General features: G+C 59.5%; 55 protein-coding genes and 1 pseudogene (1 of these 56 only partly in view). 17 read left to right on the top strand and 39 right to left on the bottom strand.

Annotated features, from left to right (window positions below):
- The 3 genes in view from C0U40_RS17985 to C0U40_RS17975 are tightly spaced (at most 8 nt apart) and all read left to right on the top strand, a layout consistent with a single transcriptional unit that may run on beyond the window.
- Window positions 1-154 carry the end of a helix-turn-helix domain-containing protein gene (locus tag C0U40_RS17985; protein WP_101657195.1) on the top strand. The gene continues 428 nt to the left of window position 1, outside the view, so 154 of the gene's 582 nt are visible here — the last part of the coding sequence; the start codon falls outside the window, past its left edge; the stop codon is at window positions 152-154.
- Window positions 141-2,474, top strand: a complete 2,334-nt coding sequence (locus tag C0U40_RS17980) for a relaxase/mobilization nuclease domain-containing protein (RefSeq protein ID WP_101657194.1) — start codon at window positions 141-143, stop codon at window positions 2,472-2,474. Before C0U40_RS17985 ends, C0U40_RS17980 begins: the two co-directional genes overlap by 14 nt.
- Before the next feature lie 8 nt (window positions 2,475-2,482).
- On the top strand, window positions 2,483-4,483 hold the full coding sequence (locus tag C0U40_RS17975; RefSeq protein ID WP_101657193.1) for a type IV secretory system conjugative DNA transfer family protein: 2,001 nt from the start codon (window positions 2,483-2,485) through the stop codon (window positions 4,481-4,483).
- A gap of 61 nt (window positions 4,484-4,544) precedes the next feature.
- Here C0U40_RS17975 and C0U40_RS17970 read toward each other — a convergent pair whose 3' ends face one another.
- The 19 genes from C0U40_RS17970 to C0U40_RS17885 all read right to left on the bottom strand — a co-directional run bounded on the left by C0U40_RS17970 (window position 4,545) and on the right by C0U40_RS17885 (window position 21,304).
- Window positions 4,545-5,261: a hypothetical protein gene (locus C0U40_RS17970; protein ID WP_145991957.1), complete on the bottom strand. Its 717-nt coding sequence runs from the start codon at window positions 5,259-5,261 to the stop codon at window positions 4,545-4,547.
- 23 nt (window positions 5,262-5,284) lie between these two features.
- Window positions 5,285-7,603 carry a ThiF family adenylyltransferase gene (locus tag C0U40_RS17965; protein WP_101657191.1) on the bottom strand — a complete coding sequence of 773 codons (2,319 nt, stop codon included), beginning with the start codon at window positions 7,601-7,603 and terminating at the stop codon, window positions 5,285-5,287.
- 9 nt (window positions 7,604-7,612) lie between these two features.
- Window positions 7,613-8,785 (bottom strand): metallohydrolase, encoded by a 1,173-nt coding sequence (locus tag C0U40_RS17960; protein WP_101657190.1) that lies wholly within the window; start codon window positions 8,783-8,785, stop codon window positions 7,613-7,615.
- Window positions 8,786-9,007: 222 nt separating this feature from the next.
- Window positions 9,008-10,087, bottom strand: a complete 1,080-nt coding sequence (locus C0U40_RS17955) for a type IV secretion system protein (protein WP_101657189.1) — start codon at window positions 10,085-10,087, stop codon at window positions 9,008-9,010.
- Window positions 10,088-10,093: 6 nt separating this feature from the next.
- Window positions 10,094-10,498, bottom strand: a complete 405-nt coding sequence (locus C0U40_RS17950) for a hypothetical protein (protein ID WP_101657188.1) — start codon at window positions 10,496-10,498, stop codon at window positions 10,094-10,096.
- Complete coding sequence (locus tag C0U40_RS17945) at window positions 10,495-10,683, bottom strand: hypothetical protein (RefSeq protein WP_101657187.1); 189 nt, start codon at window positions 10,681-10,683, stop codon at window positions 10,495-10,497. Before C0U40_RS17945 ends, C0U40_RS17950 begins: the two co-directional genes overlap by 4 nt.
- A complete protein-coding gene (locus C0U40_RS17940) occupies window positions 10,680-11,666 on the bottom strand; it encodes an ATPase, T2SS/T4P/T4SS family (protein ID WP_101657186.1) in 987 nt (328 codons plus the stop codon). The genes C0U40_RS17945 and C0U40_RS17940 overlap by 4 nt, the downstream gene beginning before the upstream one ends.
- 4 nt (window positions 11,667-11,670) lie before the next feature.
- On the bottom strand, window positions 11,671-13,050 hold the full coding sequence (locus C0U40_RS17935) for a TrbI/VirB10 family protein (RefSeq protein ID WP_101657185.1): 1,380 nt from the start codon (window positions 13,048-13,050) through the stop codon (window positions 11,671-11,673).
- Window positions 13,047-13,742, bottom strand: a complete 696-nt coding sequence (locus C0U40_RS17930) for a TrbG/VirB9 family P-type conjugative transfer protein (protein ID WP_101657184.1) — start codon at window positions 13,740-13,742, stop codon at window positions 13,047-13,049. The genes C0U40_RS17935 and C0U40_RS17930 overlap by 4 nt, the downstream gene beginning before the upstream one ends.
- A 2-nt stretch (window positions 13,743-13,744) precedes the next feature.
- The gene (locus C0U40_RS17925) at window positions 13,745-14,401 is read right to left on the bottom strand and encodes a virB8 family protein (RefSeq protein WP_101657183.1); all 657 of its coding nucleotides are present in this window, start codon (window positions 14,399-14,401) and stop codon (window positions 13,745-13,747) included.
- 111 nt (window positions 14,402-14,512) lie between these two features.
- Window positions 14,513-15,322: a type IV secretion system protein gene (locus C0U40_RS17920; protein WP_101657262.1), complete on the bottom strand. Its 810-nt coding sequence runs from the start codon at window positions 15,320-15,322 to the stop codon at window positions 14,513-14,515.
- Window positions 15,322-16,476 carry a lytic transglycosylase domain-containing protein gene (locus C0U40_RS17915; RefSeq protein WP_286135089.1) on the bottom strand — a complete coding sequence of 385 codons (1,155 nt, stop codon included), beginning with the start codon at window positions 16,474-16,476 and terminating at the stop codon, window positions 15,322-15,324. The genes C0U40_RS17920 and C0U40_RS17915 overlap by 1 nt, the downstream gene beginning before the upstream one ends.
- On the bottom strand, window positions 16,466-16,633 hold the full coding sequence (locus C0U40_RS20245) for a hypothetical protein (protein ID WP_180957743.1): 168 nt from the start codon (window positions 16,631-16,633) through the stop codon (window positions 16,466-16,468). Before C0U40_RS20245 ends, C0U40_RS17915 begins: the two co-directional genes overlap by 11 nt.
- Complete coding sequence (locus tag C0U40_RS17910; protein ID WP_101657182.1) at window positions 16,630-19,005, bottom strand: type IV secretion system DNA-binding domain-containing protein; 2,376 nt, start codon at window positions 19,003-19,005, stop codon at window positions 16,630-16,632. The genes C0U40_RS20245 and C0U40_RS17910 overlap by 4 nt, the downstream gene beginning before the upstream one ends.
- Complete coding sequence (locus C0U40_RS17905; RefSeq protein WP_101657181.1) at window positions 18,995-19,273, bottom strand: type IV secretion system protein VirB3; 279 nt, start codon at window positions 19,271-19,273, stop codon at window positions 18,995-18,997. The genes C0U40_RS17910 and C0U40_RS17905 overlap by 11 nt, the downstream gene beginning before the upstream one ends.
- A complete protein-coding gene (locus C0U40_RS17900) occupies window positions 19,266-19,559 on the bottom strand; it encodes a TrbC/VirB2 family protein (RefSeq protein WP_009503803.1) in 294 nt (97 codons plus the stop codon). Before C0U40_RS17900 ends, C0U40_RS17905 begins: the two co-directional genes overlap by 8 nt.
- Window positions 19,556-20,170, bottom strand: coding sequence for a lytic transglycosylase domain-containing protein (locus C0U40_RS17895; RefSeq protein WP_101657180.1), 615 nt, complete (start codon window positions 20,168-20,170; stop codon window positions 19,556-19,558). Before C0U40_RS17895 ends, C0U40_RS17900 begins: the two co-directional genes overlap by 4 nt.
- 43 nt (window positions 20,171-20,213) lie before the next feature.
- A complete protein-coding gene (locus C0U40_RS17890; protein ID WP_101657179.1) occupies window positions 20,214-20,582 on the bottom strand; it encodes a hypothetical protein in 369 nt (122 codons plus the stop codon).
- Between the two features lie 536 nt (window positions 20,583-21,118).
- Entirely contained in the window at window positions 21,119-21,304 is a 186-nt protein-coding gene (locus tag C0U40_RS17885; RefSeq protein ID WP_101657178.1) for a hypothetical protein, read from the bottom strand.
- Window positions 21,305-21,446: 142 nt separating this feature from the next.
- On the opposite strand from C0U40_RS17885, the gene C0U40_RS17880 reads away from it, so the two are divergent.
- Together C0U40_RS17880 and C0U40_RS17875 are read left to right on the top strand one after the other, a co-directional pair.
- A complete protein-coding gene (locus tag C0U40_RS17880) occupies window positions 21,447-23,069 on the top strand; it encodes an RcgA family putative transporter (protein ID WP_101657177.1) in 1,623 nt (540 codons plus the stop codon).
- 2 nt (window positions 23,070-23,071) lie between these two features.
- Complete coding sequence (locus C0U40_RS17875; protein WP_286135088.1) at window positions 23,072-24,025, top strand: alpha/beta hydrolase; 954 nt, start codon at window positions 23,072-23,074, stop codon at window positions 24,023-24,025.
- Window positions 24,026-24,036: 11 nt separating this feature from the next.
- Here the strand turns inward: C0U40_RS17875 and C0U40_RS17870 are convergent, their stop codons facing one another.
- From C0U40_RS17870 to C0U40_RS17815, 12 genes and pseudogenes are all read right to left on the bottom strand, one after another.
- Window positions 24,037-24,753, bottom strand: coding sequence for a hypothetical protein (locus C0U40_RS17870; RefSeq protein ID WP_286135111.1), 717 nt, complete (start codon window positions 24,751-24,753; stop codon window positions 24,037-24,039).
- Window positions 24,754-24,989: 236 nt separating this feature from the next.
- Window positions 24,990-25,262, bottom strand: a complete 273-nt coding sequence (locus tag C0U40_RS17865; protein ID WP_101657175.1) for a hypothetical protein — start codon at window positions 25,260-25,262, stop codon at window positions 24,990-24,992.
- Between the two features lie 16 nt (window positions 25,263-25,278).
- Window positions 25,279-26,625 (bottom strand): ISNCY family transposase, encoded by a 1,347-nt coding sequence (locus C0U40_RS17860; protein ID WP_101657174.1) that lies wholly within the window; start codon window positions 26,623-26,625, stop codon window positions 25,279-25,281.
- 108 nt (window positions 26,626-26,733) lie between these two features.
- Window positions 26,734-26,910: pseudogene (locus C0U40_RS20435) on the bottom strand (IS30 family transposase); the annotation flags it as partial.
- 346 nt (window positions 26,911-27,256) lie between these two features.
- The gene (locus C0U40_RS17850) at window positions 27,257-27,823 is read right to left on the bottom strand and encodes a biotin transporter BioY (protein WP_101657173.1); all 567 of its coding nucleotides are present in this window, start codon (window positions 27,821-27,823) and stop codon (window positions 27,257-27,259) included.
- 49 nt (window positions 27,824-27,872) lie between these two features.
- Window positions 27,873-29,039: an acyl-CoA dehydrogenase family protein gene (locus C0U40_RS17845; protein WP_101657172.1), complete on the bottom strand. Its 1,167-nt coding sequence runs from the start codon at window positions 29,037-29,039 to the stop codon at window positions 27,873-27,875.
- Window positions 29,036-31,039, bottom strand: coding sequence for an acetyl/propionyl/methylcrotonyl-CoA carboxylase subunit alpha (locus tag C0U40_RS17840; protein WP_286135086.1), 2,004 nt, complete (start codon window positions 31,037-31,039; stop codon window positions 29,036-29,038). Before C0U40_RS17840 ends, C0U40_RS17845 begins: the two co-directional genes overlap by 4 nt.
- On the bottom strand, window positions 31,036-31,830 hold the full coding sequence (locus C0U40_RS17835) for a crotonase/enoyl-CoA hydratase family protein (protein WP_101657170.1): 795 nt from the start codon (window positions 31,828-31,830) through the stop codon (window positions 31,036-31,038). The genes C0U40_RS17840 and C0U40_RS17835 overlap by 4 nt, the downstream gene beginning before the upstream one ends.
- A 9-nt stretch (window positions 31,831-31,839) precedes the next feature.
- Complete coding sequence (locus C0U40_RS17830; RefSeq protein WP_101657169.1) at window positions 31,840-33,438, bottom strand: acyl-CoA carboxylase subunit beta; 1,599 nt, start codon at window positions 33,436-33,438, stop codon at window positions 31,840-31,842.
- A 3-nt stretch (window positions 33,439-33,441) separates the two neighbouring features.
- A complete protein-coding gene (locus tag C0U40_RS17825; protein ID WP_101657168.1) occupies window positions 33,442-34,071 on the bottom strand; it encodes a TetR/AcrR family transcriptional regulator in 630 nt (209 codons plus the stop codon).
- 180 nt (window positions 34,072-34,251) lie between these two features.
- Window positions 34,252-35,082 (bottom strand): SDR family NAD(P)-dependent oxidoreductase, encoded by an 831-nt coding sequence (locus C0U40_RS17820; RefSeq protein WP_101657167.1) that lies wholly within the window; start codon window positions 35,080-35,082, stop codon window positions 34,252-34,254.
- Between the two features lie 24 nt (window positions 35,083-35,106).
- Entirely contained in the window at window positions 35,107-36,291 is a 1,185-nt protein-coding gene (locus tag C0U40_RS17815; RefSeq protein WP_101657166.1) for a lipid-transfer protein, read from the bottom strand.
- Between the two features lie 280 nt (window positions 36,292-36,571).
- Between C0U40_RS17815 and C0U40_RS17810 the strand changes: the two genes are divergently transcribed.
- Entirely contained in the window at window positions 36,572-37,183 is a 612-nt protein-coding gene (locus C0U40_RS17810; RefSeq protein ID WP_101657165.1) for a transferase hexapeptide repeat family protein, read from the top strand.
- 105 nt (window positions 37,184-37,288) lie between these two features.
- Here the strand turns inward: C0U40_RS17810 and C0U40_RS17805 are convergent, their stop codons facing one another.
- From C0U40_RS17805 to C0U40_RS17785, 5 genes are read right to left on the bottom strand one after another with little or no spacing between them, the layout of a single operon-like run.
- Window positions 37,289-38,896 (bottom strand): acyl-CoA carboxylase subunit beta, encoded by a 1,608-nt coding sequence (locus C0U40_RS17805; protein WP_101657164.1) that lies wholly within the window; start codon window positions 38,894-38,896, stop codon window positions 37,289-37,291.
- A gap of 2 nt (window positions 38,897-38,898) precedes the next feature.
- Window positions 38,899-39,402: an acetyl-CoA carboxylase biotin carboxyl carrier protein subunit gene (locus C0U40_RS17800; RefSeq protein ID WP_286135085.1), complete on the bottom strand. Its 504-nt coding sequence runs from the start codon at window positions 39,400-39,402 to the stop codon at window positions 38,899-38,901.
- A complete protein-coding gene (locus tag C0U40_RS17795; RefSeq protein WP_101657162.1) occupies window positions 39,402-40,871 on the bottom strand; it encodes an acetyl-CoA carboxylase biotin carboxylase subunit in 1,470 nt (489 codons plus the stop codon). The genes C0U40_RS17800 and C0U40_RS17795 overlap by 1 nt, the downstream gene beginning before the upstream one ends.
- A 12-nt stretch (window positions 40,872-40,883) precedes the next feature.
- Window positions 40,884-42,683 carry an acyclic terpene utilization AtuA family protein gene (locus C0U40_RS17790; RefSeq protein WP_101657161.1) on the bottom strand — a complete coding sequence of 600 codons (1,800 nt, stop codon included), beginning with the start codon at window positions 42,681-42,683 and terminating at the stop codon, window positions 40,884-40,886.
- Between the two features lie 21 nt (window positions 42,684-42,704).
- A complete protein-coding gene (locus tag C0U40_RS17785) occupies window positions 42,705-43,463 on the bottom strand; it encodes an enoyl-CoA hydratase-related protein (RefSeq protein ID WP_286135110.1) in 759 nt (252 codons plus the stop codon).
- A 161-nt stretch (window positions 43,464-43,624) separates the two neighbouring features.
- Here C0U40_RS17785 and C0U40_RS17780 point away from each other — a divergent pair, with 161 nt between their 5' ends.
- Genes C0U40_RS17780 through C0U40_RS17755 form a run of 6 tightly spaced genes read left to right on the top strand, consistent with a single transcriptional unit; the run spans window position 43,625 to window position 48,612 of the window.
- Entirely contained in the window at window positions 43,625-44,839 is a 1,215-nt protein-coding gene (locus tag C0U40_RS17780) for an acyl-CoA dehydrogenase family protein (RefSeq protein WP_101657258.1), read from the top strand.
- Window positions 44,840-44,854: 15 nt separating this feature from the next.
- Window positions 44,855-46,054 (top strand): acyl-CoA dehydrogenase family protein, encoded by a 1,200-nt coding sequence (locus C0U40_RS17775; protein ID WP_027238772.1) that lies wholly within the window; start codon window positions 44,855-44,857, stop codon window positions 46,052-46,054.
- An 11-nt stretch (window positions 46,055-46,065) separates the two neighbouring features.
- The gene (locus C0U40_RS17770) at window positions 46,066-46,920 is read left to right on the top strand and encodes an SDR family NAD(P)-dependent oxidoreductase (protein WP_027238771.1); all 855 of its coding nucleotides are present in this window, start codon (window positions 46,066-46,068) and stop codon (window positions 46,918-46,920) included.
- Entirely contained in the window at window positions 46,913-47,716 is an 804-nt protein-coding gene (locus C0U40_RS17765; RefSeq protein WP_101657159.1) for an enoyl-CoA hydratase-related protein, read from the top strand. The genes C0U40_RS17770 and C0U40_RS17765 overlap by 8 nt, the downstream gene beginning before the upstream one ends.
- Window positions 47,717-47,728: 12 nt before the next feature.
- Window positions 47,729-48,211, top strand: a complete 483-nt coding sequence (locus C0U40_RS17760; RefSeq protein WP_101657158.1) for a PaaI family thioesterase — start codon at window positions 47,729-47,731, stop codon at window positions 48,209-48,211.
- Window positions 48,211-48,612, top strand: coding sequence for a PaaI family thioesterase (locus tag C0U40_RS17755; protein ID WP_027238768.1), 402 nt, complete (start codon window positions 48,211-48,213; stop codon window positions 48,610-48,612). The genes C0U40_RS17760 and C0U40_RS17755 overlap by 1 nt, the downstream gene beginning before the upstream one ends.
- A 15-nt stretch (window positions 48,613-48,627) precedes the next feature.
- Here C0U40_RS17755 and C0U40_RS17750 read toward each other — a convergent pair whose 3' ends face one another.
- Window positions 48,628-49,950, bottom strand: coding sequence for a TetR/AcrR family transcriptional regulator (locus C0U40_RS17750; RefSeq protein ID WP_286135084.1), 1,323 nt, complete (start codon window positions 49,948-49,950; stop codon window positions 48,628-48,630).
- 72 nt (window positions 49,951-50,022) lie between these two features.
- Here C0U40_RS17750 and C0U40_RS17745 point away from each other — a divergent pair, with 72 nt between their 5' ends.
- The 5 genes from C0U40_RS17745 (at window position 50,023) to C0U40_RS17725 (ending at window position 54,934) form a co-directional block, all read left to right on the top strand.
- Complete coding sequence (locus C0U40_RS17745) at window positions 50,023-50,847, top strand: glucose 1-dehydrogenase (RefSeq protein WP_341235577.1); 825 nt, start codon at window positions 50,023-50,025, stop codon at window positions 50,845-50,847.
- A 112-nt stretch (window positions 50,848-50,959) separates the two neighbouring features.
- Entirely contained in the window at window positions 50,960-52,897 is a 1,938-nt protein-coding gene (locus tag C0U40_RS17740; RefSeq protein ID WP_101657155.1) for an AMP-binding protein, read from the top strand.
- Window positions 52,894-53,748 (top strand): SDR family oxidoreductase, encoded by an 855-nt coding sequence (locus C0U40_RS17735; RefSeq protein WP_101657154.1) that lies wholly within the window; start codon window positions 52,894-52,896, stop codon window positions 53,746-53,748. The genes C0U40_RS17740 and C0U40_RS17735 overlap by 4 nt, the downstream gene beginning before the upstream one ends.
- A complete protein-coding gene (locus tag C0U40_RS17730; RefSeq protein ID WP_101657153.1) occupies window positions 53,732-54,457 on the top strand; it encodes a helix-turn-helix domain-containing protein in 726 nt (241 codons plus the stop codon). The genes C0U40_RS17735 and C0U40_RS17730 overlap by 17 nt, the downstream gene beginning before the upstream one ends.
- A gap of 21 nt (window positions 54,458-54,478) precedes the next feature.
- Entirely contained in the window at window positions 54,479-54,934 is a 456-nt protein-coding gene (locus C0U40_RS17725; RefSeq protein WP_101657152.1) for a PaaI family thioesterase, read from the top strand.
- Window positions 54,935-54,954: 20 nt separating this feature from the next.
- Here C0U40_RS17725 and C0U40_RS17720 read toward each other — a convergent pair whose 3' ends face one another.
- Together C0U40_RS17720 and C0U40_RS17715 are read right to left on the bottom strand one after the other, a co-directional pair.
- Entirely contained in the window at window positions 54,955-56,475 is a 1,521-nt protein-coding gene (locus tag C0U40_RS17720; RefSeq protein WP_101657151.1) for a class I adenylate-forming enzyme family protein, read from the bottom strand.
- Between the two features lie 27 nt (window positions 56,476-56,502).
- Window positions 56,503-57,216: FAD-dependent oxidoreductase (locus tag C0U40_RS17715; RefSeq protein ID WP_180957742.1), on the bottom strand; the 714-nt coding region annotated here is incomplete at its 5' end.

Here is a 57,216-nt window from a genome sequence, read left to right as displayed (position 1 = left end):
GTTTACCGAATTGCGCCTTGCGCAGATGCGCGGGCTGGCGCGGTTCATCCTGGATTCTGCTGACGAGATCGATCTGCTCCTGCGCCGCCGTCGCGATGGGATGCAACTGCAGGCCACTGCCGCGCTGAGGGAGTTTGCCCATGCGGCTGAATGATGCCGTCCATTCCGTCACGGGCGAGGTCTTCCGGGATGGCTGGAGCCGCGTCCGGGGCTCGATGCACGGTCTGCACGTGGCCAAGCAGACCCAGCTTACCCGCGCGGCAGCAGGGCATCGGCCTGCGGTCTTCAAGGCGATCCGGGGCGGGGGTACACATACGAAATCGCAGCTCGCAAACCAGCTCGATTACCTCACCACCAAGTCCACCCATATCGTCGACAGTAGCGGGTTCCTGGATGGGAAGGCGAAGCTCGAGGCGGGCGACATCAAGGACCTCACCGAGCGCTTTGCCAAGCGGTGGGATGCGGGCTTCAAGCCCAAGCTCGGACAGACCACCCACATGCTCATGTCCTTCCCCATCGGCACGCGCGGCGAGGATGTGCGCGACATTGCGACGGATGTGGCCGAGCGGTTCTTCCAGACCGATGCGGGGCATTTCGACTACATCATCGCGGTGCATGAGGACCGCGATCACCCGCATGCGCATCTGGTGCTGAACCGTCGCTCGCAGGAAGGCGAGTTCTTCTTTCTGGGGCGCAACCATCGCTTCAACTATGACGACTTCCGCCTCGCCATGGTCGAGGAGGCCGAGAAGTACGGTGTGCGCCTGGAAGCCACACGGCGGGTGGATCGCGGCGTCGTGCATTACCCAGCCCGCACCAGCGAGGTTTACGCCGCGATAGACGAGGGCCGCGCGCCCCGCGAGCGGGAACGCGTTGGGACCGACCTAGCCCGGACGCTGGCGGAGATCGCCAACACCAGAACCGTCTACCATTCGCTTGCCGCGGAAGCCTCCCGGGAGGCCCGCGAGGATATCGCCGCAGCACTTTTTCGCGCGGGCGAGGTGCTGGCGCATGGCGGGCAGGTGGATCGAACAGGAGATGTGTATATGGCCGAGGATCAAAGCTTTGAGAATCTGAGAAGCCTCTATGCCGAGAAGCTCACGCGGGTGCAGGGTATGATCGCCGAGAAGTCTGACGCGGAACGTCCCGTGCTGGAAAAACGTCTCATCGAGATCCAGACGCAGGTCCAGCACATGCAGCCTCTCGGATTGCGATCATCCACGCTGTCAGAGACCCCCTCGGAGGGCGGGATCTATTCCGAGGCCAATATTGACGCCAGCCAGCGCGAGCGACTGGCCGAGTCCGACCTGAGATCGCGCATTGACGTCGCACTACGGGGCACCGGGATCAGCACATCGGAAGTGGTGGCCCGGATCGAGACGGGCGCCTCAAATGCAGCGCTCGAGCATCAATGGATCGCCAATGATCTCTCCAAAGTGGCCGAGGCGCGGGATCTGAACCTTGAACGCCGCGCCGATCTGGAACAGGCGCGCAACATTCTCAACGATGTGCATGTGGAACTTGGGACGCTGCTGGAACGGGAGAACGTGCTACGCCGGGATGGTGTCATGGAAGCGGAACCGGTCAGCGAGCAGTTCCATTATCATGAGGGCGCGGTGCGGGCGATGGAAGGGACAATCCGTCAGGAGATGCGCGCAGACGGCCTGACCGCGCAGCAGATCGAGGACCGGGATTGGGAGGTTGTCTCGCGGGCAGAGCGCCGGATCGAGACCGAGCAGCGCGCGTATCTCGAGGCACACCAGGAGCTGCTTGCACGCCCTGGCGATGTGATCGACCGGTCTGAGCCCTACAGGGAGACCATCGCCGATGCGGCCCGCGCCAGCGAGATCACCCGCGAGGTCGACCGCATCATGGAGGGACGCGACCTCCGCACGCCCGTTGCAGATGCTGTCACGGATGACTTGCGCGCGCGCTATCCGGACATGCCGTCCCACCTCGCCCGCGGGCTTGGCGCGACCTATGCGGCCGTCGTCCAGATCCGGGACACGGAGGTCATCAATCAGGTCCGCCGCGAAAACGAGATGCGCGAGGGGCTCGGGTCTGGCACGCGCGACGAAGTTCTCGCGACCCGCGATGAAACGGCGGCGCGGTCTGAGCGTGCCGACCGCCTCGCAGATGAGATTGCACTTGTTTTGGACCATGAGCGGGCGGGGGAGTTGTCCGCGCCCTTCGAGACCGAGGCGGAGCGGGACGCCTTCCGGGACGAGATCTCGCGGGTGCTGGATGACCGCCAATTGGGCCGGCTTACATCCGGCGATGCCGATGCGCTGGAAAAGGTTCTCGAGGACCGCCTCGACCGGCTCTATGTAGCCAAGGTCTACCTGCAATCCGATGCCGCGACGGCCAACACGGAGGCCTTGCGCCAGGTGGTCGATGATCTCTCCGACGCCGAATATGAAAAACACCGCGCGACAGACTTGGATGGCGAGACCGAGCGGGGTCAGGTCCATTGAGCGCCTCCATGGGAAAAGCGCGGATCGCGACAGGGGTCTTGCTGGTAACGCTGGTGACCGGGGCCATGGGCTATACGATCGCCTCGGCGGTGCTGACCTACCAGGATCTCGGCTTCGGGGCCGAGATCGACTTTGCCTATATCGCGCAGAACTATCCGGCGATCCTGGACCGCCGCCCGGAGGACGCGCAACTTATTCACCTGATCATCGGCAGTTTCGCCGCCGCCGGCCTGATGCTGAGCCTCGCCCTATCGGGATCGGCCCTCACACGCTTTGGCCAGACCCATTGGCAAAGTGCGCGCGAGATGAAGGCCAATGGGTTCTTCGGGGCGCCCGGGACCGGGTTCATCCTCGGCAAGCTGGGGACGCCGGGCTCCCGCGCCAACTACATCTGCTCTAAGGTCTTCCCCCATGCGCTGATCGTGGCGCCCACCGGCCGCGGCAAGACCACGGGCTTCGTCATTCCGAACCTGCTGACCTGGCAGGGCTCCGCCGTGACGCTCGATGTGAAGGGCGAGTGTTTCGAGGCCACGGCCCGGCATCGCGCAGCCCAAGGTGACAAGGTCTATCGCTTTGCCCCCACCGATTGGGAGGGCAAGCGCACGCATCGTTACAACCCGCTCCTGCGCATCTATCAACTGAAAGATCCCGCGCGCCAACAGATGGAACTGCAGCTCCTGGCGAGGCTGTTCCTGCAGAGCGACAACGACCGGGTGCAGGGCCTCCTCAAAGGCGGGATCGATCTCTTCGTGGCGGCAGGGCTGCTAGCCTTCCAGCGCAAGCGCCCGGCCTTGGGCGAGATCTACCGCATCGCGGCCTCGGGCGGGAACAAGCAGAAGGAGTATTTCGCGCGCGGCCATGAGGTCGACAACAGGGCCGCCAAGCTGATCTTCACCCGGCTGGCCTCGACCAACAACGATACGCTGACCTCTTACGTCTCGCTCCTGATGACCTCGGGGCTCGACCAATGGCAGAACCCAGCCATCGATGAGGCGACGGCGGTGTCGGACTTTGATTTCCGGACGATCCGCAAGAAGCCCTTTTCGGTCTATCTCGTGGTCCAGCCGCTGATGGTGAAGCCGCTCGCGCCGCTGATCCGGCTGTTTTTCTCCGACCTGCTCTCGGCCATGCAGGAAAAGGATCCCGGGCCAGACGAGCCGTGGCCAGTGATGATCATGCTCGACGAGTTCAACCGTCTCGGCAATATGCCCATCGTGGTCGAGAGCATCGAGACCCTGCGGACCTATCGCGGCCACCTGGCCGTCGTGACACAAACCATCCCCGCCCTCGATGAAATCTATGGCGAAAACACCCGCCGTGCGCTGCAGGGCAATGCCGGCGTGAAACTCTATCTCACGCCCTCGGACGAAAAAACCGTCGAAGAGCTGAGCAAAGCGGTTGGCAAGACCACGAAGACCGTCATCACGCGCTCCCAGTCCATCGGGAAGAACCCCTTTGAAGGACGCAGCCAATCCACGCGGACTGAAGAAAGCTCCTTGCTCCCTGAAGACGAGGCGCGCCGCCTACCGCTCGATGAAATCGTCATGGTTATCGATGCCCAGATGCCGGTCCGTGCAAAGCGGATCCAGTATTTTGACGACCGGCTCTTTAAGGCGATCCATGCGGCGCAGACGGGTGAATTGCCGTTTCCAGAGCCGGGGGGAGGGGGATCGCAAGGCACGCTGCCGCTGAATGTGCGCGCCATGCCGATGACGCCGCCGTCGGATGGGCCAGGGGGAACAGGAGCCGATGTGGAGAGGGCGAGCCAGGCTGGCGATGGTCAACCGTCAGGCCAAGCCGACGCCGCTCCAAAGAAGACCGCGCCTGTCGTTCAAGCCGTTATCGCCGAGGAGCAGCGACAGATGGAAATGGATTTTGCTGTCCGTGTCGCGGATGCTGAGGCAGCGGGCGAAGGCGATGAGGCGCAGTTGCGCTCAGCTGTCGATGGCTTGGACGACATGGAAGCGTTGCTGCGTCAGGACAGCAGGCAAAAGCTAGTTGCTCGATAGGATGGCGGGCGCGTTCAGGAAGTTTGCTGCCGCATATTTAGGTCTGACGTGTCGCATTCGCTCAGTGTTCTAAGCACAGCGACAGAATTTTTTCGGCATAGACCTGAGACGCGTGTTCTACCGAGCTCTTCGTCACCAAGAATACCCACATCATGAGTCCAATTATTGCGGCTCCGCAAAGCAGTGCCCCGAGAACGAACGCAGTCGACCCGATCTCGAGATCATACAAGAAATATGCACTTCCAAGAGTCACCGTGGTGGTGATTGCAATGCCCAATGGTTTCAACCCGAGCAAATTGCGCGCGAACCCATACGCAATGTTCTCATTCAACAAAAGGCTTGCTTCTGATTGCGGGCGGGTGTGCTCAAGCAACCAACGTACTGCTAGTAAGCGTTCATCCTGAGCGGTCTTTGGGTCCTGGGTCTCATCAACTAAACTCGGCAAGATAATCTTGCTATGTTTCTCAATGTATGAGCGACACCTCGTCTTCATGTTCTTGGGTAAACGATCATCGGAAAGGGAAAGCAAAGACGCAGTATGCAGACGTCCAACTCGGCTGCCCATTTTGCGCTCAACATTTTGACCAGACTTTCGCGCCAACCGGGTCAACGCGAACAGGACCCCGCAAGTGACGACAAATGCAGCTATGGCACCCAATTGGGTCCAAACAGCTGGAAACCAAACAAAGACAAAAAGGAGCGCGGGCAACAGCGTCAAAAGCGCCGGATTGAGACGGGCAGTCCTATCGTAGCGGTCCATACCGAACATCTTATCCATCTGCATGAACTCTTCGATGAAAATTAGGCATTTTCGTCTCCTCCGAGTTCGGAGGACAAGCCCACCGCCTCTGCGATAAGCTGACGGTACCCAGTTGGGGTTCGGATAATCATCAGAACGGGAAACAGCTGTCCAATTGCAAGCTTGGCCGCTGTACTGAAATCAGTTGCAGAGGGACCAGTGGACGCAAGGTGATTGTGCCACGTTCCTAGCGCGTAGAGAGTGTTTCCCGAAGACTTGGATAATTGTGCGAGCTGATCACTCAAACCTTCGGTACCCAGAACAAACTCCGTTTTAGAAAATCTGCTATCGGGCGGAGCTGGAATCGTATCTACGACTTGAAAGACGTTACCGATGGCCGAGAAGCGCCCGACCAAAACACCGCCGGTTTCAGATCCCGGCTTGCGCGCAATTTCAGCGTCAATTTCTATCGTAACCCGGCGGGCAAGCCGCGTTTCAAGCGCGCCCATCTTGGGTCCTTTTACGATGGTATAGGGTTCAACGTTATGGCTTTCCCAATTCTGGGAAAGACCATCGGCCTGCAGGTGCCCAATGTTGAATTGCCCACTTTCATCTATATACCTCCCGGAAAGCACGTCGCTTGTCAGCTTCGCGAGCGGAGCCGCCATCATAGAAAGCCGAGTGTCTGAGGCAATCATCGAGAAGCTCGAGCATCCTTGACCAATGATGATCTCGTCAGCGCTTTGGCCCATCACTTTAGATCGGAGTGCGTCGTCGCTCCGTAAGTGGTGATAAAACTCGGTCATCAGGTCGCTGCTACTGGGGTTGGCTCTCTGGCCTGACACCGAGAAGAAACCAATGTCACTATCACCCATTAGGCTTGCTTCCATCACCCGTGGTGTCTTGCCCTTCGCCCAATCTGTATAGCTCAGGGTTTCCCGCAAAACCGCAGAGGCGGTAGTGTTCAATATTGCTTTGGATTTTTCGAGCTTCAGTTTTCTGCGAAGCTCTTTGGTGCGCAGCACAGTGTTGGCATCAATCCGATACCCATCCGTCTCCTGCGCAAGTTTGCTGACGTCATGCGCAAATTCCCCAGCTTTGGAAGAGTAGAACATCGAATCCAAATCAGCAGAATACGGCAAGCAGGAATGTCGCGCGTAATTGTGCGGTTCCATGGTGTCGTTGTCTACGACCGATATCGGGGCACGGCCGGACCGCGCGAGATGCATCGCAATTTTCGAACCTAAGCTTCCACAACCTAGCATGGACCATGAAAGCCATTGCGAGCTGGGATCACCATGCGAGGTTCTTCTTAAGACATCGATCGAGATCGAATCTCTGTGGCCCGCCAAACGGACAATCGCACTTGATGTCGGCTTGAGATCATCCACAGATTGGAATTCGATCACATATGGGCAGATTTCAAGAGGTGAGGCTTGGCCAATGAGATTGAACGGTCGGCGGGCGATCAATATCACTGTGACTGGCAACGCCTTTTTGATGGTATAACCGTTGAGCTTCGAACGCAGCCACTTCATCCTCTCTGCCAGCATCTTGCCGCAGCCGTAGAGTTCAGCGCGTTCGTATAACTCTGCAACGTTGCCTACTGTCTCTGGAAGATAGCGGTCACAGATGATTGGCTTTCCGTTTGGATGCTTGCCGGGCCAGACAATCAGTCCGAGGCTAAACCCCGTCCATTCGTTGTCACCTTTCGGGACCTGTCCAAGGGATTTCAGTGTCTTTTCATCAATTTTGACCTGCTCATTGCCCTTTAGACAGATTCGATAGTAGGGGTCGGACTGACCCATCTGCGCAAGAACCCACGTACGGTGCCAAGTCCCGCCGGACCTACGTTTAACTACACTCCGGATCTGCGAGGCATCTCCAACAATAAGGTCGTTCAAGTGGTCACGCCGAACAAATTCCCAACCATGTTTTGGATCATTCAGTTTCAGCATCGCTGCTCGATCGAGCCAGTCCAGAAGTTGCTGGAGAAGCGCAAGAATACCGCCCCCGGACTGAATTAACTCACGTGGAGATCCGAAAACGAGGCACGGTTCGGGCGCTGAACCGGCTGCACTTGGCTGTAAGTGAGGATGGGACCGGTCAAAGTCGTCCCGTAAACTCGGGCGCGGTGCAAACAGAGGGAAGGAGACAGGAAACGATAGTTTGACGGGCTCGACACGTCGTACTCCCGACGGGCTTTCGCCTCGAAACCGAGATGGAAGTTCCGATTTGATTTGTAGAGTCACATCCACCGGACAATCGTCATCAGCCCGCGACGCAATGGCTATGCCGATTACTTGAGGGTGCTTGTCCAGTGTGCGAATTGCACGGGCAATGGCTACGGGAACGGCTAGAAGATCATCGACGGTTACCATGCAGCTGACTCATGCCAAGTCTGAGCCACAACCATGAGCATGAGCCTCGACTCCAAGAGCGGACGATGAAGAGATAGCGGCTGCCATTTTCAGGGACGCGACTTTTGGACCATGTTCGGTGATTTCCATCTTTAGCGGCTTGTCACCTTTTTCGTCCTCTAAACACAGGAACTCCCCATTGATTTCCGCTTCGCTCAGAATGGCTTCATATTCTTCCTTTGCGCGGATACAGGGCGGATCGTTGTCGTCGTCTACAACACTCTTACTGCTGGCCAGGATTATTGCACCGCCGTTTGCTTGCGAAAGAGCTGATCGGGCATCTTCAGAAACTACCGCATCTTTTCCCTTTTTGGACCAGCTGTCGTGCGACAGTGACCGCCAGGAACAATGATGGGGCGCGATCAAGACATCATATGCAAGAACCTCGGGAGCTTCAGAATACTCTGCCCAAATTTTCTCCCAAATCGCCACTTCGGCGTCACCACCAAACAGGTACTGGGCGGCGTTTTCGGTATCATCTTTCGCAAGCGTAAACTGAGTGATGACACTAGAGTTATTCTTGCTGAGCAACTCTTCTTCGTCTTCATCGTCCGTGACCGGCAGCGGAGCCAACAAGACCGCCTTGAAACTGTCATCTGCTACGCCGCAAATCTCGGAAAATGCCTCGCCCGTTTTGATCAGAATGTCGGCCAAATCATCCGTCTTGCCGTCCGCATCCTCGCTCAGGATCAAAATTCTGCTTCCGTCTTCGATATCTTTGTCCTGGCGGAACATTTCAACGCGCCGGCGCGCTTCTGTCGCCCAAGCCTTTGCGTCAGCGCAAAGCTTGTTGGTACTGCTGGCACGTCTAAAAACAATTGGGGAAGACCACATTTCGCGAATTATGATCTTGTCGTCTTCGGGCGACCAATCCTCAATTTTGCCGAGATGAAAATGGTTCTGCAGTCCAGAGCAGTGATCCATGTCCGGATGCGTCAGCAAGAATGCATCGATAAACAGACGTCCGTCGCTGTCACGGTCAAGCGCTTTGCGAAGCTGTGCTCCAACATCAGGCACATCCTCATCTTTGTAATCAGCAGAGGCACTAATATTTATGTCTACGAGAATATAACGGCCACTCTGTGTTTTGATTAGGCTCATGTCACCATTGGCGACTTTGAAATGCGAAGTTTCGACGCTCATCAGTACTGCTCCTTAGCTTGGAAAACCTGAGTGACGCGCCTCCCACCGAATCGAACAAGTTTACGCTTTGTTCTCAACATAGTTGATCGAGGATAACCTTTCAACAACATGTTGTGTCCCGCAATAGGCATCGCCAAAATTCTAGTACTGGCTAAGGTCTGCTTTAAAAACCTGCGCCGCTGCGTTGATGGGATGCGCAGATGTCCACTTCGTTTTGGGCCATCACCGCTTGCCAAGGCGTCCCAACCTTGAAAGCTGTGCCAGCATCCGGGCTCCTGTTCCAGTCGTATCACCGGATGGAGCTACGGTTGGCCCACCAGCAGTATTGGGTCGGCTTGGCAACGCTTGCACACCAAAAAATTGTCGCGCGCGTAGAGCTGCATATTCCGCTCCAGTCGCACCTCCGATGGCGTAGCGGTTGTAGACCTGTTGGCCGCCTGCAAGCCCTCGGGCAAAAGCATAGCTACCGCCGAATCCAGCTGAGAGCGCTGGCATCATGATGTTTCCAGAAATCGCCCGAACCAGGAATGGCGTTGCTATGATGAATCCCTTTGCCATCAGCACCATCATGAAGAACGGAATGAGCGCGCCGATGTTGGAGGCGCCTTCCGGGTCGCCCAACTCAGCAAGAAGCGCACGCGAGACACCAGTGATGGTCGCAAATACGCCGGCAACGACGATGGGGTACATCGCAAAGGAAATCAGCGCCGAAAGCCAGCGCGCGAAATAGTCCTTGGTCACCTCAAAAAGGGTCAGGAAGATCATGACCGGAGCAATCCCGATCAGCAGAGCGATCATGAGCCTGGACGCAACGACGATGAACGCCGCCAAGCCACCGAGGATTGAGAGCAGCAAAACCCCAAGGGTGTCCAACAGGGCACCGGCCATCCAGTTCAGTTCAGAGCCCGCGGCATTCAAATAGTCCCCGAGCGCCGCGATCAGGTCATCGAACTCCTCTGCGAAGGTGCCGGATGGGCCGGGTGAACCGCCGCCGACTGAGGCCACGAGCGACCCGGCAATGCTGTCGATCCCGTTCAGGATCGCCGCAGCAAGGATGTTGAACTGCACCCAGTTGGTTGCAAATGCGCCTATCAGCCCGACTTTCACGGCGAGCCAGAAGGCCGTGCGCCCGTCCATGGCGCGATACTGGTAGATCGTGTTGATGAAAACCAGAATGACAACGAGTGTGGTGCCGAGTACGAGCATCGTTCCGACTGTTGCAGCGACCGCACCGAACTGCGTCTCGGCAGCGGTATTGAGATAGCCTTCAGCCGTTTCCACGAAGTAGGTGACGACACTCATGGAACCCTACCAGTTCCCGGCGGCTTCGCAGATTGGCATGGCTTCGCGTCGAATCTCATTTGCCTGCCGTCGGTATTCTGACGTTGCTTCCACGATGTCCCAGTATTCAGATGCGGCGAAATGCTCGACGAAGACGCCTTCGGTTGCCTCCCAAGAAGGATACCGCGTGGGACATTCACAGCTTTGGGCTTCAACGATGCGTTGCATGCTTTGTGCCCGGTAGATTTGCTGAATCAGCAGCCGTTTGTGGGACTCGCGTACATCGATGTCTTTCATCCACTGTGGCTCTGGAGGCTGGTCGGGACAAACATCTGGCTCGTTGTCGAGCGTTGGGATCAGGTTCCGTTCAGCGACGCCAGCGGTTGCGCCAAGAACGACGAGCACGCTTCCGATTGCAACGGCTCGCATCATTCTGATGCCGCCTTCGTACCAGCAGTCTCGCGCTTCAAGAACGTGGTGTAGCCGTAGTCACCGGCATCGGCGGTGATGACTTCCCACCCCTCCGCGCCGCGCTCATTTAAGGCACTTCGCATCGCGTCGTAGTCCTTTTGCTTCTTCACCTGGAAGAACAGGATGTCATATTCAAAGGTCTTCATTGTGAAGCTCCAATCTCGGTTGCGCCGGGGAGGAAAAATTCTGTGATGCCGCGTCGGCCGTCGTGGCGACCGGCCTGGATGATCACATCGATGGAATTTTCGATGTACTGGATCATGTCGGCATAGGTCATCGGGATTTCGGTCTTGAGTGCCGCGATCGCGAGCCTTTGCACGGCTAATTGCGGGGTTTCGGCATGTAGCGTGGTCATGGACCCGCCATGGCCGGTGTTGATGGCCTCGAGGAACGTCATTGCTTCCTTGCCCCGCACCTCGCCGAGGATGATCCGGTCGGGGCGCATACGCAGCGTTGCGGTGAGCAGCACATCGGCGGTCTGGAACTCCGCATCGCGATTGGCGATGAGGGTGACGGCATTGGGCTGGGTCGGCAGAAGCTCGGCGGCTTCCTCGATGGTGACTATCCGTTCCTCGGCCGGCACGTGGGCAAGGATCTTCCGTGCGGCGACGGTCTTGCCGGTGGAGGTGCCGCCCGAGACGATCATGTTGAGCTTGTTCTCGACGCAAAATGCCAGCGCATCATCGATCACGCCCGCGGCCACGACGGCGCGCAAGGCGCGCTTCTTTTCCACGCGCAGGTCTTCCAGTTTGCGTTCCTTGCCATAGAGGAAATCGAGCGCGATGCCCTCAAGCGGCAGGCTCGAAAAGAACCGCAGGCTAATCGACATGGCCGAGAGCACGGCAGGTGGGGTGATCACCTGAGCTCGGATGGGTCGCCTCTTATAGGTGATCGAGACCGAGACGATGGGGCGGTCCTTGCTCATCGTGGTGTTGGCAGAGGAGGCGATCTGGTTGCCGAGGTCCTTCACTTCGGTTGCGGTCAGATTTTTGTCGAGCCTCCGCATGAAATGATCACCCTGGAATTCGCCCCAACAGGTTCCGTCTGGGTTGATGCAAATCTCGATGACATCGTCGCGGGCGGCGGCGTCGATCCGGTCGAGCGAGGTTTCGAGATAGCTCAGCGACATGGGCTCAGAATATCTCCAGATCGCGGTCGACCATCACCGTGACGCGGGCGCCCTGGTCGACATAGATAACGGGGCCGATGGAGAGGTAATCGCCGATCACGCTGTCCGTGGCATCGGCAAGATCATCGCCAACGTCTTCGAGCACATCCGCGGCGGTCTCATCCTGGACGTTTGCAGCGGCAGCGCTTGGTGCGGCGGAAATCAGCGAGATCAGTGCCGCCGAGCCGAAGCGCTCATCAAAACGGGTGTCGACAAAGCCCGTGACGCCGGAGCGGCCCAACTTGTCACCCCCGAAAGAGCTGATCTGGATGGTTTGATTGTCGGGCAGGATGATCCGGTCCCAGGCGATGGTGACGCGGCGCTGCGCGATATCAACGCCCGATCGATAGCGCCCGATGAGGCGGGAGCCGCGTGGGATCAGGAGGCGGGAACCATCGAAACTGAACACATCTTCTGAGACCACGGCGCGGGTCTGGCCGGGCAGGGAGCTGTCGAGGGCGGTTTCCATCACGGCCTGGATCATCGTGCCCTGGATGATGGTGTTGGAGGGGTTGGCGATGACCTCAGCCTGCGTGACGGACGTGGGCAACGCGCCATTCAGCACGAAATCCGTCACCTCGCCAAAAGTGCGTTCGGTCAGAGCCGTTTCATTCGCTCCGGAGGCACCGCCAAAAGCGATGGTGGGCGAGGTGATGCGCCGCTCCTGAAAGGCGCGTTCCTCCGCGGCGCGGCGCTCCAGCTCGGCCATGCGCCGGGCTTCTTCCTCGCGGCGCAGCCGTTCTTCTTCCCGCGCGCGCAGCTCATCCTCCGTAGGGCCCGCTGGAGCGGGTTGGGGTCGGCTGGCCTCGAGTTGGGCCAGTTCCAGATCCATGCGGAGTTGCTCAAGGCTGCGATCCCGCGCTGTGAGCTCATCGCGAAACTGCTGCTGCGCGGCTTCCGAGGCGGACTGCAGGGCGGCGATCTGGGCGGTCAGCGCATCGATGGCTTCGGCGGCTGCCGTATCTTCTTCCACCACCGGTTCGGGCGCATTGCGCAATTCTTCGATCTGGGCCTGAAGGGCTGCAAGCTGTGCCAGAAGTTCTGCATTTGGTTCGACAGGTTCCGGTGCGACCAGAACCACTTCGGGCTCTGGTGGAGGTAGGGTTTCGATGGCGCCAAAGCCGTCGCCCTCGTTCTGGAACACGTCCGGCGTTGCCGTGGGCAGGGCTTCCTCTTCTTCGGGTTGGGACACGAGATAGAGCAACGCACCGCCCGCGCCGATCACGAGGACGACGACCAATGCGAGAAGAGGTGAGCGCCGTTGGGTCGGGGGTGAGCTCGCGCCTTTGCCTTGTTCGAGCGCGGCGAGGCGTTTCTCGAGGTCTGCGTTTCCGGTGTCGCTCATGATCCCACCCCCGCAGGCGGTGTTGCCTCGATACAGACAACCTCTTCCCCGATCCTCAACACCCATTGCCTGTTCACCCCGGAGACCCGGATCACACCGTCGTCGGTGGCTTGCGTATTGACCGTCCGCTCGCGGCCATTGGCGTAACGGAAAATCGCGGGCACGGGCGCGTTCCAAGGGAATTCGAAATATGTGAAGGTTCCGTCATCCCAGACGCGGGTCGGGGTGAACTCGGTGCGCGCGCTGGCCCCGTAATTGTAGTTCGGCGCTTGCGCAGCGATGGCGCGCGTCGGACGTGTATTGTCCTCGGGGTAGCGGAACTGGACCACATAAAAGGTCGGGCTGCGGACCTCCTGGACGTTGAAGTAGTAGCTGCGGCGGTTGGTATAGACCGTGACATTGGTATGGACACCGCGTGCGACAGGCTTGATCGCGAAGGCCTGACCGCCCGGGACGCCATCGATCTCAAACCCTTCCGTGTCGCCTGCGATGATCGAGCGGATGCTTTCACCCTCGCCGAACTCGATGGTGGTCACATGGGTGAGCGAGACGTTGAGGCGGTAGACCTGGCCCTCCTGGTAGGTGGCCAGCCGAACCCGGTTGTCATTAGGCCCGCCGCGCGGGATGGCTTCGGCGAAGGCGAGGCCGGGCAACAGGGCAATGACAAAAACAAGCGGTCTTAAAAAGAACAACGTCAATTCTCCAATCTGTCGGAGCGGATGGAATATTCGAGCACTGTGAATCCGAACGGATTGGTCCAGACCTCATCGATGGAGCGGCGGGTCTCGGGGCGGAACTCGAAGAGAAGCGTGGCGGTGAAAAGACCGGTCTGGACGCCGTTGATGGACGTCAGGCGCTTGCGCAGGCGCACTGTGGCGCGGTTTGTGCCGATCCGGTTGATGCTGAGGATTTCGACGTCGAGCCGAGCATTGGGGCCATAGACCATCGGCGGGTAATTCTCATTGGCGCTGTTCCAGATCTGGCGCAGTCCGCTCTCGGCAGCCCCGTCGGAGCGCCGCAGCACGCTCCGGATGCGCAGGTCATTGTCGAGCTGGTTGTAGACCTCGCGGTCCGTCACGTAGCGGAACACCTCCGCCTCGATGATCGCCTGGTTGGCTGTGACAGACGTCGCGCCCACCGAGGCCTCGGGCAGGGCAAAGCCGGTGGCGGGATCATAAGGCACGACCACAGGCGGCGGATCGACATCGAGGATCGCGACAGCCGCCGCGCTCAGGCATCCGAGGATGCCGAAGATGAGACCGATCAGCCCAAGGCGCTGCCAGAGCCGTTCGCGGCGCAGGGCACCGTAGACCAGTTCTTCCTCGATGATTTCCTGTTCACTCGCCACCATTCAGGCCCCCGCTCGGCGTTTCGAAACAAGCGGCATCGGTTCTTCGCTGCCTCTCGCTGCGCTCGAACGCGAAAACCGAAATTTGATATTCTGGGTCAATTTCGAAACGCCCTAATCAGCCCGCAGGTCGGGTAGGGTGAAATCCATGAAGCGCTGTTCCTCGGCGATGGTGGCCGCATCGATCACGCCGCCGGTGCCATCACCCACGGTCTGCACAGCTTCGAGCTGCCACATGGCGACGAGCGCGATTGCCAGTTCCGCCGAGACGCGCGTGTTGAGATCAATGCTCTCCTTGAGTTCGTCCATGTCATCAATCAGCCCGACAAGGCGGTCTACCCGCTCGAGCGACTGGCCGGCATCTTCATAGCTGTTCTGAGCGGCGGCCGAGACCAGCGCGCCAGTTGTTGCCTGCGTCGCCACGCGGTTGGCTCCGGGATTTCCGCTGGTGGCCATTTCCGAGAGGGTGTCATCGTCAAATCCGAGATCGGCCAGGACCCGGTCCATCTGGGTTTCGATCTCGCCCGCGCCGGAACCGGAGAGGCCGGAAAAGTCCCCTGTCTTGATGGCTTCGATAGTTGCGAGGATGTCTCCGAACTCCTGATCGAGCAGGCCGTTCAACTCGTCTTCCATTTCGGTGCGGATGATTTCCGGCAGTTCGGCGAGGCGGGTGAGGGCTTCATAAGTTCTTTGCAATTCGCCAAGTTGTTCCGTGAGTGTCGCAAGCTGTTCGCGGAGCTGCGTCAGCTGCTCGTTCTGCAGGATCTCGTCTTCGATCATCTGCCGGAGCTGCTGGATGTTTTGCGCGATGTTCTGGGTATCGACGACGGGCACGCCTTGCGCCAGGGCAGGGGAGAGGGCTCCCAGATACAGGCCAATCCCAAGTGTCGTGGCCAAGGCCGTCTTCATGAGTAAATGTCGCATCATTCAATCTCCCTGATCGTAAAATCCATGAACGCACCCTCGGCCATGCGGGCGCTGGCCTGGGCCAGCTCTTCGGCTGAAAGGACGCGGGTGCGCGCCGCCTGTAGCCGGATGCGTGCGGCGACGAGGCGCACGAGTTCGGCGCGGATATAGGTGTTGAGTGCGATGCTTTCCTGCACGTCTTCCGTCTCGGAAATCCGTTCGACGATGTCGGAAATGCGCAGGGCGGCTTGGCGGATCGCGGCTGGTGAGTTGCTGCCATAAAAGGCCGCCCCATGACCCGTGAGCGAGAGGTTGGCATTGGCGAGAAGCGCCGGATCGATCGTGCCAAGCGCATCGATCCCGCCGATACGGGTCAAATAGAGATTGTAGCGCTCCGGGATAACCTGGATGTAGTGCTGGGTCTCTCGGAAGGGGGGCACGCCGCCATACTCGAAAACCCGGCCTGGTCCGGCGTTATAGGCCGCGAGCGCGTTGATGATATTGCCATCGAATGTGTTGAGCTGGGTCGCGAGATAGCGCGCGCCGCCATGCACCTGCAGGTAAGGGCTGTCATAGTATGCCGGGTTAATGCCCAGATCGCTGGCGGTGCCCGGCATGATCTGGGTGAGACCATAGGCGCCGACGGGAGACCGTGCCCCAATGGTGAAACGGCTTTCCTGCCAGATGAGCGCTTGCAGCAACGCGCGCCACTGGACGGGTGAGAGCCCTGCGCGGCCAACTCCCGCAAAGCCGCTGGTTTCCTGGGCGACGCGGATGATGAGCTGCTCGATGGTCTCAGACGCGTCCCCGAACATCTGCGCACCGCCGGGATTGGGATCGATCTCGCCCGTGCCATAGACGGCTTCTACGGCGCGGTCGGGATCGCCGCTGCCGCTTTCCAGCCTCGAGACCATGGCCGGCAATCCCTGACCGCCGAAGCTGGTCTGGGCATCGAGGATGCGTCGGAGGGTTTCCAGCTGCTCCCGTTCGATCTCGGCGACGAGTTCGCGCACTGCAAGCTTGTCGGCCTGAACAGCCAAGTCTGCCTCGCGATCGCCGGTCTCGACGATATCACGCGCGGTCAGCCCACTGTCATTGGTCGGCACGCCTTGGGCGATGCCGAGACCGGGCAGCAGGCAAAACGCCAGGATATGAAGCAGGCTAGACTTCAATGTCGTCCTCCGGGGTGCCAAGGGGCGTGAATTGGCAATCAGGCGCGACAGGGGCTGTCGATGCCAGGAATGTGAAGCAGTTCGCCTGCGGCTCCCGGTACTGGGTGCAGGAGGCCAGCGCGCCGAGCGCGGTGAGAAGAAACAGGATACGGATCATGAAAGCCTCCAGAAGTCTGGGCGGTCGCGGTAATCGGCGCCGACAAGCGCTTCGCCCTTTTCCATGCCGCCGAGGATGGTGAGATTGGGCCCGAGAGCACTGAGATCGGCATCGACCACGATCGAGCCCTGATCGTCGCGGATCAGCGCGAGGCGGCTGTTGCTGCCCGTGTTGAGAAGGACGTCGAGCTCCTTCTCCGTGAGGTTCAGCATGGCGTAATCCGCAGGCTGCGCTCGGATATTGGGCAGCAGGATCTGCGTCGGCACCGCCTCGACGATGGTCTTGCCGGTCCGGGTGCGCTCAAGCTGGCTTGCGTATTGCGTCATCATCACCGCGACCGTGTTCTGCTTGCGCGCGGTCACGAGCCAATTCGACAGCCGCTCGGCGAAATACGCGTTATCGAGGGCCTTCCAGGCCTCGTCGATCACGATGATGGTGGGGCGGCGGTCTTCGATCTCGCGTTCGACCCGGCGGAAAAGATAGGAGAGAACGGCCATGCGCTCCTTGTCGGCCTCGCTGTCGAGAATGCCGGTCAGATCGAAGCCCACCACATCGCCTTTGAGCGAGAACGTGTCCTCGAGGCTCTGCCCGAAGATCCAGCCATAGCGGCCGTCCTCAGACCACTCGAGCAGGCGCTGGTGCAGATCGGCGCCATCATCGGTGGACACAAAAAGCGATGCGAAATCCCGCCAGTTCCGCAGGGCCGGATTGGTGGCCTGCGCGTTCTGGCGCACCACTTCCTGGATGCGGTTGGTCTGCGCCGGGGTCAGGGGTTTGTCGGCGCGGTAGAGCAGGGTGGCAAGCCAGTCCGAGAGCCAGGCGGTGCCGCGGGCATCGGTCTCGGTCCAGAGCGGATTGAGACCCGTGGGCTGGCCGGCGTTCAGGGACGCGTAGCGCCCGCCATTGGCGCGGACCGCCATCTCCATACCAAGACGGTAATCGAAGACGAAGATCCGCGCCCCTGCTCGACGGGCTTGGGTCATCAGGAAGGCGGACAGCACCGATTTGCCCGACCCGGGTCGTCCCATGATCAGGGTATGGCCGCTGGTCGGTTCTTTGTCGGGCGAGCCTTGCTCGTGATAGGAAAACCGGTAGGCGCTCTGCTCCGGCGTGGGCAAATATGTGACGACCCGGCCCCAGGGGGTAAGTGCTGCAGGTTTGCCGAGCTGTGTCCGGTGGAAGGCCGCAAAATCCGCGAAGTTGCGGTTGGTGACGGCGCTGGCGCGGACGCGCTTTGGCTGGTTGCCGGGGTGCTGGCTGAGGTAATGGGCCTTTGCGGCGACCCGCTCGCCAATCATCTTCACGCCTTCGGTTGCGGCAGCGTTCACGATCTCGGCGCTGAGGGTTTGCAGTTCTTCGAGCGTGTCGCAAAAGAGCGTCACGACCATGTGATGCTCGCCGAAGCTTTGGCGCTTGGCCTCGAGATCATCGGCGGCGATGTCGAGGGCTTCTAGGAGCGAAAGGGCTGCGTCTTGGCTGGCCTGCATCTGGCGCTTTTGCCGCTTGATGCGGCCCGCCATGAGGTTCGAATTGATCGGCGTGAAGGAGTGCGTCACGATCATGTCGACCGGCAGGTTCAGCATGTCGAACATGGTGCAGGAGGTGCCTTCCGAGTATTCTCCGATGGTGAAGCTCTTGCCGTAGCGGTGGCCCACGACGCCCTCGGAAAGCTCGAAATGGTCGCCGTGAAACGTCACGCGGGTATTGGCGACGTTGAAGGACAGAAAGCCGTAGGTGTTGGCCGGGTAGAGCGGCAACTCGGTGCCCGTGTTGAGCGCGCCCAAAAATCCCACCAGCTCTCCCGATCCGGCTGACAGCAGGCGCGGCTTGAGCTCGGTAAGCCCCGAGAGGAAGACGTTCACGGCCTCGCCCAAGCGCTGCAGGCGTTTGCGGGTCTCCTCCTTCAGTCGGTCCGGCGCGCTGCGGCTGAGGAACGGCAGGAGGCTTTTGGGGGGTGGGCGGTGAATGACGGTGAGCGTCAGCGTCTTGTCGCGCAGTCCGCTGGTTGCGAGCTTGGCGCGCCAGCGCCGGTCCACCTCGCCCGCGAAGCTGTCTTCACGGATGGGGTCGAGATCAGGTTTGATGGCCTTGGAGACCTTGTGGACGTAATAGCTGAATTCCGGCCCAAGTTGCGCGACGATGCGCGCAAAAAGCGCCGTCACCTTGTCGAGATAGGCATCGTCCGTCGTGTAGCTGTTGATCCCCTCGAGCCGGATACAGCGGAAGACTTCGTTCACCCGGGTCCGCACGGTCTGGTCGTCGACGAGGCTCACATAGGGCAGCATATGCGCGAGGCGGGTCTCGCGCGCATACCAGTCTGGCGTCATTGTGCGGGCATCGAGCGCAGCATCACGGGCGTCATCACGGGGCATAGCTGTCCCCGCCATGGATGGACCTGTTGCGCGTGGGCGGTGTCTCCTGCAGGGCCGTCATCATCACGTCGATGAAACGCGGGTCCCAATCTGCGGCCTTCCACAGCACCGGATAAAGAAGGGCGGCCACGCCCAGCACCACGATGTGCTGGACCCAGACGAACAAGAGCACCGAACCGAAAAGCCAGACCATCGCGTACATGATGGGCAGGCCCAGAAGCTTCGGCGGGCGCACGAGGCCGAGAAAGAGAGGCGCGCGCTCAGCCACCGGCAAAGACCGCGGCAACGATGGTGGGGGCGGCGGCAACACCAGCGATGCCCACGAGGACCCAGAGCGCCTGGCGCAGATCGATGATGTTGAAGAACCAGCTGAGAAAGACCCCGAGAACGGCAAGCGTCGCGATGACAACGCCAAGTGGGCCGGTCAGCGCATCGACGATGCCCTGTAACAGGCTCTGGATCGGGGAGAGATCAATGCTCTGGGCGAGGGCGGGTTCGGCAATCAGCAGGAATAGCGCCAGCGAGGCGACAAAGAGGTTTGAAATCTGTTTCATGAATTTGATCCTTCCAATCGGGCCACGACAGTCATGACGCGGGCCACGTGGTTCTGGGTTTCTCGGTAAGGGGGAATGCCACCGTGTTGGTGCACGGCGTCCGGCCCCGCGTTGTAGGCCGCCAGCGCCAGATGCGGATCGCCGAACGTCTCCAGCATCATCGCGAGGTAGCGGGCGGAGCCGTCGAGGTTCTGCAGCGGATCACGCGGGTCGACGCCCAGATCACGCGCCGTCGCTGGCATCAATTGACCAAGGCCAATGGCACCTGCACTTGAAATCGCATCCTGCCGGTAGGTGCTCTCAACCTCGATATTGGCCTGATAGAGAGCCAGCCAATCCGTCACGGAAAGCCCCGCGCGACGCAGCCCCGGATGGCTGGCATAGCGCAAGGCCGCGGTCTGAATCCCGGAGAGGACATCGTCGCGGGGCAGGGGAGTCGGGCGGGCAAGGGCCGCGACTTGGACGCCCTCTTGCTCGGCCTCTACCTCGCCGAAGATCGCGATCCCGTCGGAGGCCGAACCCTGACCAATCCCGTCATTGTAGTTTCGAGCAAAGCTGCTTTGGGAGCGGGACGGGGTTAGCGAGCCGTCGCTCTCCATGACCAGGACCATTTGCGCGGAGGCAGGTGCTGCGACCAGCCAGAGGCAGACGAGGTTAGTTGTCAGCGCCCTTGTCTGCTGGGGCTTTGTCTGGCGGCGCAAGTTTGTGCGTACGGCTTGTCCCCGCCTCAAGCGGCAGGTCGACATGCGCAAAACCAAGGCCAATGAAGAAAGACACCACGCCAGAGATCGTCTTGAACTCGCGGATCTTGATATCGTTGTAGGTCGTCCGCGTGCGGGCGGTGACGAGGAGCTTTTCCACCCCGTCATCAGAGACAACGCGCATGATCCAGACCCCGTAATAGCTGGGGCCTTTCTTATGTGCCGACTCCTGGCACAGGATTTCTGCGCTATAGCCGCTTTCCACGAGTTCGCGGAACCTGGCTTCCGTAACCACATTAGGTGCTTCGATGTCCCAGTTCATGGCCCGGCTCACGCTTTCTCCAATGGCGCAACCCCGGGGATTTCTACTTTAACCCCGAAATTACGATAATATACTATTAACCGCAAGGTATATTTTTGCGGAGACTGCCCTGTCGCGGCTACGCAGACATTGGACAAGGTCATTTGCGTCTATCATGGAAGTAAGTACAGATACAAACCCCTGAGTGGAGTGCTGGTTCAGTTGGCCTGCAATACCGATTCTCTTACTCTTGCCGATAGCGTGAAGAGGCGCCCCGCACCCATACAACCATTCGTTATATGCGATCCGCTAGCAACTCGGATCCATGCGAATATTATCCGGCGGGACGTTCAAACCTACACACGGACATCAGAAAAATAATGATGTCTCGAGAAGGGGCGTGAATGATTTTTTGAATCAACACGCTAGTTCAGCCATGACTACAGGCGAATTGTACAATTGGTGGTGAATTTACAGGTTGAACATTTTAAGGTTCAAGCATTTAGGTTTGAAAAAATGGATTAGAAACCGATTGATACTAAGTTTATAACTGAGACTTATTGCGTGGGTGTGATTTCTTCATAAACCACGCGGCCCCGGTAGTTGGTGATCCACATTCGGCTCCTTTCGCCGGTGTTCCACTCATAAATCCAACCGACAACTTTTCCAGAATGCCGATCAAGAATTCGGCCTATGGCTTTTGCCTCGAGCCGGTCTTCATCACAGTGTGTTGCACGTTCCATATTCTGCTCCGGAGAGGTGATGTGCCCTAAAACTTATCAGCACTTGACGTGTGTACCACTCAAGGTTGAAGCTAGAGGGAGAAGAATGCACGAATCGATGTGAAATTCGGCGAATAAAAACGAAACGCAGGCGTTCAGAGTATTGATTAAGAACGGAAAATATTTTGTCACACCACCTGATGCTGAAAGCGACTTCAAGCGGTTGTTCCAGCAAATGGCTGCAGCAGGTGCCGGTCGACCTGCGGACAAAGATGGATTTCCAGTCGGACAATGGACACCGGAGCTTTTGGCCGATGCAATTTCAAAGATCGATGCAAACTGTAATGGAATCGACTTAAGGACTGTGCAGCACTGGTTTCAAGAAAATGACAAAGGGATAAGTGCGGACAATATTCGCTGGCTGGCACGGATATTTGGATGCGGCGATCCAGAAGCGTCGAACTTATGGCAAGTAGAGCTTAGCTTGGCGAATAGGCGACTCGCCGCCGAAAGGAAAAAACGAAAATCTAGCATCTCGTCACAATCAAGTTACACGGATGTATTGCAACAAGTGAGGCCGGACCAAAGCCGTGCAGGCGAACCGTCTACAGTCGCTGAAAGGAAGCGTGCGCGCGTCAATCCAGCGAGACAAACTGAAGCCCTATTTACCGGTGAAAGCTCAATGGCTTTACCGCTCGTGGTTTTTATAGGCGCCAGCGCACTTGGGCTGATCTCATTCACACTAAACATTCACAGTATAGTTTTTGCGACAGAAATTGGCCCGTCCAAGCAGATTGGATTTTTATGGGCGCCAAATTGGACAATCACGTTTCTGACTGTTCTGCCCCTGTTTTTGGCATTGGTGATAGACGTGTTGCGTTGTTGGAAAGAGGAGTGGCGAATTAGAATGGAGGAATTTTCTGACCCGACCTTTCCTGCGGTTAGTTGGGATCAGCGAGTTACGGCGGCCTCTTATACCTTTTGGGCGACGCTTGTTGTGACCGTTATTATAGCGTCTGGGTACAATTGGGTAGCAACCCACTTGATCCCGTTGCTGAATGGCGATCCAGGCAATTGGGCGGTAGATTGGGGGCGAATTGCTATTTTTCGCCCAGACTTGATATCTTTATACGGCGCAATTCTTTTCACAGGTCTTGTGTTTCTGTACAATGGTTTCACAGCTTATGTTTTCTTTTCTGGCCTCATTTTCCTCCACTTGATCAAACACGACTACGTGTATCTGGTGAAAGGTCTTGTGGGCCGACCCAAAGAGGCCTCAAATCCGGTGGTTGAACACATTGGTTTTTCACTGATAACTGGGATATTCCGTTGCGCTTCTTTGGGTATTTTCATCACCATCCTGATGAAACTTCAGTCCAGCTATCTGCAATCCAATAGCACTGACATTGTTGGTTGGCTGGCCGCAGATTTTTTATCGCCTTTCAGCGGCGAAGACTCTGCCGAGAGTGAATATTCATCTTTCGGAACCGCACCTGGGAGTTATTATAGTTTCTTTTGCCTTCTGGCGATTACGGGAACATTCGCTAATGCGTCATTTGTAATAGGGAGGGTCTTGGAGCGGCTCAGTAAACTACATTCGCGAAGCCGGTATCTGTTGCCGTGGGTGTTGATGAATGGATCCGTGGCTCTGCTAGTGGCATGTTATTTTCTGACCGGAGTTCTACCCGGATTTACAATATTCTTGCTTTTTTCAATGCTCTTCTCGGCCTACCTTTTTGCCATGCCTGTTTCAGCATGGCGCCGTACACCTTGCAAAGGAAAATAACTATGAATTACTCTAGTTTGATGGTTGATGCGCCATTTTTCCCTCAGGTAGCAGAGGGCCCTGCCAGCGTGGATGCGTATTGGGTAAAGACCGAAGACGATGTGCGTCTTCGAGTTGCGCGTTGGCATGGGGAGTCTTCTCCTAAAGGAACAGTGTTTGTGTTCCAGGGACGCACGGAAAACATCGAAAAGTATGGTCGCACAGCGGAAGCGCTTCACAATTCGGGCTACGTGGTCTTCGCCATTGATTGGCGCGGTCAAGGGCTCTCTGATCGGCTCACTGATAATCCAATGACAGGCCACATCGGCCAATTCTCTGACTACCAAAAAGACGTAGCGGCAATGATCAAGGCCGCTGAAGCACTCGATCTCCCGAAGCCTTGGTATTTGATTGGGCACTCTCTCGGTGCCTGTGTTGGACTACGCGCGATTATTGATGGATTGCCGGTTTCTGCCTGCGCGTTCACTGCCCCTTTGTGGGGCGTAAACCTTTCAACCATTCAAAGGCTCGCCGCTTGGCCTTTGTCATGGGCAGCTCAATTCGTAGGCAAGGGACACTCATACGCCCCGGGGACTCGGGGAGAGAGCTATGTTCTCCAGACAGCCTTTGAAGACAATAGGCTGACACACGACCCGGAAATGTATCAATACTACGTAAACATTTCGGAACAACTGGTTGATCAACAAATTGGCGGCCCAAGCATGGGGTGGCTTTTTCAGACGCTGAAAGAAACGCGATCATTGTCAAAAATGCCGTCGCCGGACACGCCATGCATCACCTTTTGCGGTGTCGAGGATAGCATTGTCGCAATTTCAGCGGCGCAGGATCGAATGGCCCGTTGGCCGCAAGGAAAACTCGAGTTGGTTGAAAATGCAAGGCACGACGTTCTCTGCGAAGTCCCGAGTATACGTAACGAAGTACTGGCCAGAATTTCTGAACTGTTTTCATCAACTTGATTTAAGCTTTGTTAGTAGTTGACTTGCTCGAACCCATAGTTCCCATCATAATCGCGCCAGTCCACGAAAACAGACCGATGATAGATACTTGGGCAGTGATCTCCCCACAATTCAAGTCCCACGTAGGCCAAGGGGAGGGCGGCCACTGAAGACCTCTGCCATAAGAAGTCACCTTGGGTCCCGTAAGTTCCAAGGACGACAACCGCGCTTCGATTGCATTCGCCATCAGGCCCGGATTTGTACTGCTGTGCATATCGGACGTCGAAAACACGAATTGACCGCACGAAATTGAATTCTGGAGCGCTGATGTCAATGTTTGCACGCTCCTGAACCAGGCGCAGGGCAAGATCCACAGCGAAGAGCTCGCTTGAGGTTTCAACAATGCTTAAAACGGCCGCCTCTGCCGTTGCTTCAGGTGCACTATGGGTCGTTGGGAATGACTGGCGTGGGCGCATATCATCAGCTTGGAACAAGGCGTCGATGATCCGGTCTGTTCCCTTCTGCTGAGGTGCGATCTCGTAGGACGCGCCCATAGGACAGCGCCAGATCTGCAGCGGGGGTTCTACGGGCCAGGGCGTGATCCGCCTGATGAATTCAGCACGCGCACGAGAGCAGGGAACGGAAGCTGGCCAACCACCAGAAAGGCACAGCAGAATCGCGCAATCGATGGGATACGCTTGAGCACTTGAGCTCGAATGCAGCGGAATTCCTGTCAAAGCCAGGGTCATGACCAACGGTACAAGTCGGGTTCTAGGTAATACGCTCATGATAGGGTTCCTTGGCAGGGGAATTCCAACATAAACTCAATAGTATACTTTCGCAACACATAATATATTGTAAACGCCATTCAGAAATGTCACTGGCCGTGCAAAGCAGAAGTGTCATCAAAGGCGCTAACGGTAGCAAGGCTTAGCAGCCCGAAGACCTCATATATCGCAGGGTTGGTAAGCCTTGCGGGGTCTGGTTATAGACCAAGCTTGCGGCGCTCTTTCTTGTTGTAGAAGGCTTTGATGCCTTCATCGCGCACGAGCTCTTCGAAGGCGCGCCAGGCGAGGACATCGCCGAAGAAGGGCGGGCTGTCGGCAATCGTCAACGTTCCAAACTGGTTCTCTACGGACAGGATCCAGCCGGGATGGATGCTGGTCTTATAAATCTCGACGTCGAAATGATGCCCGTCGATGGTCACGATCTGTGTGTAATCGGAGAATATTATATCTGGGTCGTCTTCGGTATCCATGCCACCAATCTTGGGGCTATTCCGCCACGTGTACAATCTTCTTCTTGGCCCGTGATCCTGACGGCCGCCCAGGCGTTTTACCGTTTGGCTTGTAGCCCATCTTCTCAGAATTTGTCCTGACCGGGTATTTTGGTGGGGCCTTATCTTGCATCTCTTTGATGTACTCCAGCACGGCACCAAGGCACTTGTTGTCGGTGATGGCGGCGTGCGTCACGCGTTGATCCATGTCGAAGATTTTGTAGGGCAGGGATCGGCCTTTTGAGCGCACCTCAAACCGCCCATCAACAAATGCATAAGTGTCCACGTATTTACCGACCAGACCGCGTGTCACATCGCTTTCTTCCAGCATGATCCGCTTGCGGTCATAGGAGAAGGTCAGTTGTTTGCCGACATAGCGTGTATCGCGCCAGCATAGCACATCATCGAGCCGATCTGGCTCGACATTTAAGGCGCGGTGCAGGTTATCGGACTTGGCAGGAGCCTTTGCAAATTGCGCGTTGTGACGCTCCTTAAAGCCTTGCAGATAGGCGTTTCCGGCTTCCATATCCGAAATACCGGCAAGCCTCAGTTCCTTCACCAACCGGTCCTGTAGAGTCCGGTTGGCACGCTCAACGCGACCCTTGGCCTGACTTGAATTGGCGCACAGAATCTCAACGTTCAGCTGGTTCAGCGCACGCCCAAACTGGGTCATACGCGCACCACCTTTGGCGTCTTCCTTGGCCACGCGAAACACCGTGTGCTTGTCGCTGTAGAATGCGACGGGACGACCGTGATTGAGCAGATAGCTCTCCAGTGCTTCGAAATAACTGAACGTGCTCTCGGATTTGACAAACAACAACTCCATCAAGGTGCTGGTGGCATCGTCGATAAAGACGAGCAGGGTGCAGGGACCAGAACGATCCTCAAACCAACGATGATCCGAGCCATCGATCTGGATCAGCTCGCCGAAACATTCCCGGCGTAGACGCGGCTGGTGGAACTGGCGGCGCTGCTTGCGAGACAGCCAAATGCCATCTTCAACCATCCACTTCCGAAGCGTCTCGCGAGAGACTTTGAAGCCATGATGTTCGGCCAGCATCTCAGCCGCCAGTGTAGGCCCAAAATCCGGGTACTGTTCCTTGATCAGACTCAACGCATAGTCGCGTTTGGCTTTGTGGATCTGATTGTTTGGAATTTTGCCACGCGATTTGTGCCGGATCGCCGCTGCGCCATCCTGACGGTATCGCTTGAGCAGCCGGAAAACCTGACGACGTGTCAGGTCCAGCATGTTCGCCGCGTTGTCGACGCTCAGCCGGCCATCATCGACCTGTGCCAAAACTTCCACACGGTTCAACTCGCGCTCGCTCATAACCACCCATCCCATGTCCACGCATCCTCACATCGTTTTGCGAGGAGAGTGACACTTCTGCTTTGCTCATGGGTGACATTATCGCTTTGCGTGATGGTTCAAGGGTCGTTGCGACGTTTTCCGCTATCTCAGTTTCATGATCTCTTCTCTGAACGCTTCGGTTGGGGTTCGCCATCCCAGGCACTTTCTGGGTGTGCCATTCAGGCGGTCACAAATCGCCTTCATATTGCGATTTGAGAGCGCTGCGAGCTGGGTGTCGCGTGGCAGATATAGACGCGCGCGTTTGTTCAGGTTCTCGACAATTGCTTCGAAATGTGCACTGTCTTCTGCTGGACCCGGATCGAGAATGAACCGACCGTCAGGTGTATCAATGATGTAGCTGTTCGTCCCGTGATAGGTCATCTTCCCGGGATTGCTCGCAACGATCCTCAGGATTCCCTCGGCCACCTGTTCTGCACGCGCGCGACACGGTTCCGGCTCTGTGTGAAACATGCTGCGTTTTGTCATTGAATACGACCACTTTCTGACAGTGAAAAGTCTGGGACTTGCAAAGCCGCCTTTTGCTTTTGCATAGCTTTGGAAGCCTCGGGCTGGCGTCCAGCGCCGGTCAGAACCGGCGCTGGAACAAGGCAACAAAGCCCAGCAGTCAAGCGTGACCCCGATTATGGAAACCTGTGTACAGCACTACAGCAATTGCTGCCTTCGTCAGGTCTCCAAGCAGGAACGGGTAAAGCCCGGCGTTCAGCAATTTTTCGCCATAGCCGACAAAGCTACCCAACCAGAATAGCCCTGCGCAATACATAAGTATCGAACCGGAAAGGACCGCTATAGATGCTCTGATTGAAGGCGGAAGCCCTGCCAGCTTTTGAACCATCCATCCTGCAGCCGCCGCCGCGAGCGCAAACCCAATCAAGAATCCGCCAGTGGGACCCGCAAAATAGGCCAGACCCGCCGGTGCGGGAGGCGTGCCAGCGAAAACCGGCAGGCCAAACAGACCTTCCAGAAGGTACGCAGCGACAACTAGACTACTGCGCACCGGCCCCAGGAAAAGGCCGAGACCCAAGACCACCAGGGTTTGTGTTGACATCGGTACCGGGTAGAACGGCACCGCGATTTTGGCGGATAGTGTCAGAAGTATTGTGCCGATGAGTATTATTGAGATATCTCGGGTCAGTCTTGCGACCGGTTGGCGTTGAGTGGCTTCCAAATTCATCTGTTTCGTCCTTGTTTCTGTAGATCGTTGATTTGCTGGATAGGGAAGCTCACATGCGCTTGGCGACTTCTTCCAGCATGACCTCGCTCGCACCGCCGCCGATGGCCTGAACACGGGCGTCGCGCGACATGCGTTCAACCGGGGTTTCGCGCATATAGCCCATGCCGCCGTGAAACTGGACGCAGTCGTAGAGCACGCTGTTTACCAGTTCGCCGCAATAGGCCTTGACCATCGAGACCTCTTGCACGCAATCGTGGCCCGCCGCATCCAGACCTGCGGCATGATAGACCAGCTGCCGTCCCGCCGCGATCCTCGTCTGGCAGTCTGCCAGCCGCTGGCGCACCACCTGCTTGTCCCATAGAACACCGCCAAAGGCCTTGCGCTGCTTGACGTATTCCACTGTCATGTCCAGCGCGGATTGCGCTTCGGCACAGGCCATTGCGCCCAGGACGATGCGTTCGTTCTGGAAGTTTTTCATCACCGAATAAAAGCCTTTGTTAACCTCGCCCAGCACATCCTCGGCCGGGATGCGGACATCCTCAAAGATCAGTTCGGCCGTGTCCGAGCAGAGCCAGCCGGTCTTGTTCAGCGCCCGACCGACCGAAAAGCCCGGCGTACCCTTTTCGATCGCGAACATGGTGATCCCGCGGGAACCCTTTGCATCGGGATCGGTCTTGGCACCGACAAAGTAGAGGTCGCCATGCACGCCGTTGGTGATGAACATCTTGGTGCCGTTCAGCACCCAGTCCGACCCGTCCTGCACCGCGCGGGTACGCATGCCAGCCACGTCCGATCCTGCGCCCGGTTCAGTCACGGCCACGGCGGTGATCTTTTCGCCCGATATGATCGATGGCATCCAGCGCGCCTTCTGTTCCGGCGTGCCGGCATTTTCCAGATGCGGCGAGGCCATATCGGTATGGACCAGTACCGTGGCCGAGAACCCGCCGAAGGTAGACCGCCCCACCTCTTCGGCCAATACCACGCTGGACATCACGTCCAGCCCCGCACCGCCATATTGTTCGTCATAGCGCATGCCCAGCACGCCCAGATCGCCCATTCGGCGCAGCACGTTGCGGGGCACCATGCCCTCCTCTTCCCAGGGCTCCGCCTTGGCTGTTACTTCGGTTTCAATGAACCGGCGCAGCTGGTCGCGGATCATGTTGAGGTCTTCGTTGAACGGGCCGGTGGCCGCGGTGATGGTGTCTTGTCTGGTCATGTGTTTTCCTCTGGATCGAGTTTGATAAGTGGGGCGTGCCCGGCGACCGTATCGCCAGGTGCACAATAGATTTCTGTCACCACGCCCGCGACCGGCGCGGGCAGGCTTTGCAAGAGTTTCATGGCCTCCAGCACCACCAGCGTGTCTCCGGCTTCGACGCGATCGCCGAGAGCGACACGCACCTCGGCAACGGCGCCGGGCATGGGTGCGGACAACAGGTCAGCGCCGCCAGATCCACCGGTGGCACGTTGCAGATGCTGGTCTTCCAGCGTGCGCAGGTCTGTCGCGGTCATTCCGGCTGGGGTTTGCAGGTGCACCCGCCAGTGACCCGGCGCGCGCGTGACATGAGCGATGCGCGAAAACGGAACCCCGTCGATGCGTCCGCTCAGACAGCACCCGGTCAGAGCGGCACTCTCGACCGTGATGGTTTGGCCATCCGGCTGTATTGCAGTCAACTCCGACCCGGAGCCGCTGACGCGGATCGGGTCGTCTTTGGTTGTATCCCAATAGAAGGCCGCACCGGGCTGTCCCGCAGGGGCTGTGAGTCGCCATGACCCCAGGCTTTCCCAGGGCGACGCGCCCGCCGGGACGAGACGCAGATGCAGCGCCATCGCGGCAAAGGCCATGTCCCGGGGATCAGCGGACGGTTCAGTCCAGCCGCCTGGGAACATCTCGGGCAGGCCCGAGGTATGGTGCCGGAACGCCTCAAAATCCGGGTGTGCCAGTAACGCGCGCTGATAGGCCAGGTTCAGGCCGACGCCGCCGACGGCAAAAGCATCGATCGCGGTGATCGCCCGGCGGATCGCCCCGGCCCGATCCGGCGCGTGGACGATCAACTTGGCAATCATGGAATCGTAGTGGTGGCCGACGACCGAACCGCACTCTACCCCAGTATCCAGCCGCACATCCGCGGGCGGCGCCCAAAGGGTGATCTCGCCCGTTTCGGGGCGGAAATTCTCGGCCGGGTTTTCGGCGGCGATGCGGATTTCAATGGCGTGCCCGTCAAACTGCACATCGCTTTGCGTCAGCGGCAGCGGCTCGCCCCGCGCGATGCGCAACTGCCATTCAACAAGGTCGATGCCGGTGATGGCCTCAGTCACAGGGTGTTCCACCTGCAACCGGGTGTTCATTTCAAGGAAGTAATATTCGCCGCGCCCGGGGTCATAGAGGTATTCTACCGTCCCTGCGGAGCGATAACCGATCGCCTGCGCCAATCGCACCGCCGCCGCGCGCATGTCGTCGCGCACAGCCTCGGGCAAATCGGCGGCGGGGGCCTCTTCGATCAGCTTTTGGTGGTTGCGCTGGAGAGAGCAATCACGGTCGCCCAGATGCAGCACGGTGCGGTGGGAGTCGCCCAGAACCTGCACTTCGACGTGGCGGGCACGGGGTGCGTAGCGTTCGAGGAATACCGCCGGATCGCCGAAGGTGCCCTGCGCTTCTGCCCGGGCAGATGCAATCGCTTCGGGTGCGTCGCTCAACTCGCGGACAAGCCGCATCCCGCGACCGCCGCCGCCTGCGCTGGCCTTGACCAGAAACGGCGTGCCGAGCGCTTTCGCTTCTTCTAGCAATCGCGCGTCAGACTGATCTTCGCCGCGATAGCCTGGCAAGACGGGCACGCCTGCGGCTTCGGCGGCTGCCTTGGCCTCGATCTTGCTTCCCATCCGTGCGATTGCAGCGGCAGAAGGCCCGATGAACACAAGGCCCGCCGCCTCGACCGCTGCGGCGAAACCGGAATTTTCCGACAAGAAACCATAGCCCGGATGCACTGCCCCTGAGCCGGTCGCGCGCGCGGCGTCCAGAATGGTCTCGACGTTCAGGTAGCTGTCCGCAGGCGCGGCCCCGCCGATACAGACGGCGAGATCGGCCTCCGCCACGAAGGGCGCGTCGCGGTCTGCTTCCGAAAACACCGCCACGCTTTCCAGACCCAGTTTACGGCACCCGCGCTGGATGCGGCGGGCGATCTCGCCGCGGTTGGCGATCAGGACTCGGGTGAAACTCATTTGACTCGCCATGACGGAATGCCCTTGTTGAGGAAGCTGTTGATACCTTCGATACCTTCTTCGGTTTCCCAGGCATCGGCCAGTCGGTCGGCGGTGTAGATCATATTGGTTTCAAGGTCGTGGGAGCCGACATAGGCGACGAGAGCCTTGGTGTCGGCAACGGCCCCCGGTGCGGCCTGAAGGTGATCGTGCACCACTCGGTCCACTGCGACGTTCAGGTCGTCCGGAGCGGCAACTTCGGTCAGCAGACCGATCCGTTCGGCGCGCGTCGTGTCGAACAGGGCGCCCGACAGCATGGTTTCGCGCGAATGTACCTTGCCGATGCGCGCCACGACGTAGGGCGAGATATTCGCGGGCAAAAGGCCCAGTTTCACCTCGGTCAGGCCAAAGCGCGCGCCTTCGGCACCGATGGTATAGTCGCAGACTGAAATCATGCCGACCCCGCCGCCATAGGCTGGCCCGTTGATCCGGCCGATCAGCGGTTTGGGCAGGGTATCAAGGCGGCGCAACAGATGCGCCAGCGTGGCGCTTTGTTCGACCCGCTCAGCGCGGGTTTTCTCGACGTTTGAGGCGAACCAGTTGAAATCGCCGCCCGCACAGAAGCTTTTTCCCGCGCCGGTCAAGACCACGATACGCACGCCTTCATCCGCGGCGAGATTTTCGGCGGCATCATAGAGCTCGGCAATAAGATCGCCGTTCAGCGCGTTGTGTTTTTCGGGGCGGTTAAGCGTCACCGTGGCAACGCCGCGCGCATCAGTTTCGACAAGGATTGTTTTGTAGGTATTGGTCAACTTGAAGCCTCACATTCTGAATACTGGCGTGTGGCGCCCTGCCTCGGGCACCGAAGAGACAATGGCCAGGCACAGGCCCAGAATATCACGGGTCTGCCCAGGCTCGATCAGCCCGTCATCCCAGAGCCGCGAAGTGGCATAATAAGGATCCGATTGTTCGCCGTACTGGGCACGCACCTGCGCCTCGATCCGGGCCAGATCGGCCGCCATTTTGTCCGGGTCGCCCGCTTTTTGACGGCGCAATTCGAGCATCACGTTGGTGGCGATGTCGGCGGACATGGTGGCCAGCTCTGCAGTCGGCCAGGCAAAGAGGAAATTCGGCGCGAACCCGCGCCCGCACATGCCGTAGTTGCCCGCCCCGTAAGAGCCGCCCAAGAGCACCGAAAGGCGCGGCACCTTGGCCACCGACATGGCATAGACCAGCTTGGCGCTGTCCTTGGCGATTCCGCCGCGTTCGGCGTCGGTGCCGACCATGAAACCGGAAATGTTGTGCAGGAAAACAAGCGGGATGTTCCGCTGATCGCACATGGATACGAATTGCGCGCCCTTGAGCGAGCTTTCGGACAAAAGCGCCCCGTTGTTGGCCAGAATACCCACGCGATAGCCGTGGATCCGTGCCGTGCCGCAAACCAATGTTTCACCCCATCCGGGCTTGAACTCGCGGAATTCGCCGGCGTCGATCATTCGCAGCAGAACCTCGCGCATGTCGTAGGGCTCCTTGCGGTCGGCGCTGATGACGCCAAGCAGCTCGGACGGATCATGCGCAGGCGGCTGGGGTGCCTCGTCTGGCTGAATCGGGCGCGACTGACCAAGCTCGGCCACAATGTCGCGCATCAGTGCGAGCGCGTGGTGCTCGTCCTCGGCCAGGTGGTCGGACACGCCGGAGACGCGCGAATGCATCTCGGCCCCACCTAGAGTTTCACCATCGACCTCTTCGTTGATCGCCACCTTGACGATCGAAGGCCCGCCCAGATGGATGCGCGCGTTGCCCCGCACCATGATGACCTCGTCCGACAGCGCCGGGATATAGGCTCCGCCCGCGGTGCAGCCGCCAAACACGGCCGAGATCTGCGGCAAGCCGCTGGCCGACATGTTGGTCTGACGATAGAAGGAGTTGCCGAAGTGGCGCGCATCAGGAAAGACCCGGTCTTGTTCGGGCAGATAGGCCCCGCCACAATCCACCAGATAGAGACAGGGCATCCGGTTTTCCGCCGCGATTTCCTGGGCGCGGATGTGTTTCTGCACTGTCTCGTGGTAAAAAGACCCCCCCTTTACCGTCGCATCGTTGGCGATCACTATGCAGGGCAATCCGTGGACGATCCCGATCCCAGTGACGATCCCGGATCCAGGCACCTCGCCCCCGTATTGCCCGTAGGCAGCCAGCGACGACAGCTCAAGAAACGCGGTGCCCGGATCCACCAGCAGGTCGATCCGTTCCCGTACTAGGAGTTTCCCGCGTTTGCGATGCCGCGCGACCATGTCGGGGCGCCCGCCTGCCGTGGCCTCGGCAATGCGCGCGCGCAGGGTCTCGACGCGCTCGCTTTGCGCCGCGTGGTTGCGAGTGTAGGTCTTCGACGCGGTCTGTACCGCTGTTTCAAGACGTGCCATATATCAGGTATCCTGTCTTTCGAGTATCCCGTTGAGGAATACATCGGCATAGGTGCGTGACAGCGCATCGGCGCTGCCGCGGTTCGGGTCGAACCAATCAAGCGTGGCGTTCAGTGTACCGATCAACATCAGGCGCAGCTGGCGGATATCGACGTCGTGTTTCAGCGCGCCGTCATTCTGAAGCCGGGACAAAAGGCGGTCCCATTCGGCCTCATAGGCGCGCCTCGTCGGCAGATTGGCATCCCGGACGGGCTGTGGCACTTGCCCGAAAATACGCACATTGGCCGAGGTATAATCGCTGACGTCGAGAAGCGCGCGCAGATGCGCTCTGATCGCGGTGCGTAGGATCGTTTCGCCATCGGTATCCGACGGCAAGGCGGTGACGGCTTCTCTCATGCTCTCGTGAACGACTTGGATACCAGCATCGAGAACGGCCGCAACGATCTCGTCCTTGGAGCCGAAATGATAATATATGCTGCCCGCCTTGATCCCGGCGGCCTCGGCGATTTTTCTGAGCGAAACGGACCCATAGCCCTGTTCGCGGAAGAGTCGTGCCGCAATATCCAGGACGCCATCCCGCCCGACCGCTCTGCGAGAAGTCTCGCCGACCTTGATTGCTGTGGTGTCCGTCATGGGTCCTCTTTCCAGCAAACTGCCTAACTAACATATGTTAGGTACTTTGCTGCAATAAGTCAATACTCCTGAACGTGTTGGATTGGTACTTATGGAAAGTGCCGTCCGAGCAACCGTCAAATGGTCGCCCGAACGGAAAGTTTTCAGCCAAGGCCCAAACGCTCGGCGTAGTGGCTGGTGCTAGATCACGAATCCGCCGCCGCAAATAATGTGCTGACCCGAGATGAAGTTCGATTCTGGCGCACAGAACAAATAGACCGCGCCCGCGGCCTCTTCCGGAGTGCCGACCCGGCCAAGTGGAATCATGCGTTCCATCTGGGACAAGAGATCAGGGTTCACGCCGACCTTGATCTCTTTTTCCTCGACCTTGATCGTGCTGTCCCCGTCCGCGCTACCCTCGGTCAAGCGGGTGCGGATCGGTCCGAAGGCTACGGCATTGACATTGACTTTGTAGCGCCCCCATTCCTTGGCCATTGTCCGGGTGACCCCCAGGATTCCGGCCTTGGCGGCGGAATAGTTGATCTGGCCGGCATTGCCGCCGGTCCCCGCGATGGACGAGATGTTCACCACCTTGCGGAACACCTCTTGCCCGGCGGCGGCCTCTTCCTTGGCCTTGGCGCTGATTACCGGCTGGGCGGCGCGCAGGATCTTGAAGGGCGCGGTCATGTGAACGTCGATGATCGCCTGCCACTGCTCGTCGGTCATCTTCTGAACGACGCTGTCCCAGGTGTAGCCGGCGTTGTTCACGATGATGTCGAGTCCGCCGAAGCTGTCCACGCCCGTCTTGATGAACCGTTCGGCAAAACCGTCTTCGGTCACGCTGCCGGCGCAGACCACCGCTTCGCCGCCAGCGGCGCGGATAGCTTCAGCGGTGTCATTGGCCGGGTCGGCATCCAAATCGTTGACCACCACGCGCGCCCCTTCCGAGGCCAGCTTGAGCGCGATCTCGCGGCCAATGCCTCGGCCCGAGCCCGAGATCAGGGCAACACGCCCGTCGAGTTTTCCAGTCATATTAGTTCCTTCCGAAAGGCGCTATCAGGCTTTTTCATAAAGTGTGGTGACACAGGCCCCACCGAGGCCCAAATTGTGCTGAAGTGCCAAGCGCGCGCCATCTACCTGGCGCGCATCAGCCTGCCCGCGCAACTGCTGGACAAGCTCGGTACATTGCGCAAGGCCGGTCGCCCCAAGAGGATGACCTTTGGACAACAAACCGCCCGACGGGTTGGTCACGTATTTTCCGCCATAGGTGTTGTCGCCATCATCAACAAACTTCGCAGCCTCGCCTCGGCCGCAAAGGCCAAGCGCCTCGTAGGTGATGAGTTCGTTGTGGGCGAAACAGTCGTGCAGTTCGACCACATCCACGTCTTCGGGCCCGATGCCCGCAGCCTCGTAGACCTGATCGGCGGCGCGCTTGGCCATCGAAAAGCCGACCACCTCGCGCATATCATGGGCTTCGAAGGTTTCCGGACCGTCCGTTGTCATGGCCTGCGCCGCGATCCGAACCGAACTGTCCAGTCCGTGCTTGTCGGCGAATTCCTTGGAACAGATGATCGCGGCGGCTGCGCCACAGGTTGGCGGACAGGCCATAAGCTTGGTCATGACGCCGGGCCAGACCACCTGCGCAGCCATGACGTCTTCCGCCGTCACTTCCTGGCGGAATAGGGCAACCGGATTCTTCGCCGCATGTCGGCTGGCCTTGGCGCGGATCTTGGCGAAGGTCTCAAGAGGCGTGCCGAACTCGTCCATATGCGCCTTGCCCGCACCGCCGAAGTACCGCAGTGCCAGCGGGATCTCCGAACTGCCAACCAGATCGTCGGTTTCCGCGTCGAAAGCCGCAAACGGGCTGACCCGATCGTGAAACATCGCGCCGATTGCGCCGGGTTGCATTTGTTCGAACCCAAGCGCCAGAGCACATTCCACCGCCCCGCTTTCCACGGCCTGGCGGGCCAGGAACAGGGCAGACGACCCGGTCGAGCAGTTGTTGTTCACATTCACAACCGGGATGCCGGTCATTCCAACATTGTACAAGGCGCGCTGACCGCAGGTGCTGTCGCCATAAACATAGCCCACATACGCCTGTTGAATTTTTTCGTAGTCCAGACCTGCGTCGGCCAGAGCAGAGCGGGTCGCCGCGGTTGCCATGACATCGTAGCTCTCGGATTTTCCCGGCTTCTGGAACGGGACCATCCCGACGCCGGTGACATAGGCTTTGCCTGTCATTTCTTTCTCTCTCCCATGCTTCGTCCGGCGATTCTGAACGCGCTGCCAAACCAATTTCTACCATTTGTTAGAATTTAGATCCTAACCCTGGGAACTGTCAACATCTTCACGCCGTGACGTCGGGTGCTTGCGTTGTTTTCTAACATATGTTTGTTTTTCTTGACTGCGGGTTCTGGAAATCAGTACATTTTAGGCCTTTGGATTCCGGCAAGACGGGCGATGAACATTTGTTGCTTGTTTCCTGAAATCAGCGACACCCAGACTACGAAAGGCAGAGAGAATGGCGTATTGTTATGAATTCAAGGGGTTTATACCCGTTGTTCCCGAGGACACGTATGTCCATCCTCAGGCCATTTTGATCGGAAATGTCATCTTGGGTCATGGATGCTACATCGGACCCGGAGCAAGCCTGCGGGGCGATTTCGGCAGGATCGTGATCGGCGACGGCGCCAACGTCCAGGACAACTGCACCATCCATTCCTTTCCCGGCCGCGATGCGGTGGTCGAAACCGACGGTCATATTGGCCATGGCGCGATCCTGCACGGTTGCACTGTGAGCCGGAATGCTCTGGTCGGTATGAACGCCGTCATCATGGATGGCGTTGAACTTGGGGCGGAATCAATCGTTGGCGCGCGGGCTTTTGTGCGAGGCGAAACCGTCATTCCGCCCCGTTCGATGGTGGTCGGATCTCCGGCAAAGGTGATCCGCGAGGTCAGCGAGAAAGAGGTCGCTTGGAAGACCCGCGGCACGGCGGAATACCAGCAACTCGCGCGTGACTGTCTGGTCGGATTGATGCCCATCGAGCCGCTGAAGGTGGTCGAGGCGGACCGGCCCGAGATGGCTGCCTCTGACGTCGTTTCCATTCAGGAGGCGCGGCGGACGTCGTCCTGACCTGTCCGGTCTCGGGACGGATTTCTTCGGATTCCGAAAGCGCCAGATCGTAACGCCTTGATAGGGTACGGCACTCCGTAGCTCGGTGTGCCGTCCCTCGTACAGTTACAGCCGGAAGATCCCGTAGTGCGGATCGTCGATCGGCGCGTTCAGCGAGGCGGAAATCGACATGCCAAGCGCATTGCGTGTGTCCGCCGGGTCAAGGATGCCATCGTCCCACAATTCCGAGGTCGAGGTATAGGCTTCGACATCTCGGCGGAATTTCTCCAGCACGGGATCACGGATCGCGGCGATTTCTTCCTCGCTCAGTTCTTTGCCTTCGCGCTGAAGCTGCCGGATCTTGACGTCGGCCATGGTATTGGCAGCCTGATCCGCACCCATCACGCCGATTTCGGCCTGCGGCCACATGAACAGCGTGCGTGCATCCCAGGCCCGTCCGCACATGCCGTAATTGCCTGCCCCGTAAGAGGCATTGGCGATCACGGTAAACTTCGGCACGACCGAGCCGCCCTGCGCCATCAGCATCTTGGCGCCGTCCTTGGCGATGCCGCGTTCTTCGTATTCGCGGCCCACCATATAGCCGGTGATGTTCTGGAAAAAGACCAGAGGCGTACGGTTCTGGTTGCACAGCTGAATGAAATGCGCGGCCTTGAGCGAGCTGTCGTTGAACAGCACCCCGTTGTTGGCGAGGATGCCGACCTTGTAGCCCCAGATGTGAGCGTAACCGCAAATCATCGTGGTGCCGTAGTCGGGCTGGTATTCGTGGAAGCGCGACCCGTCTACGATCCGGGCCAGAACCTCGCGCATGTCGAATTGGGTTTTCCGGTCCTTGGGAATGATCCCGTAAAGCTCCTTCGGGTCGTAGTAAGGTTCTTCATAGGACGCAGTTTCGATGATCGTTTTCGGTGTGCGTTTCCATTGGCTGACAATCTCGCGCGCCAGTGAAAAGGCGTGCTGTTCGGTCGCGGCGCGGTAATCGCCGGTGCCCGAAACCGAGGTGTGCATGACCGCCCCGCCAAGTTCCTGAACGCCGACCTCTTCGCCGGTGGCCGCCTTGACCAGTGGCGGACCGCCAAGGAAAATCGCCCCGGTGCCTTCGATGATGATGTTGTAATCGCTCAGCGTGGGCACATAGGCACCGCCTGCGGTGCAATGCCCGCCGACCACAGCAATCTGCGGGATATTGGCTTGGCTCAGCTTGACCTGGTTGCGGAACACCCGCCCGCCCAGATAGCGGTCGGGAAAAACGCCGTGTTGCAGCGGCAGGAAACCGCCGGCACTGTCGCAGATATGTACGACCGGCAAACGGTTTTCCAAGGCCACATCCAGAAGGCGCACGATCTTTTTCACGGTATGCGGATACCAGGCACCGCCCTTGACGCTGGCGTCATTGGCATGAATGGCGACCTCGCGGCCCTGCACGATGCCAATGCCCGTAACCACGGCGGCACCCGGCACTGTACCGTCATATTCGCGACAGGCTGCGAGGGTGGAGAATTCCAGAAACGGTGTGCCGGGGTCCAGCAGCAGTTTTAGCCGTTCGCGCACGCCCAGCTTGTTTTGCCGCTCAAGGCGGTCAATGTCGCGTTGCGGGCGTTCGAAACGCGCCGCGTGCTGGCGGGCGTGAAATTCCTTCAGCCGCGAGGACATGGCGGCATAATTTGCCTTGTAGTCGGCGGCGTTGGTATCGATCAGACTTTCAATCCTGCGCATTCTCACTCCTCCTCCGGGGCCAATTGGGCCAGGATATCTTTCAGCCCAAAACTGTCGCCTTCGGCGAATGGCATTTCGGCAACGACCCCGTCGCGTGGCGCCGTCAGTGTGGTTTCCAGCTTCATGCTTTCGATAACCAAAAGCGGCTGGCCTTCTTTAACTGTATCGCCGGGTTTGACCGCGGCCGACACCACGACTCCGGGCATAGGCGCGACCAACCGATCATCGCCTGTGCCACCATCGCTTCCAGCCAGGCGCTCGGCGGGATCAGCCCGCCCGACTTCGTAGGTGCGGCCGTTCATGTGCACAAAAGTTGCTTCCGGCCCCACGGCCAGTCGCAATTCGCGGACAACACCCTTAGCCCGCAACGTATAACCGCCCGGCAGGCCCGTCGGGTCCAATTGGCAGGCAACAGTACCATTGGGGGTATTAAGTACGAACCGGCTGCCATCATGGCCCAACCAACATTCAGTCTCTTCTCCGTCGATCTGAAAAATCCGTTGCATCAGTTTCTCCACCCGCCCATCTTGCGGTGCATTTCCGGTATTTGCATTACGTCGCTCACCAGCCGTTCGTCTGACAGGGCCGCCGCCGCCATCAGCAGGTCAGAGATATCTTCCCCCGGTGCAGTCAGCGTTTCGGATTGTTCAGCTAGGAAGCCGGTTGAAACATCGCCCGAGGCAAAATCTGGATGTGCAAGGATTGCATCTAGGTATCCGGTGTTGGTCGTCACCCCGAGAACCACATAGTTTTGCACCGCTTGCCGCGCACGGGCGATGGCCTCCACGCGGTCGCGGCCATGCACGATCAGCTTAGACAGCATCGGGTCGAAATCGGTGGTCACCTTGCCGCCGTCCAGAATGCCGCTGTCCACGCGCACGCCGGGGCCGGAGGGTTCATCCAGCAGCAGGAGATCCCCGATCGAGGGGCGGAAATCGGCCGTCGCGTCCTCGGCACAGACGCGTAGTTCGATTGAATGGCCAGTCTGGGGAATATTCGCCTGCGTCGCGCTCAGCCCCTCGCCTGCAGCGATGCGCAGTTGCTCGGCGACCAGATCGAAGCCAGTCACCAGTTCGGTCACCGGATGTTCGACCTGAAGGCGGGTGTTCATTTCGAGGAAGTAAAAGGCCCCGTCCTGCGCATAAATGAATTCGACGGTCCCTGCCCCGCGGTATTTGACGGCGCGGGCAATCCCCGCAGCGGTTTCACATATCTCGTCCCGCTGTTCTGGGGTCAGCGCCGGTGACGGCGTTTCCTCGATAATCTTCTGGAACCGGCGCTGGATCGAGCATTCGCGTTCCCAGAAATGGACCACGTTGCCCTGCCCGTCACCCATCACCTGCACCTCGATATGGCGCGGACGTTCGATATAGCATTCGACGAACAGACGACCGTCGCCGAAATACCGCTGGCCTTCGCGGCGCGCGGTTTCGATTTCGGTCTCCAACGTGCTATCCTCGCGCACGACGCGCATGCCCTTGCCGCCGCCTCCGGCCGAGGGTTTGATGAGTAGCGGATAGCCAACGGCGCGGGCGCGTTCGACAAACGTCGCCGGATCGTCATCCTCGATGGCCGAAGGCGCCACCGGAAAGCCGCGCTCTTCAACAAAGGCGCGCGCACGGATCTTGTCGCCCATCAGGTCGATGGTCTCGGACGTCGGGCCGACAAATGTCACACCGGCCTCTTCCAGCGCCGCGACGAAGGCCGCATTCTCGGACAAAAAGCCATAGCCGGGATGCACCGCATCAGCGCCGATCTTTTTTGCGGCATCGACGATCTGCGGAATATCGAGATAGGCGGCCACAGGCGTCGGGCCGTCGATCATCACAATCTCGTCTGCGATCAGATGGGCCGGCCCCTCTTGTTCAGCGACGTGGCGCAACACAGCCGTCGCAAGGCCGCGGGCCTTGGCAGTACGCAAAACGCGCGCCGCGATTTCACCCCGATTGGCGACCAGGAGTTTTGAAATGGTCATGGTATTGTCCTTTTAGTTCCGGTCCGAGGCGTTCAGCCCGTCGCGCGCGGCCAGATCGACCGGCACAGGAATTTCAATATCAAGCAGCATCTGCGCAAACCCTTTGCCTTGCGGATCGATGCGGACCGAGGCGATGCCGCCCCCGCCCAGCGATTCATGCAGCAGGAAGTTCAGCGCATGGCTTCCGGGCAAATCAAAGCGTTCGACCGCGCCGTCACACAGGTGGGCGAAATAGGCTTTCACCGTGTCTTCGGTCAGGGCCGACCGGATATAGGGCAGATACTCCGGCTTGCGCGCAAGGATGCCGATGTTGGCGATATCGCCCTTGTCGCCCGAACGGCCCCACGCCAGGTCGACGAGGCGCACCTTGACCGCGTCCGGACCGGGCGCGCGGCTATCTGTGGGCGGCGCGGCAGGCGGATCAAGTTGCACAGGTTTGGTGGCCACTGTGACGGGCACATCCTTGCCATCAACCTCAACCGCGACGGGGGTGTCGGCCTTGTCCTGAAGGAAGGAGAACAGACGGACCACCGGCTGTACCTTTGGCCGTCCGGCGAAGAACCCGGTCAGACCCTGCGCGGTCGAAATCGCCATGGGTGCGATTTCTCCGGCAAAGATGTTCAGCGCGGCGCGATCATCATGGACCGCGCCGATCTTGAGCACCACTTCGCGCGTCAGGGCGCGGGCGTTGGCGCCATAGGCGGCCTCGGCGCCCAGCACTTCGACGCTAACCTGCCGGAAATCGCCCATGTTGCGGTCGCGGAAAATTCGGCGGCAGCGGGTCAGGATCGCCTCGGCCACGCGCTCGGCCTTGGCGGGGGCATCAATCGCGGCCAGTGTCAGGGTAGAGACCGCGCGCCAGCCATCGGCATGGGTCGCCGACACCTTGTAGCTGTCGGTGCGCCCGAGACCCTTGCCGCCCTTGACCAACACCCGATCGGGTCCGACCTGTTCAAGGGTAACCCCGGACCAGTCGCAGGTCACGTCGGGCAACAGGTAAGCGCGCGGATCACCGATTTCATAGAGCATCTGCTCTCCGACCGATCCCGGCACGACCAGCCCGCCGGTGTCAGGCGTCTTGGTCATGACGAAACTGCCGTCTTCCGACACCTCGACGATGGGCATCCCCATATTGTCCCACCCCGGCACGTCCTGCCAGTCGGTAAAGTTGCCGCCCGTTCCCTGGGGGCCGCATTCGATCAGGTGGCCGGCCAGTGATCCCTGGCTGAGCTTGTCCCAGTCGTCATCGCCCCAGCCGTATTCGTGCATCAGGGGGCCAAGCGCGACCGCGCTGTCGGCGCAGCGCCCCGTGATTACGATGTCGGCCCCGGCATCCAGCGCGGCCGCGATGGGGCGGGCACCCAGATAGGCGTTCATGCTCCAGATGTCGCCCGGAAACGCGACATCCGAGAACATCTCCGTCTGGCCGGCGGCGCGGATGTCGTCGGCCCGCGCCGACAAATCATCGCCCAGTACGACTCCGATGGACAAATCGATCCCGACCTCGGCGGCGGCTTTGGCAAGCGCATCGCGGCAGCCGCGCGGGTTCACGCCCCCGGCATTGGCAACGACCTTGATGCCCTGACGTTTGATTTCAGGCAGCCACGGAACCAGCGCCTTGACGAAATCCGGCGCATAACCCGCCTCGGGCGTCTTTGCGCGGGCACGCGCCATCAGCGACATTGTCACCTCGGCCAGATAGTCGAACACCAGATAGTTGATCTCGCCCTTGGAGACCAGTTGACCGATCGCTTCAGGCGTGTCGCCCCAGAATCCCGATGCGCATCCGATGCGCAGTTTTCGATCTGACATATGCTTCTCCTCCCCGCTTGTTTAGCGGCCTGTCCATTCAGGTTTGCGTTTCGCAATGAAGGCATCAAAGCCTTCGCGCGCGTCTTCGGTCTGTGCTACTCGCGGTAAAAGTGTTTCTGCAAACCGCATTTGCTGCGGATAGGTCATGTCCTCCATCGCGTGACAGGCGTATTTTCCCAGCCGGATCGCGCTCGGCGACTGCGCAGCAATCTGGGCAACCAGTTCTGCAACCTTGTCGTCCAACCCTGCGGCATCGGTCACATAGTTGACCAGATTGAATTGCAGGGCTTCCTCGGCGGTCAGAGGAACGCCGGTGATGAACATCTCCATCAGCCTCCGCCGAGGCAAAACACGCATCATCGGTGGTACGATCGTCATGGGAAACAAACCCACCTTCACTTCCGGCGTTCCGATGCGGGCGTGGTCCGCCATCACAGCCAGATCGCAGGCACAGATAATGCCCGCCCCTGCCCCCATCGCGACGCCGTTGACACGCGCGATCGTCGGCTTTCGGCAGGCCTGTATCGTTTCGAACAACCTTCCGGCGAAATGATCAGGATCGGCCGGATCCTGAACGAACGGACCACCGTCCGCACCCGCCTTGATGTCGCCGCCGGCGCAGAAGGTGCGATCTCCCTCGCCGGTCAGAACGATCACACGGCAATCGCTGTCCTTCTCGGCAGCATATATGGCGGCCATGATCCCGTCTGCGACTTCACGGTTTAGGGCATTTCGATTCTCAGGACGTCGAATCGTGATACGAACTTCGTCGCCACGCATCTGCGATTGAACAACGCTCTCACCCATTTCCGAAGCTCCCCCAAAATAGTTTGTGCGCCGTGCCTTCTAACGTCAGGTCGCAAAAAGCTTGGCTTGATCTATTTTCTAACATGTGTTTGATTTTGGTCAACACCACAAACGACATTTCTCGGGAGGATGATATGACGACTCAAAGTGAGGCTATCGCGGCTGACCTGGAAGCCATCAGGGCAAACTATTCGTTGACCGACGAGCAACGCCAGATTGTCGATCACGTGGATCGTGTGTCGCGCGAGGTACTGCACCCGTTGCAGGCGCGCATGGACGAGGAAGAATGGTGGCCCGAAGACCTGTTCAAGCAAATGGGTGAGCTGGGCCTGCTGGGAATCACCGCTCCCGAGGAGCTGGGCGGATCGGGACAAGATGAATTCACCCAGGCGCTGGTGTCCGAGGTGATTTCGAAATGGAACCCGGCTGTGGGGTTGTCGCATGGCGCGCATGACAACCTGTGCCTGAACAACCTGCTGCGCAACGGGTCCGAAGAGCAGGTAAAGAAATACGTACCGGGCCTTTGCTCGGGCGAGCTTGTCGGTGCTCTGGGTCTGACCGAACCGGGTGCGGGATCCGATGCGCTTGGGTCCATGGCGACCACCGCGCGCCGTGACGGTGATGACTACGTCATCAACGGCTCGAAGATCTACATCACCAACGGCCCGATTGCCGACGTGATTCTGCTTTACGCAAAGACCGAGAAATCGAAGGGCGCCAAGGGCATTTCCGCCTTCATCATTGAGACCGACAATCCCGGCTTCAAGGTGGCGCAAAAGCTCGACAAAATGGGCTTCCGAGGCTCTCCGACCGGAGAGTTGGTGTTCGAAGATTGCCGCGTGCCCGCATCCGCCATGGTGGGTGAGGAAAACACCGGCGTTTCGGTGGTAATGAGCGGGCTGGATCTGGAGCGTGCTATGGTTGCCTCAGTCTGCGTAGGTATGGCCGAACGGGCGCTGGAATTGGGTCTGGAATACGCCAAAATCCGGGAGCAGTTCGGCAAGCCAATCGCAAGTTTCCAGATGATGCAGTCGAAACTGGCCCAGATCTACATCGAGGTCGAAACGGCGCGCGCCTTCGGGTATCGAGCGCTGGCCGCCTGTACGGGCCTGCCAAAAGGGGCCGGAGGCCGCGGCGAAATTCACAAACTGACTGCGGCGGCCTGTCTGTACGCCGGCGAGGCATTCAACAAGGCGGTGACCGAAGCCTGCCATATCCATGGTGGCTCTGGCTACATGCAGGACACCGAGATCAACCGGTTGTTCCGCGCCAACAAGTTGTTGGAAATCGGCGCGGGCACAAGCGAAGTCCGCAAGATCATCATTGCCGAAGAACTTCTGCGCGCCTGAGGGGGGGACGAAACCATGAACAAGCAACTTCGCAACGACACCGCTTTGCCAACACATTTCATGACGGAGGAGCAACAGGCTCTGGCCGATCAGGCCGGCAAGTTCTTCATGTCCGAGTTTCACCATCTGAATGCGGAAATGGACGACACTGATGACCTGCCGCCTTCGGTCTTTCCCAAGCTTGGCGAGATGGGCTATCTGGGCCTGAACGTGCCGCCTGAATTCGGCGGTGCGGGGCTGGATTTTACCTCGGCCTGTATCATCACCGAACAGCTTTCGCGGTCCTCTGCCGCCATCGGGCTAACCCATGTGGCCCACGACAACTTGTGCGTCAACAACATCTATCGCAACGCCAGTGACGACCTGCGCCGCAAGTATCTGCCGGGCCTTTGCGACGGCACGCTGATCGGCGCCCTGGGGCTGACCGAACCCGGCGCGGGGTCTGACGCGCTCGGTTCGATGCGGACCACGGCCAAAAAGGATGGAGACGACTACATCCTGAACGGTTCCAAGATCTACATCACCAACGGACCGATTGCCGATCTGGTCCTGGTCTATGCCAAGACCTCGCCGGAAAAAGGGGCCAAGGGAATTTCCGCCTTCATCGTTGAAACCGACACGCCAGGTTTCAAGGTTGCCCAGAAGCTCAACAAGATGGGCTTCCGTGGCTCGCCCACCGGGGAACTGGTGTTCGAAGATTGCCGCGTTCCGGCCAAGAATATGGTCGGCAAACTGGATGGCGGCGTTGCCGTGACGATGTCCGGGCTGGATCTGGAACGTGCCATCGTCTGCTTCAACGCAATGGGCATTGCGCAGCGGGCGCTGGATATTTCCATCGACTACGCCAAGACACGGCAGCAATTCGGCAAGCCGATCGCCAGTTTCCAGATGGTGCAGGCGATGCTGGCCGACATGTACACCCAGATCGAGGCGGCGCGCAGCCTGTCCTTGCGTACCGCGGCCATGTGTGAGGGCCTTGAAGAGGGCGAAGGCGGGCGTGGCGAGATCCACAAGCTCACCGCTGCGGCAATCTACAAGGCCGCCGAGGCGACATCCTTCGTGCTGGACAAGGCCGTCCAGATTCACGGCGGTTCGGGCTATATGCGCGATACCGAAGTGAACCGGCTCTACCGTACCGGTCGCGTGCTCGAGGTCGGCGCGGGCACCCAGGAGGTGCGCAAGCTCATCATCTCTGGCGAACTTCTGAAAAACTAAGGGGGCTGAACATGAGCGAAGAAAAATCAAGACGTTACGCAGCGGACCTCATGGCGGGACAGGTTGCCCTGGTCACGGGATCCGGATCAGGTATGGGCCGGGCGACGGCGCTTGAAATGGCCTCTTGCGGGGCCAGACTTGCGCTGTTTGCGCGCCGGGAAGAGCCGCTGGAGGAGACCGCCGAGATGATCCGGGCTGCGGGGGGCGAGGCGTTTGTGGTGCCCGGCGATACCCGCGACGAGGACAGTATCGAAGCCGCGATGGGACGCATCAAGGACCACTACGGACAGCTCGACGTTCTGGTGAACAATGCCGGCGGCCAGTATATCGCGGCCGCCCGCGATATCACCAACAAGGGCTTCGAAGCCGTGATCCGCAACAACCTGATCGGGTCATGGCAGATGACCCGCGCCGCCGCCGATCACTTCATGTATGACAACGGTGGATCGGTCGTGTTTGTCACCGCCATCTCGGCGCGCACCGCGCTCAGCGGCTTTACACACACCGTCGCCGCGCGCGCCGGTGTGACCGGCATGATGAAGACGCTGGCCGCCGAATGGGGCGAGTATGGCATCCGTCTGAACTGTGTCGCGCCGGGCACGATCAAGACCGAGGCGCTTGGCCGCTACCCCATTTCACCGGATCGATGGAAAGAGCTTAACCGCTCGGTCCTGAACCGGATGGGTATGGCCGAGGACATCGCTGGGACGATTATCTTCCTTGCGTCCGATCTGGGGAATTTCATCACCGGCGAAGATATCTATGTGGACGGTGGGGAAACCCTGCATATGGGCCACGATGCCCGCGACATGATCAATCCCGACATGTTCGAAAAACGCGAACGCGGAGATGGAAAGAATGAGTAAGCAACCCGTCCTTTTGGACATTTCCGACAGGATCGCCACGGTCACGCTGAACGATCCCGAGCGTCGCAACCCGATCACCGGTAATGAAATGATCGCCGTTCTTTTGGACACATTCGCCAAGGTGCAGGCAGACCCGCAAGTCAGCGTCATGATCCTGACCGGCGCCGACCCGGCCTTTTGTGCCGGCGGCGACATCAAGGAGATGAACGACCCCGACAGCGTCTTCCGCAAGGAGCCGCTTGCGGCGGCGCAGAGCTATGTCGATGGGGTGCAGCGCCTGCCACAGGCGCTCTATAACCTGGATGTTCCGACGATCGCCGCGGTCAACGGACCCGCGGTCGGCGCGGGGTGCGACCTGACCATGATGTGCGACATGCGCATCGCCTCGGAGAAAGCAAAGTTCGGCGAGGTGTTTCTGAATCTCGGGATCATTCCGGGCGATGCAGGCAGCTGGTTCCTGTTGCGTCGTCTGGGCCACCAGATGGCCGCCGATCTGACCTTCTCGGGGCGCATGGTCGAGGCCGAAGAGGCGCTGGAGCTTGGCATGGTGCTTGAACTTGTGCCCCATGAAAAATTGATGGAACGAGCCCGCGAGCGGGCCGCCGTCATCGCAGCGAAACCACCGCGCGCGGTGCGGGTCGCCAAACGTCTGATGCGCAATGCCGAACGGATGGACCTACCGGATTTCCTGAATTCCGCGGCGGCCTATCAGGCACTCATGCATCAGACCGAAGACCACCACGAGGCGGTTGCTGCTTTCATCGAGAAACGAAAACCCAACTTCACTGGGCGTTAAAGGAAAGATCGCATGTCTGACATCACCAAGAAGAAGATGGAGCAAATCGCGCAAATGTGGAATGCGCGCGGCAAGGGCCTGATTACGCATATGGCGCTTGAGATCGAAGAGGTTTCGAGCGAAGGTGTTCGGGTTCGGATGCCGTTTAATCCGGATTTTTGCGTCGATGCGGACCAGACCCTGCTTCATGGTGGTATCCTGACGGCTCTCCTGGACAGTGTCTTCGGACTGGCAAACTTTGTGGCAATCGAGGGCGTCAGCACCATGGCCACTCTCGACCTCAGAGTTGATTACCTGCGCCCCGCCTATTCGCGCGCGGATGTCATCGTTCGCGCGCATTGTTTTCGGAAGACCCGCCATATTGCCTTCAATTCCGGCAGCGTCTGGTTCGAGGGCCATGAGAATGCTGAAATAGCCCGTGGAGCCGCCTCGTTTGCTTTGACGCGCGGCGGCACTGACCTGTTTGATGCGATGACTAAAGGAAAAACCTCGTGATGGATGTGCAAACTGCCAATGCCAATGTATCCAGGGTGCCGTTCTTCCGATTTCTTAATTTTGAGATCCGAAGCTTGGACAACCTTCATGCCGAGGCTGAAATGACCTTTGATGACCGCCATATCGGTAACCCTGTCATGGAGTACTACCATGGCGGAATCATCGCGAGTTTCATGGAAGCCACGGCCGCGATCGCGGTACAGCCCGACTTCGCGGATGTCCCGGCCAAGCCGATTAACCTGACCGTCGATTACCTCCGACCTGGCGTGAAGGGCCCGCTTTTTGCCCGCGCCAACGTGACGCGCAAGGGCAAGCGGATGGCGAGCGTCAGCGTGATCACCTGGCAGACGGACCGGGAAAAGGCGGTTGCGGAAGGGCTGTATCACTTCCTTCTGGTCTGACCACTGCGACTGCTTTCAGGTCGTGCCTTGTCCTGTGGACGGGGCGGTTTCCCGGTTGCAAATTCCTTCCAGCAGAAGCTTGATGAGCATACCGGAGAACTCAGGCAGTGAGAGATACCCTTCCACTCCTGCCTTGTTCGGGTCGAACCACTCTACCGTCCAGTTCAAGGCACCCAACATCACCTGGCGCAAAGGAACGATCTTGATATCCGACCTTATGGCACCGTCTTGCTGCGCTTCGCGAAGGATCATGTCCCAAAGTCGTCCGTAGTCGTGGCGAATGCCTCGGTGCCTTTCCCGAAAGTGGTTGGGCAGCATCCCATAACTTCTGATGTTCGCTGAGGTGAACTCGCTTGCCTTAAAGAGAAAATCGAGATGCGTCCAGATTGCGGTTGCTATTCTGGTGTGATGATCGTATGGGGAATCGAACTTCTGAACGGCTGCACTGACACCGGATAGCAGATCGCTTAACCCTTCGTTGAGTACCTCGTCCACGATCGCTTCCTTGGATTTGAAATGGTAGTAGACGCTACCCGCCTTCATGTCCGATTCGTCAGCGATCTTCCGCAGCGTTGTCGCCTTGTAGCCATTGTCCCTCAGAACGCGCGCCGCCACTCGCAGGATCTCTGCGCGGGTCTTCGCGGCCTTGCCGTTGGTATCAGGGATATTGACGGGAGCGGCGGGGGTCAGCTTCAGACCTTCTGTTTCAGCTCTGCGATCCAAACACATACCGTCAAGTATCAGCTTGCTCATACGTTCAGCGAGGATGTGCACCGGATACTTTTCGACATCGTACCATTCCACGGTCCAGTTCATGGCACTCAGGATGAACTGGCGGATCACAGTAATGGATATGTCTCTTCGAAGGTGACCGTTACGTTTTGCTTCTTTCAGGAAATTGCCCCAGGCTGCTGCATAAGAGGCACGCAGATCACGGTGGGGAGCGCGTGTTTCATCCGACAACATCGGATAGTTCCGGATATTGGCCGAGGTGAAATCGCTCTCAGTCAACAGGTAGGTCAGGTGGGTTTCGATCAGCAATGCGAAAGTCCTGCGGAAATCCTCCGGATTCTTCTTTGCAACCCGAACGATTTGACTGACCGTTTCGTAGAGCTGACGCACACCAAGTTCCAGAACCTCGGTGAGAATCTGATCCTTGGATTGAAAATGGTAGTATATGCTGCCGGCCTCAACGCCCGCTTCCTGCGCGATATCGCGCATCGTCGTCGCGTGATAACCTTCATACCGAAAAAGTCGAGCGGCCGCCGAAAGGATCGCTTCGCGGGTTCTCTCCAACTTGCTCAGATCATCGTCTGCTCTCTTGGCTGCGTCTGTCATCTGTACCATTCCATGTCGATACTTGCCGGTGGTGAGGCTGTCCATTGCAATAATTCTAACAAATGTTAGAATATGAAGGAGAACGTACCGAATCAAGTTCTCTACGAAGGTCTATTGGAGAAGGAGGACCTCCTTATGCGAGGGTTGAGTGGGAAACGGGTCATCGTGACCGGCGGCGGCAGCGGCATTGGTCGCGCGGTTTGCGGACGGTTCGGCGAAGAAGGTGCCGAAGTCGCCGTTTTCGATCTGAACAAGGATGGGGCGGAAGAAACTGTCCGACTGATCACCGAGGCTGGCGGAAAGGCGCAGGCCTTCAAGGTAGATATCACCGACCGCGCCCAGGTCGACAAGGCGGTGGCCGAATTCGAGGCCGGAGGCCCGATCGATGCGCTGGTGAACAACGCCGGCTGGGACGTGATTAAACCGTTCCTCGATACAGATGTCGATCTCTGGAAAAAGGTCATCGACATCAATCTATACGGTCCGCTGAACATGCACCACGCGGTGCTTCCGGGCATGGTGAAGAACGGTGGTGGCCGCGTTGTCAATATCGCGTCCGACGCTGGTCGCGTCGGGTCATCGGGCGAGGCTGTCTATTCGGCCTGCAAGGGCGGCATCATATCGTTCACCAAGACTGTAGCGCGCGAACTTGCACGCAAAGGTATTCAATTGAACGCCGTCGCCCCCGGCCCGACCGATACGCCGCTGTTCGCACAGGTTGCCCAGGGCGAAGCTGGTGAAAAAATTGCCGAAGGTCTCAAGCGGGCAATTCCGATGAAGCGCCTGGCGCAGCCGACAGATTACCCTGGCATCATCTGCTTCCTGTCGTCGGATGACGCCGGATTCATCACCGGCCAGGTGATATCGGTTTCGGGCGGCTTGTCCATGCACGGTTAACCGCTGGTCGCAGCGCCTGTTACATGGCGCTGCGACCAAGCCGTGACAAGATATTTTACCTCCCCGACTGGCCGCGCTCACTGTGCGGTCTTTTTTTGAAGAAAGGTGATGAATGTTTCAGCCAGACTCTGACATTCAGCGTTCAAGCACGCTGACCGCTTTTCTGAAGGACTGGGGCATTGACAGTTACGAAGATCTCGCCCGCCGCACCAATGAGGACCCGGACTGGTTCTGGGGCCGGATCATCGACCACGTCGGCATTCGGATCGCGCGACCCTACACACGATTGCGGGACATCTCCGAAGGTTCAGAATCGGTCACATGGGCCGTCGGAGGCACTTTGAATCTGACGGAAACCTGTCTTGACGCCCGAATTGCCGATGGCCTGGGCGAAAAAGTCGCGATCGACTGGATCGGCGAAGACGGAAGCCGCTGCCGCTGGACCTATTCCCAACTTGCCGCCGAAGCCGCCCGCGCCGCCTCGGCCCTTGACGCGCGCGGCGTAAAGCCCGGTCAGGCGGTGGGCATTTATATGCCGATGATCCCCGAAATCGAGGCCGCGCTGCTGGGTATTGCCCGACTGGGCGCGGTCGCGGTGCCGCTGTTTTCCGGCTTTGCGCCCTATGCCATCGTATCGCGCCTGAACGATGCCGGTGCCGTAGCGGTGCTGACAGCGGATGCCACACCCCGGCGAGGCAAGCCGGTCTGGATGGAGGCGGCGCTTGCCGAAGCCCTGACCGAGGTACCTTTGGTGCACACCGTGGTCAGCCTGCGACGGTTCGGCGGCGCGGTGGCCGATCCGACCCGCGATCTCGACTGGACCGAAACCGTGGGCCCCGCCAGTCCGGATTTCGCCGCTGTTCCCGTCAAGGCCGAAGATCCCTTCCTTATCGCCTATACATCGGGCACCACCGGGCGGCCCAAAGGCGTCGTGCATACCCATTTGGGGGTGCAGGCCAAGGCCACGGCTGATTTCCTGCTTTGTCTCGACATGAAACAGGATGACCGGCACCTGTGGATGACCGACATGGGATGGGTCATGGGACCGCTCACCCTTTTGTCGGTGCTGCTGTCGGGTTCAACGCTGGTGGTTGCTGAAGGCGCACCATCGATGCCCGGCGATCCGTTCAGACTTTTGCGCCTTGCGTCCGAGATGGAGGTCACGCATCTCGGCGTGGCGCCAACCCTGGTACGGCAGTTCATGACGCAGGAGCTCGAGCCGCTGACAGACTACGACCTGTCGCCCCTGCGCATTGTCGCCTCGACCGGGGAACCCTGGACCGAGGACGCCTGGCGCTGGCAACTGGATCATATCTGCCGCCGCCGCGCGGTGCCGCTGAACATCTCGGGCGGGACCGAGTTGTTCGGTGCTATTCTGACATCGACCGTGCTGCACGAAATCAAGCCCGGCGGATTTTCCGCCCAGGCCCTGGGGGTCGGCGCGAAAGTGCTGCGCGAGGACGGCAGCGAAGCCGCGCCGGGCGAGGTGGGCGAACTGGTCGTTACCCAGCCGCCTCTGGGGCTGACCCCGGCCATTTGGGGCGACCGCGATCGCTACCTTGAAACCTACTGGTCCAACTTCCCCGGCCTCTGGCGGCACGGCGACTGGGTGCGCTGCGATCCGGACGGGACATGGTTTATCCTGGGCCGGTCTGACGACACGCTGAACATCGCCGGTAAACGGATCGGCCCGCCCGAGATCGAGGCGGCCCTGACCGAGAGCGGAGAGGTGGTGGATGCCGCCGCCATCGCGGCACCTGACGACATCAAGGGTGTGGCCGTCGTCTGCGTCTGCGTGGCGGCACCGGATGTGTCGCTGGACGCGGACCTCGTGGACCGGCTCAAGGATCGGGTCGGAGAGATCGTCTCGAAACCCTTCCGCCCGCGCGAGATCCACTTTGTCGAGGCGCTGCCAAAGACGCGTAGTATGAAAACCATGCGCCGGGTCGTGCGCGCCGCCTTCCTCGGCGAAGATCCAGGCGATCTGTCGTCGATCAGCAACCCTGAAACCATTCAACCCATCGCAGACCTGCAAAAGGAAAAGCCATGATCACTGTATTCGGAGCCACGGGCACCACCGGCGCGCCTCTTGTCGACACGCTTCTGGCAAAGGGCGCTACCGTGCGCGCTGTCACCAGTGACCCGGCAAAGGTTGGCACGCTCAAGGCCAAGGGATGCGAGGCGGTCGCCGCGGATTTCACCGATCCCGCCGCGCTGGCGCGGGCCTGTGACAGGGCAGAAAAGATATACCTGGTCACGCCTGCCCATCTGGACATGCGCCAATGGAAGGCGAACGTGATCGAGGCGGCCAAGGCCGCCGGGGTGCGCCATGTCGTTGTGGGCACCGGGCTTGGCGCCTCGCCCAAGGCGGGGCCGACCTTCGGCAAATGGCATTCCGAAACCCAGGAACTCTTGAAGCAAAGCGACCTTGACTGGACCTTCGTTCAGCCGACCTATTTCATGCAGAACCTGCTGTGGCAGGCCGGCAACATTGCGAAGGACGCGGTGTACTACGATGATCTGGGCGGCCCCGTGGCCTGGATCGACGCCCGCGACATCGCGGATGTCGCCGCCGAGGCGCTGACCGCTCCGAGGTACGAAGGCAAGGGTCTTGGTCTGACCGGACCCGGAGCCCTTGCCGGAGAAGATATTGCCGCTCTCCTGTCCGCAGTGACAGGGCGAAATGTCACCTGTGCCCCCCTTTCGGCGGAGGATGCGAAAGCGGGCATGGTGGCCGGTGGGATGCAGGTTGAGGTCGCCGGAGCCATGGTCGAACTGGCCTCCCTCGCGCCCAAGGGCTACCTTGCCGGCATCGAGACAACGGTCAGCGACGTATTGGGCCGCCCGGCCCGTCGATTTGCTGATTTCGTCGCCGAGAACCGGGATGCATTCGTTCAGTGACCTAGCGGCGCCGCCGCTCTATCTCGAGCTGGTGCCGCCTCTGGAAGCGGTCACACAGATCGACCACCTTTTCATGTTCCGCGATTCCGGTGTGCTTAGCCGTCGTGGAAGCGGGCGGTTCGCAACTGACCTCTTTACCCTTTCGATAACCTGCGACGACAGCGACGGGGTACGCGTTTCGCTGGCAGAACCGCGCCCTTGTTTCACGCCCCGCCCAAGGCCATTCCGGGGTGTCGTGGCCGGGCTGCGACTGTCGTCACGACCGCAGCGATTGACGGACTGCAAAGTGCTGGACATGCTGGCCTTGGAACTGGGCCGCGTACAGACCGAGGAGGATGACCTGCCTGCGCTTGTCGCGGTGCTTGACGGCCTCGCGAAAGGCCTGCGCTTTGCCGCGCCACCCGGAGCGTACAGCGACCGGACCGAACGTCGAAAGGTGCGGGCGGAAACCGGCGTGTCGCGGCGGAGGCTTGCGGCCTCGCGACGCTTTCGTCAGGCTCTCGGGCAGCTTGCGTCACAGACCCTGCCGCTGAGCGATCTGGCGCTGGACGCCGGATATTACGATCAATCTCATTTGTCCGCCGCTTGCCGGACCTTGGCCGGCAAACCGCCCGGCGCGTTGCGCGCTCAGTCCGCAACGAGTCGATTTGGCCTTTCGCTACAAGATGCGCGCCTCAAAGACCGCCTAAGAGTGGTCATCAATGAATGAAATCGAAGAGGAAGACCCGCCATGACGCGATTCGAACCGAAAAACGCCGACTATGACGCAAGGGTGCATGACAGTTTCAACCGCCAGCACGTGATGCATACGTTGGGGATCAGCATTGCCGAGTTGTCGCCCGGCCGCATTGTTCTGGAAATGGCACATCAGGATACGCTGACCCAGCAGCATGGTTTTTTACATGCCGGAATCGTGTCGACTGCGCTCGACAGCGCCTGCGGATACGCGGCCTTTTCGCTGATGCCCGCGGAAGCGGCCGTTTTGACAGCCGAATTCAAGATCAATCTGCTCAACCCGGCCGACGGCGAACGGTTTCGCTTCGTCGCTGACGTGGTGAAGCCGGGAAGGACTCTGACCATCTGCGAAGCGCGTGCCTATGCCGTGAAGGGCGAGGATGAGAAGCTGGTCGCAACGATGACCGGAACGCTTATGGCGCTTGTGGGACGAACGGGCGTGGTGGGCTGACGACCGGGCTGGGGCGCAAATCAATCCGCGAGCCGGGCTTCTAGGACATGCCGCTGGACCTTTCCGCTGGTCGACCTGGGAAAATCCTCGAACGCGATAAAGCGAAACTCGCGGGGGCGTTTGTAGCCTGCGAGGCTTTCGCGGCACAAATTCATCAGCGCCTCGGCATCCGGCCCGTCATCGCCATGGGCGACAAAGGCCACCGGGCTTTCCCCCCATTTCGTGTCAAATGCCCGCACCACCGCGGCATCGACCACACCGGGGTGGGATAGAAGGACACGCTCGATTTCCGCCGGGTAGACGTTCTCGCCGCCGGTCTTGATCAAGTATTTGGCCCGGTCCACAAAGTCGACCGTGCCGTCCGCATTGCGCCGGAACAAGTCACCCATGTGGAAAAAGCCGTTGCGGAAGTCGCGGGCGTTGGTGTCGTCGGCGTTCCAGTACCCTGAAAACAACGTTGGGCCCCGCACTGCCATTTCGCCCGGCGTTCCATCGGGGACTTCGCGGTCGTCGGGATCGACCAGCCGAACCTCGCAAAATGCGCTGATGCGCTTGGAAAGCCGGTCCGGGGTAACACCCGGCGCGATCAGATCGGCGGTCCCCGGCGGCAGGCCGGTTTCGGTTGCCCCGAAGGAATTCAGATAGGGCGTGTCCAGAAGGCCCGTCAGTTCCGCGATTTGATGCGGCGGCACCAGATCGGCCATTGCGCCGCAAACCTTGATGCCCTTCACCGGCAGAGGGTTGGCGCGCCGGTCTGCGATAAAGGCGTCCAGCGCACCCGGCATCATCACGAACCAGCCGATCCTGTGGCGCGACAGCGCCTCGTTGATGACCGCAGGCTGCAAACCATCCACCATCACCACGGTCCCGCCCCGCAGGATTGTCGCCAGCGCATGATCGGTGGACGCCATGTGGAACATCGGTGCCCAGGCGATGAACCCGTCGCTGGGATCCAGCGCCAGTTGTGCCGCAAAAGCCATGGATCGGGCGATATGCGCGCGGTGGCTGATGAGCGCCCCCTTGGGCAGGCCCGTGGTCCCCGAGGTGTAAAGGATCGTCAGACCGGCCTCTGGATCGTCTACCATGGTTCCGGTGCGCGGGTCCGGTTCGACCCCGGCAATGGCCGTGTCCAGGTCTGGCCCGACGGTCAGACAGGGTGTCGCCGCGACGGCCCGATAGGCTTCTGAAAGATCCGGTTCGGCGACGGCGAGAACCGGCGCGACCAGATCGATGCAATGCCGCAGTTCATCGGGAGCAAGCCGCCAGTTCAGGCAAGCGACGATCGCGCCGATTCCCGCCGCAGCCAGTTCGACCTCCAGGTATTCAGACCGGTTGTGCGACAGGATCGCGATCCTGTCGCCGGGCGCCACGCCTCGTGCCAGAAAGACGGCAGCCAGACGATCGACGCGCCCCAGCAATTCGCCGTAGGTCAGTTTCTTGCTGCCGTCCTCAATGGCCAAAGCCCTGGCGCAGTCCTGTGCGCGGGTTCGAAAGATCGAATACAGATCAGCGCGCCCTGCACGGATGACGTCGGTCAGCATGGCTTCCTCCCTTGCCAGGGCTTCGGTTCAGAGACTTTGCGCCAGACGCACCCCTTCATCAATGGCGCGCAGAGCATCAAGTTCGGCGGCCTCCTTTGCCCCGCCGATCATCGTAACCGTGACGCCGCGCGCGGCAAGCTCTTCTGCCAGGGCGCGTTCCGGCTCCTGGCCAGTGCATAGCACAATCGTATCGGCCGAGATGATCATTGGGCTTTCGTCCGTGAGGATATGCAGCCCCGCGTCGTCGATGCGGTCATAGGTCACCCCGCCCATCGCCTCGACCCCGTGTTTGCGCAGCGCGTTGCGCAGGATCCACCCTGTTGAAACTCCAAGCCCCGCGCCGGGTTTTGCTGCCTTGCGCTGAAGCATAACGACTTTGCGTCGCGACGGTTTCGGTGCCAATGGATCGCCAGCCAGGGCGCCCGGCGTGGCAAACTCGGGGTCCACGCCCCATGTTTCGCAAAAGGCGTCTGTGTTGGCGGCCTCGGCGGGTTCGGTCACCAGGAATTCGGCCACATCATGGCCAATGCCACCGGCCCCCATCACCACGACACGGTCGCCCGCCTCGCGGTCGCCGGACAGGATTTCCGCATAAGTCGCGACGCTGGGATGGTCGATACCCGGCAGGTCGGGAATACGCGGCGTGACCCCTGTGGCGATAACCACATGGTCGAAACCGTCAAGATCGTTCACGTCGGCCCGCTGCCCCAGCCGCTGTTTGGCCCCGTGCTTTCTCAGCTG

Source organism: Neptunicoccus cionae (assembly GCF_002860325.1).
Taxonomy (GTDB): domain Bacteria; phylum Pseudomonadota; class Alphaproteobacteria; order Rhodobacterales; family Rhodobacteraceae; genus Amylibacter; species Amylibacter lutimaris.
Note: the sequence above shows the minus strand (reverse complement) of the source record. Positions and strands in the feature narration are given on the sequence as shown.

Coding starts and splice junctions, on each gene's coding strand:
- C0U40_RS17980 (WP_101657194.1), top strand. CDS start 141: ATGCGGCTGAATGATGCCGTCCATTCCGTCACGGGCGAGGTCTTCCGG.
- C0U40_RS17975 (WP_101657193.1), top strand. CDS start 2,483: ATGGGAAAAGCGCGGATCGCGACAGGGGTCTTGCTGGTAACGCTGGTG.
- C0U40_RS17970 (WP_145991957.1), bottom strand. CDS start 5,261: ATGGATAAGATGTTCGGTATGGACCGCTACGATAGGACTGCCCGTCTC.
- C0U40_RS17965 (WP_101657191.1), bottom strand. CDS start 7,603: ATGGTAACCGTCGATGATCTTCTAGCCGTTCCCGTAGCCATTGCCCGT.
- C0U40_RS17960 (WP_101657190.1), bottom strand. CDS start 8,785: ATGAGCGTCGAAACTTCGCATTTCAAAGTCGCCAATGGTGACATGAGC.
- C0U40_RS17955 (WP_101657189.1), bottom strand. CDS start 10,087: ATGAGTGTCGTCACCTACTTCGTGGAAACGGCTGAAGGCTATCTCAAT.
- C0U40_RS17950 (WP_101657188.1), bottom strand. CDS start 10,498: ATGATGCGAGCCGTTGCAATCGGAAGCGTGCTCGTCGTTCTTGGCGCA.
- C0U40_RS17945 (WP_101657187.1), bottom strand. CDS start 10,683: ATGAAGACCTTTGAATATGACATCCTGTTCTTCCAGGTGAAGAAGCAA.
- C0U40_RS17940 (WP_101657186.1), bottom strand. CDS start 11,666: ATGTCGCTGAGCTATCTCGAAACCTCGCTCGACCGGATCGACGCCGCC.
- C0U40_RS17935 (WP_101657185.1), bottom strand. CDS start 13,050: ATGAGCGACACCGGAAACGCAGACCTCGAGAAACGCCTCGCCGCGCTC.
- C0U40_RS17925 (WP_101657183.1), bottom strand. CDS start 14,401: ATGGTGGCGAGTGAACAGGAAATCATCGAGGAAGAACTGGTCTACGGT.
- C0U40_RS17920 (WP_101657262.1), bottom strand. CDS start 15,322: ATGCGACATTTACTCATGAAGACGGCCTTGGCCACGACACTTGGGATT.
- C0U40_RS20245 (WP_180957743.1), bottom strand. CDS start 16,633: ATGATCCGTATCCTGTTTCTTCTCACCGCGCTCGGCGCGCTGGCCTCC.
- C0U40_RS17910 (WP_101657182.1), bottom strand. CDS start 19,005: ATGCCCCGTGATGACGCCCGTGATGCTGCGCTCGATGCCCGCACAATG.
- C0U40_RS17900 (WP_009503803.1), bottom strand. CDS start 19,559: ATGAAACAGATTTCAAACCTCTTTGTCGCCTCGCTGGCGCTATTCCTG.
- C0U40_RS17895 (WP_101657180.1), bottom strand. CDS start 20,170: ATGGTCCTGGTCATGGAGAGCGACGGCTCGCTAACCCCGTCCCGCTCC.
- C0U40_RS17890 (WP_101657179.1), bottom strand. CDS start 20,582: ATGAACTGGGACATCGAAGCACCTAATGTGGTTACGGAAGCCAGGTTC.
- C0U40_RS17885 (WP_101657178.1), bottom strand. CDS start 21,304: ATGGAACGTGCAACACACTGTGATGAAGACCGGCTCGAGGCAAAAGCC.
- C0U40_RS17875 (WP_286135088.1), top strand. CDS start 23,072: ATGAATTACTCTAGTTTGATGGTTGATGCGCCATTTTTCCCTCAGGTA.
- C0U40_RS17870 (WP_286135111.1), bottom strand. CDS start 24,753: ATGACCCTGGCTTTGACAGGAATTCCGCTGCATTCGAGCTCAAGTGCT.
- C0U40_RS17865 (WP_101657175.1), bottom strand. CDS start 25,262: ATGGATACCGAAGACGACCCAGATATAATATTCTCCGATTACACACAG.
- C0U40_RS17860 (WP_101657174.1), bottom strand. CDS start 26,625: ATGGGATGGGTGGTTATGAGCGAGCGCGAGTTGAACCGTGTGGAAGTT.
- C0U40_RS17850 (WP_101657173.1), bottom strand. CDS start 27,823: ATGAATTTGGAAGCCACTCAACGCCAACCGGTCGCAAGACTGACCCGA.
- C0U40_RS17845 (WP_101657172.1), bottom strand. CDS start 29,039: ATGACCAGACAAGACACCATCACCGCGGCCACCGGCCCGTTCAACGAA.
- C0U40_RS17840 (WP_286135086.1), bottom strand. CDS start 31,039: ATGAGTTTCACCCGAGTCCTGATCGCCAACCGCGGCGAGATCGCCCGC.
- C0U40_RS17830 (WP_101657169.1), bottom strand. CDS start 33,438: ATGGCACGTCTTGAAACAGCGGTACAGACCGCGTCGAAGACCTACACT.
- C0U40_RS17825 (WP_101657168.1), bottom strand. CDS start 34,071: ATGACGGACACCACAGCAATCAAGGTCGGCGAGACTTCTCGCAGAGCG.
- C0U40_RS17820 (WP_101657167.1), bottom strand. CDS start 35,082: ATGACTGGAAAACTCGACGGGCGTGTTGCCCTGATCTCGGGCTCGGGC.
- C0U40_RS17815 (WP_101657166.1), bottom strand. CDS start 36,291: ATGACAGGCAAAGCCTATGTCACCGGCGTCGGGATGGTCCCGTTCCAG.
- C0U40_RS17810 (WP_101657165.1), top strand. CDS start 36,572: ATGGCGTATTGTTATGAATTCAAGGGGTTTATACCCGTTGTTCCCGAG.
- C0U40_RS17805 (WP_101657164.1), bottom strand. CDS start 38,896: ATGCGCAGGATTGAAAGTCTGATCGATACCAACGCCGCCGACTACAAG.
- C0U40_RS17800 (WP_286135085.1), bottom strand. CDS start 39,402: ATGCAACGGATTTTTCAGATCGACGGAGAAGAGACTGAATGTTGGTTG.
- C0U40_RS17795 (WP_101657162.1), bottom strand. CDS start 40,871: ATGACCATTTCAAAACTCCTGGTCGCCAATCGGGGTGAAATCGCGGCG.
- C0U40_RS17790 (WP_101657161.1), bottom strand. CDS start 42,683: ATGTCAGATCGAAAACTGCGCATCGGATGCGCATCGGGATTCTGGGGC.
- C0U40_RS17785 (WP_286135110.1), bottom strand. CDS start 43,463: ATGCGTGGCGACGAAGTTCGTATCACGATTCGACGTCCTGAGAATCGA.
- C0U40_RS17780 (WP_101657258.1), top strand. CDS start 43,625: ATGACGACTCAAAGTGAGGCTATCGCGGCTGACCTGGAAGCCATCAGG.
- C0U40_RS17775 (WP_027238772.1), top strand. CDS start 44,855: ATGAACAAGCAACTTCGCAACGACACCGCTTTGCCAACACATTTCATG.
- C0U40_RS17770 (WP_027238771.1), top strand. CDS start 46,066: ATGAGCGAAGAAAAATCAAGACGTTACGCAGCGGACCTCATGGCGGGA.
- C0U40_RS17765 (WP_101657159.1), top strand. CDS start 46,913: ATGAGTAAGCAACCCGTCCTTTTGGACATTTCCGACAGGATCGCCACG.
- C0U40_RS17760 (WP_101657158.1), top strand. CDS start 47,729: ATGTCTGACATCACCAAGAAGAAGATGGAGCAAATCGCGCAAATGTGG.
- C0U40_RS17755 (WP_027238768.1), top strand. CDS start 48,211: ATGGATGTGCAAACTGCCAATGCCAATGTATCCAGGGTGCCGTTCTTC.
- C0U40_RS17750 (WP_286135084.1), bottom strand. CDS start 49,950: ATGACAGACGCAGCCAAGAGAGCAGACGATGATCTGAGCAAGTTGGAG.
- C0U40_RS17745 (WP_341235577.1), top strand. CDS start 50,023: ATGAAGGAGAACGTACCGAATCAAGTTCTCTACGAAGGTCTATTGGAG.
- C0U40_RS17740 (WP_101657155.1), top strand. CDS start 50,960: ATGTTTCAGCCAGACTCTGACATTCAGCGTTCAAGCACGCTGACCGCT.
- C0U40_RS17735 (WP_101657154.1), top strand. CDS start 52,894: ATGATCACTGTATTCGGAGCCACGGGCACCACCGGCGCGCCTCTTGTC.
- C0U40_RS17730 (WP_101657153.1), top strand. CDS start 53,732: ATGCATTCGTTCAGTGACCTAGCGGCGCCGCCGCTCTATCTCGAGCTG.
- C0U40_RS17725 (WP_101657152.1), top strand. CDS start 54,479: ATGACGCGATTCGAACCGAAAAACGCCGACTATGACGCAAGGGTGCAT.
- C0U40_RS17720 (WP_101657151.1), bottom strand. CDS start 56,475: ATGCTGACCGACGTCATCCGTGCAGGGCGCGCTGATCTGTATTCGATC.